Origin of the sequence: Bacteroides clarus (assembly GCF_015555825.1) — a bacterium.
Classification (GTDB): domain Bacteria; phylum Bacteroidota; class Bacteroidia; order Bacteroidales; family Bacteroidaceae; genus Bacteroides; species Bacteroides clarus.
Genome location: NZ_JADNLF010000013.1, coordinates 57672 through 115342 on the forward strand (window position 1 = coordinate 57672; position 57671 = coordinate 115342).

Here is a 57671-nt window from a genome sequence, read left to right on the forward strand (position 1 = left end):
GAATATATAAGACTTATGAAGAAGAAATCCCTTTCCACCGATAAGAAAGTCGTTACTTTCGGTGAGGTTATGCTGCGGCTTACTACCCCCGGATTCCGCCGCTTTTCGCAGACCAATGAATTTGTTGCTACGTATGGCGGCAGTGAGGCAAATGTGGCGGTGTCCTTGGCTCGTTTCGGCATCCCTACGGAATTTGTAACCCGTCTGCCCAATAATGCAGTGTCACGGGCATGTATCGCTTCGCTTCGTGCCGGCGGGTTGGGAACGGACGGCATAGTGTTCGGCGGTAAGCGTTTGGGATTGTATTATCTGGAATGCGGAGCGGCTTTCCGAAACTCCAATGTAGTGTACGACCGGGAAGGGTCGTCTTTCGCAACGCTCCGTCCGGGTATGATTGATTGGGAAACTATATTTGCCGATGCCGGCTGGTTTCATTGGTCGGGCATCGCTGCAGCCCTTTCGCAGGAGGGAGCTGACGCCTGCCGTGAGGCTCTTGAAATAGCCGACCGCATGGGACTCACTATTTCCTGCGACTTGAATTTCCGCAGGAAACTTTGGAATTATGGACGTACGGCCTCCGAAGTGATGCAGCCGTTGGTGCAATACAGCGATGTGATTTTCGGTGCCGAGCCGGAATATCAAGAGATTCTCGGCATACAGCCCGTCGGTTTTAAAGCCGTCGATGCCGGCGATACTTCTTTTGTATCCGATTTACCTGCTTTCGAGGAGTTCGGGCAGACTGTGTCCCGGCTTGTTCCGCGCTGCCGAAAGATATTTCTGGAGTTACGTAATTCTATCACGTCCAATCATAACTTGCTTGCTGCCGTTCTTTATTCTGACGGCGCTTTGAAGCATACAGGCATCTATGACATTGAACATGAAATAGACCGGGTAGGTGCGGGTGATGCCTTTGTAGGAGGTATGATATATGGTTTAATCACTTATCCGGATGATGACCAAAAGGCATTGGAATATGCCCTCGCCGCTTCCGCGCTAAAGAACACTGTTTATGGAGACTTCAACCTGGTAACGGTGGATGAGGTGGAAAGTCTGATGAGCGGCAACACATCGGGACGGGTATCAAGGTAAAAAGAGAAACTTTCAATAAACGACAGCCCCCCTTTACCATTCCGTACTCCCTTGTGACAGGGGGACTAAGGGTGAAGGGGGGCTTTGGTGTTTTTCAATAGCAGTTTATACTTCTACCACAGTTTCCATTGTTTCCGGTTTGGGCTCTGCTGTCAGGTTACGATAAATAACAGCGCTGCATCCAAGTGCTGCCACGGTGTAGACGATGCTGACAATAAACAGAAGAAGCATTGCGAATCCGCCGCTCGCAATGGCATTTATAATCCAGAGAAGGATATAGAACACCAGAACCAACAGGAATGATACTCCGAAGATAGTCCATTTGTATCCATAGGTAGCTTTATTGCTTTGGATCATGGCTTCGCCCGGAGCCACGCCTTTATCCAGTAAGATATAGATGGCAAGTGACCATCCTATGGATATGATGATACCCGGTACTATCATGAAAAATAAGGCGGGAATAATGGCGAGATACATCAAGCCTATCAATGTGAAGTATTCTCCCATGAATTTACGGTATTTTCCGTCGAAGATGAATAGGGGAGAAATAACTTTTCCTTTACTCAATTCAATGGGAATGGTTGCCATGGCGATAGTAGTACCGACATTTAAATAGGGAATCCAGATTGTAAGCAGCCAAAGAACAGTAGCTCCCAGCATAGATACTGCATTTTTGATACCTAAACCGATACCTTCGGAGAGAACTCCTGTCACTGTGATTTTCTTTTGTGTGTCCATGATTAGATGAATTTTGATGAATATTTATTAAATTATACCTGTTTTGACAAATGTATAACATTTATGCAGAAAATCAAAGCATATTGAAATTTCTTTTCTATAAAAGAAGAATACATTACCGGCTGAAAACCGGGTAATGTATTCTTCTTAAATTGCGTTATTTTTTCGGGGAGGTATTTACTTCTTGTACCAGTCTTGGTTTTCCTTGCCGTTGCTGGTTACCCATCCGGAGTATCCGCTATATAATTGGTCGATAGGCGTTTTTTCGTTCTTGATATCCAGCAGTTTGCTAATGTCTGTTTCATTGGCTCCGCTTAGGAAGAACGCGAAAGGATAGTTGCCGGGGCGCACGTAGTAGATGTTTTGCTCCGGATTGGAAGCGTCATCTCTTATTTGGAAATAGGACATATCCATTTTGGAGGTCGGATGTTCTTTCGGAATATGCACTTCCCAACGTTTGCCGTCCGCTTCATTCTTGAAGATGAAAGGCCGGGCTTCCGATGCTGCGCCGGCAGGGGAGTCGTATTTTAAGGTCACCTTATATTCGGTTCCCATATTCTCCTTTACGTCTTCTGTGAGAATGTAAACATGGTCGTCTTCTTCGTAAACGAAGTCGGTTTCACTGAATTCCGTTTCTCCCGGCCTGCGGATGAAACCAGTGACGGAAGAGGCGTTTCCGCTTCCGACGAGTTGGAATGCCAATCCGTTCGTATTTCCCGCATAGTTCTGGAATGTTTTGAAGATGAAGGACTCGGCGTAGATTTGATTGTCCTTGTCGAAAGTCTTTTCGTAGTTATAACGGACGATGACGTCGTTCATATCGTAGTCTCCCTTATTAGGCCAGAGATCTTCAAAAGCATAAATGCCTTTCAGTATTTCCGTTGTAGTCCGGTTATTGTCCGGGTCTACATCGGGATCTACCTCGATAGCGCCTACCGGATTGGATTTTAAGGCCACAACGATGTCGCTGAAGTTATTGTCGTTTATATGGTCTTCAAAAGAAACCATGACAAAACCGTTGTATGAGTAGGCGGCGGTACGCGGGGCGTCAAAGGCATTCCCGGAATTGTCAACGCTTAATCCCTGGGAAGTGGCGGCACGGTAGCGCTTGTCGTCATCGAATCCGCTCACTCGGTTGCTCCATGCGTTGTTGGCAATGACAAGTCCCACCTTATAACCTGCGGGAAAAACAGTTGTGGCATCCTCTCGGCTACCGTCGGCTATGTGCGGGTAATACATTAATTTGACGGCTGTGAGGCGGTCTACACCGGCTGTACGGCGTGCGGCGCTCGGATTGTTAATCCAATAACCGTCTTGCGTATTCGGGAAAAGCATGATAACGTCAGCATCTTCCAGACTTGCCGGAGGCGTTTCCGTCGCTTTATAGTAGTAATAGCCCATAGAGCAGTTCCAGCAGGTATTTTGTCCCAAGAATGTTAATGCAATCTCTGCGTCTTTGTCGATGGATATGTCCGAATAGCATTTGAGTTCCTCCGGACAATCTTTGTTGACATTGATAATTTGAGAATGTATTGTGTATAAGCCATCCCGCCAAGTTGCGGCTAAATCGCCTTGATACTGATAGTCGATTTCTCCGTTTCTTCTTCGGTCGTATTCTCCTAACCACGTTTTCCAGCGGTTACCTTGATATTTACCGGGAGTTTCCCGGAAGGAAGTCGCCATGTAGCTGTCATACTCCCGGAGAGTAGGTGTGGTCCGGGTTTCCGCTTCTTTTGCAGGGGCGCTGTCCGATGCTTGGATGCTTCCGTTCGTCACATCTGCTTCAATAAGGGTTTGCGCAAAGAATGCCGGAGTATAGATATATACTTTTTGCAAATAGGCCGGCAGGTCGATAGTACCTTTATAAACGCTGTTATCGGCAGTATATGCTGCAAAGAGCGGGGTGGCATTTGTCTTTTTGGTATATGTATATTCATCTTGTTCGACAGGTATCTCATCGTACACTTCAAAATACACATTGGCTTTTACCCCACTGTTGGCATAGCTCACTTCAAGACTCGTCGCTGATTGAACAGTGGAAAAGTCAAAGTCATTAAATTCTTTTTCATCCTCTTCGGGCCCTTGATAAACTTCTTTTTCAAGGCAGCTGCTTAATGCGAATATTGCGATAAAGGCAGCGATAATCCACTTCTTGTCCATATTGCAGAGTTCTTTTTGGGGTTATATGTCTAATACACCGCAAAAATACGATATGAAAACAGAATATACAACTATTTTTCAAGTTATTTGCAAATTAATGGATGATATATACAAGTTTATGAAGTGGTAATACTTGTTTTATTTCTCTTTGTTGTAAATAGTAATCAGGAGAGACAGCATGGTTAAGGCAGTTCCTATACCGGCTACACCGGCCCAGCCCCACGCTTGCCAACAACTGCCGGCGAGGAAAGTCCCCAATGAACCGCCTATGAAGTAGGTCGTCATGAAAATTGTGTTTACCCGGTTGGACGCTGAAGGGCAAATATCGAATATGCTGGTTTGATTACTGAGCTGGATACACTGCATGCCGATGTCAATCAGTACAACGCCCGCGATGATACCTGCGTAGGTGCTGCCGCAGAAATAGAGTGAAGCCCATGCCAGCAGGATTAGCCCGCAGCCTATGAAGTTGAAGTTACGTATTCCGACCTTCTTCACATATTTTCCTACGAAGGATGCGGTTAATGCACCGGCTATTCCGCACAGCCCCAAAATTCCGATAACATCACTGTTGGCATAAAAGGGGGCTTCTCCCATTTTGAAAGCGAGGCACGACCACATTGCGAGGAAAGAGCCGAATGCAACGCCTGCGCGTATGGAGTAGATGCGTAAGGCCGGATAATCTTTGATAAGGGAAAACAAGGATTTCATCAGGTCGCTGTACTTTCCCTGAAATGTAGGCCGTATATCCGGCAGCACTTTCAGTACGGCAATGGCACATAACAGCATCATGCCTGCTGCGATGAAATACATTTCGCGCCATCCCAATACTTCGCCGACAAAGCCGCTGATAACGCGTGAGGCGAGTATGCCGGTGAGCAAACCGGATATGACAACGCCTACGTTACGCCCTTTATTCTCCGGACGGGAAAATTGCGAGGCTATCGGTACGAAGATTTGCGGTATCATGGAGCAGACGCCGGTAACGAACGACGCTCCCCATATTATGTAGATGTTGGGTGCGGCGGCTATGGCGATGAGCGAAAATATCAGTAGAGTGAAGTTCGTCAGAATAATCTTCTTCCGGTGGTACAGGTCGCCTAACGGCACGATGAACAGTAAGCCGAGGGCATAACCTATTTGCGTTATCATGGCAATGAGGTTGGTTTTGAATTCTGATACGCCCAACTCGTGACGTATTACGTTCAGCAAGGGCTGGTTGTAGTACAAATTGGCTACTGAGATACCTGCTACGATAGCAAGCGTCCAAAGTATACGTGCCGGTAATCCACCGTTTTCTTTTAATTCTGCTTTCATGCAGCAAAGATAGGAAAAAGCGGGAGAATTTGAATATCATTCTGCCTTTCATGATTTGGAGAGCGGGTTTTTAGGGAAGTTTCCAGGGTGGAACTTAAAGTACCATCAAGTGAAACTGTCTGTTCCACCGTATGAAAACTATTCGTTTCTCTCGGAGAAACATTTTGTTCCTCACTGGCGAACACTTTGTTTCGCTATGCGGAACTTTTTGTTTTCATGCCTTGAAACAAAGTGTTCAAACGCATAAAAAACACTTTGTTTCATAAGATAGGCAGGGGTATGAAACAAAAGTCCCTATAACCGTAAAGTTATAGGGACTTAATAATGCGTTATGTAATTAAATTACTTGCTGAGTGCCTGAGCCACGTCAACCGCGCAAGCTACCGTACATCCTACCATCGGGTTGTTACCGATACCGAGGAAGCCCATCATTTCCACGTGAGCGGGAACGGATGAAGAACCGGCGAACTGAGCGTCTGAGTGCATACGGCCCATCGTATCCGTCATACCGTAAGAAGCAGGACCGGCAGCCATGTTGTCCGGGTGAAGCGTACGACCTGTACCGCCGCCTGATGCTACTGAGAAGTAAGGCTTACCGGCAAGAACGCGTTCTTTCTTGTAAGTACCTGCAACAGGATGTTGGAAACGGGTCGGGTTGGTAGAGTTACCTGTGATGGATACATCTACGCCTTCTTTCCACATGATGGCTACACCTTCGCGAACGTCGTCGGCGCCATAGCATTTTACTTTGGCACGGGGACTGTCGCTGTATGCGATTTCACGAACTACTTTCAGTTCACCCGTATAGTAGTCGAATTGAGTTTGAACATAAGTAAAGCCGTTGATACGGGAGATGATTTGTGCGGCATCCTTACCCAAACCGTTCAGGATACAACGCAGAGGCTCTTTACGTACCTTGTCGGCCTTAGCGGCGATTTTGATTGCGCCTTCTGCGGCAGCGAATGATTCGTGACCGGCCAGGAAAGCGAAGCACTTGGTTTCTTCGCGGAGCAACATGGCGGCCAGGTTACCATGACCGATACCTACTTTACGGTCGTCAGCCACAGAGCCCGGAATACAGAATGCCTGCAAACCGATACCGATGGCTTCGGCAGCATCGGCAGCATTCTTGCAGCCCTTCTTGATAGCGATGGCGCAACCTACGACATAAGCCCATTTCGCATTCTCGAAACAGATGGGCTGAGTTTCTTCACACGTCTTATAAGGATCGAGTCCGGCAGCTTCGCAGATGGCGTTGGCTTCCTCGATGTCTTTGATGCCGTTAGCGTTCAAGGCTTCGATGATACCTTTGATACGACGGTCTTGACTTTCAAATTTTACTTCTCTAATCATAGTTTCTTTCCTCCTTATATTATTCGTGACGTGGATCAATGTGTTTAACAGCTCCCTGTTCGGCAGTGAAGCGTCCGTAAGTACCGGTAACTTTCTTCAATGCTTCGTTGGCATCGGTACCTTTCTTGATTTCATCCATGAATTTACCCATGTGAACGAATTCGTATCCGCAGATTTCGTCGTTTTTGTCAAGAGCGATAGTCTTGATATAACCTTCTGCCATTTCCAGGTAACGGGGACCCTTTGCCAAAGTACCGTACAAAGTACCTACCTGGCTACGCAAACCTTTACCTAAATCTTCCAAACCGGCACCGATAATCAAACCGCCTTCAGAGAAAGCAGACTGAGTACGTCCGTAAACGATTTGCAGGAAGAGTTCACGCATTGCTGTATTGATAGCGTCGCAAACGAGGTCGGTATTCAATGCTTCGAGTACTGTCTTGCCCGGAAGGATTTCAGCTGCCATGGCTGCTGAGTGGGTCATACCGGAGCAACCGATTGTTTCAACCAATGCTTCCTGGATGATACCCTCTTTTACGTTCAATGTCAGTTTACAAGCGCCTTGCTGAGGAGCACACCAACCTACACCATGTGTCAGACCTGAAATATCAACTATTTCTTTTGATTTTACCCATTTGCCTTCTTCGGGTATGGGAGCCGGTCCGTGGTTAGGACCTTTCTTTACAACACACATGTGTTCCACTTCGTGTGAATAAGTCATAATTAGCTCTTTTTTAAGTTATAATTAAAAAAAACGTAGTTCTATGTTTTATTAAACGGTCACAAAGGTAGTCGTTTTCTTGGTTTCTGCCAACCGTTCAATTTGACTTTTTTATTAAAAATAGGTAATAATAAGTTGTAACTCTGTGGAATGTAAAGTGGACTTTGCAGTTTTTGTATTAACTTTGTAGCCTAATCCAATACATATTATTATGGTAGAAGTTACTGATACCGCTCTGCAACAGGCTGCGGGCGAAGGAATGGATGCTTTCATCCAAGTATTTACAGATACATATAAGGAAGTAATAGGCGGCGGGCTGACCGCTGAAACGATGCCTCTGCTTACGGGAGAGCAGCATTCGTTGCTGGCGTATCAGATATTCCGTGACGAACTCATGGAAGGAGGCTTCTGCCAGTTGATACAAAACGGGTACGGCGGCTATATTTTCGCTAATCCGTTTGCCAAAGTTATGCGTTTGTGGGGGGTGGGCGATTTAAGTAAGCTGGTGTATGCCGCCAAGAAGATATATGATGCCCATCGTGAAGATTTGGAACGTGAGCGTACCGACGACGAATTTATGGCTATGTACGAACAGTATGAGGCTTTTGATGAACTGGAAGATGAGTTTCTGGAAAAAGAAGAGGAATATACGGCATTGGTTGCCAGTTATGTAGATGAACATTTGGATTTATTTGCGAAAATAATAAAGTAACGGTTGCAGTATTTTTTAAGTTGCTGCATTTACATTATGTGAATTGAATTTTATATCTTTGCAAACTCTAAAAAATAATGTTTATGAAACAATTGAAATTCTTAATGGTTGCCTTTACCTTATTAATGGGCGTTTCTCTGACTTCGTGCCTTAGTGATGATGCGGGCGAAAGCATGTATGACGGAATAGGATATGTACGCACCATAATGGGAACCTATTTTATTGATCCTAACGGGAATACATATTATCCTACATCATCTTCCGTGGTAGAAATGGAGGCGCAGGGATTTAAGATGTCGGAAGCGGATTTAGCTTATATTGCCTTTAAATATGTAGAAGATACCCCTACTACTAAAGCGGACGCCAATACTACTCCGAAAACTTTTCGTATAAAGTTAGTCAGTGCGGCTGCTGTGGATTCTTATCAAACGGAGGAAGCGGCTTCCATAGAAGATATGGAGACAATGGTGCCTGAAAATGCTCCTATTGTTACTTTAGAACCGACAGATAACTATGGACAGACTTATAAGCCATGGATGTACGGTACGGAGATGCTGGTTTTACCGGTTTCCTGGAAAATGGAGAACAAAGAAGAAATGCTGAAACAGCATACTTTGAGTTTGGTATATATCGATAGCGATGAAGCGGAAAGCGGTACGGAACTCGTCTTTTATCTGAGACACGATAAGGGTACCGATACGAAAACAGATGTTTTTGCCGTTAGAAATAAAGCTTATAATATAAAAAATATCATGGACGACTTTAAAGATAAAAACGGTAGTTATCCTACAACAATAATTGTTAAGGCAAAAACGGATGTAGACGGTGCCACTTTACCGGAAAATTATACGGATTATTCTATTTCGTTGAATTGGAGTACACAATCTAAAAGTAACTAATTGAATTACAAAGAACTATTTCATATAGCAATGCAACTGATTTCCTCTCCGGCACGTGCCTGGGAGGAAATTCGTTTGGAAGAGGATAGGCGAAAAGTATTTACGGCTTTTGTCTATCCTATGATTGGTTTATGCGGATTATCCGTCTTTATCGGCTCTTTGGTAGCTAAGGGGTGGGGCGGGCCGCAAAGTTTTCAATATGCCATGACGCAATGTTGCGCGGTGGCGGTATCCTTGTTCGGAGGATATTTCTTGGCGGCCTATCTCATCAATGGGTTGCGTGTCCGTATGTTTGCCATGGGCAATGATATCCCTTTGGTGCAACAGTTTGCCGGCTATGCGCTGGTAGTGCCTTTTCTGCTGAAAATCATAATCGGCATATTGCCCGATTTCAGTATCATAGCCCTGTTGCTTCAGTTTTATATTGTATATGTGGTGTGGGAAGGAAGCGCTATTCTGATGAAAATAGCGGAAAAAGACCGTTTGAGGTTCACCATTCTTTCTTCCATTTTGTTAATAGCTTGTCCGGCAGTGATAGAATTCGTATTCAATAAACTGACGGTAGTGCTGAACTGATTGATTTTATGAAACAAGCTCCTGTAAATATTAAGAATAAACGTGCTACATTCGATTACGAGTTGGTAGATACCTATACTGCGGGCATTGTGCTCACCGGTACGGAGATTAAATCTATCCGTTTGGGAAAGGCGAGCCTGGTGGATACGTTCTGCTACTTTGCCAATGGTGAACTATGGGTGAAGAATATGCATATCGCCGAATATTTTTATGGTTCGTACAATAACCATAATGCACGCAGGGAGCGCAAACTGCTGTTGACAAAGAAAGAACTGGATAAGTTGCAGCGCGGTTCGAAGGACCCCGGTTTTACCATGATACCCGTCCGTATGTTCATCAATGAAAAAGGATTGGCAAAGGTAGTAGTTGCTCTTGCAAAGGGTAAGAAACAATATGACAAGCGCGAGGCTTTAAAGGAAAAAGATGATAAACGCGATATGGCGCGTATGTTCAAGAGATAATTATGGCTTCTATTGAAATGCTGGTGCGTGAGCGCATCCTTGTTTTGGATGGTGCTATGGGCACCATGATACAACAATACAACTTGACGGAGGAAGATTTCCGCGGAGAACGTTTTGTGCAGATTCCCGGACAGTTGAAAGGCAATAATGATATACTTTGCTTGACACGTCCGGATGTAATACAGGATATTCACCGTAAATATCTTGTAGCGGGTGCAGACATTATCGAAACCAATACGTTTAGTTCTACAAGTGTCAGCATGGCCGATTATCACGTACAGGAATATGTGCGTGAGATAAATCTTGCTGCCGTGAGGCTGGCGCGTGAAGTTGCCGATGAGTTTACGGCTTTAACCCCCGATAAACCGCGATTTGTGGCAGGATCCATCGGGCCTACCAACAAGACTTGCTCCATGAGCCCGGATGTCAACAATCCTGCTTTTCGTGCATTGACCTACGATGAACTGGCTGCCGCTTATCGCGAACAGATGGAGGCGATGCTCGAAGCCGGTGTAGATGCGTTGCTGATTGAAACCATATTCGATACATTGAATGCCAAGGCTGCGATATACGCTGCGGAGCAGGCGATGGAGGCTATCGGCGTCCGGGTGCCGTTAATGCTTTCTGTAACGGTTTCCGACATAGGCGGACGTACTTTGTCCGGACAGACGCTGGAAGCATTTCTGGCTTCGGTGCAGCATGCGGATATTTTTTCTGTCGGGCTTAACTGTTCTTTCGGGGCTCGTCAATTGAAACCCTTTCTGGAGCAATTAGCCGCTCGCGCTCCTTATTATATCAGTGCCTATCCTAATGCGGGATTGCCTAACAGCCTGGGTACGTACGACCAAACTCCGGCCGAAATGGCGGATGAGATTAGGGAGTATGTCCACGAAGGGTTGGTAAATATAATAGGCGGTTGCTGCGGTACTACGGATGAATATATAGCTGCATACTCGTCTTTGATAGCAGGAGCCGTGCCGCGTATACCGGCTTTGGCGCCCGATAATCTTTGGCTTTCCGGTTTGGAGCTGCTGGAGGTAAAACCCGAAAATAACTTTATCAACGTGGGCGAGCGTTGCAACGTTGCCGGCTCACGCAAGTTTCTGCGCTTAATCAATGAGAAGAAGTATGATGAAGCGCTGAGTATCGCCCGTCAGCAGGTAGAAGACGGAGCGCAGATTATCGACATAAATATGGACGACGGTTTGCTGGATGCGGAAAAGGAAATGACCACTTTCCTCAATCTGATAGCTTCCGAGCCGGAAATAGCCCGTGTTCCTGTAATGATAGACTCTTCCAAGTGGGATGTGATAGTCGCAGGGTTAAAATGTGCACAGGGAAAGTCCATTGTCAATTCCATATCCTTGAAAGAGGGCGAGGAGAAGTTTCTTGAACATGCCCGCACTATAAAACGGTATGGTGCTGCAGCAGTCGTAATGGCTTTTGATGAACAAGGGCAGGCGGATACGTACGAACGCAGAATTGAAGTGTGCGAACGTGCTTATCGTCTGTTGGTAGATAAGGTCGGTTTCAATCCGCAAGATATAATTTTTGACCCGAATGTACTTGCTGTGGCTACGGGTATGGACGAGCATGATAACTATGCGGTCAATTTTATCCGCGCTACCGGTTGGATACGGAAGAATCTGCCCGGCGCTCATGTCAGCGGTGGAGTTAGCAATCTTTCGTTTTCATTTCGGGGTAATAATTATATTCGTGAAGCGATGCATGCGGTGTTCCTTTATCATGCCATTCGCGAGGGAATGGATATGGGTATCGTAAACCCTGCCACTTCCGTACTCTACACCGATATACCCGTTGATATACTGGAACGCATCGAAGATGTCGTCCTCAATCGTCGTCCGGATGCCGCCGAACGGTTGATTGAGACTGCCGAACGCTTGAAAGCCGAGGCGGAAGCCGCCAAGAGCTCTCTTTCTGACGGTCGTTCCCAGCTCTCAACTCCCAACTCTCAGCTTGCCTGGCGTAAAGATACCGTAGAGGAGCGTTTGAAGTATGCTTTGACAAAAGGTATAGGGGACTATTTGGAAGAAGACCTTGCCGAAGCCTTGAAAGTCTATCCCAAAGCTGTGGATATCATTGAAGGTCCGTTAATGGCCGGAATGAACCATGTTGGCGATTTGTTCGGTGCAGGTAAGATGTTCCTTCCGCAAGTGGTTAAGACGGCGCGTACCATGAAGAAAGCGGTGGCCGTTCTTCAGCCTGTCATTGAATCGGAGAAGCAGGAAGGAGCTGCCTCTGCCGGTAGGGTACTGCTTGCTACGGTGAAAGGCGATGTGCACGACATTGGAAAAAATATTGTTTCCGTGGTAATGGCTTGTAACGGATATGAGATAATCGACCTGGGGGTAATGGTTCCTGCTGAAACGATTGTGCAGCGAGCCATAGAGGAAAAGGTTAATATGATTGGACTGAGCGGTCTTATCACTCCTTCGCTGGATGAAATGGTGCACGTTGCCATTGAGCTGGAGAAGGCGGGACTTGATATACCGTTGTTGATAGGTGGCGCCACTACCTCTCCTTTGCACACGGCATTAAAGATTGCTCCTGTTTATCATGCTCCGGTTATCCATCTGAAAGATGCTTCGCAGAATGCGACGGTAGCAGCCCGTTTGATGAATCCTACTCAAAAGGAAGAGTTGGTTAAGAAGCTTTCTAACGAATATCAGCGGTTGCGCGAGAAAAATCAGGAGAAGCAGCTTGAAACAGTTTCTCTCGAAGAGGCAAAAGCCAATCGGCTGAAATTATTTTGAGGTTTTCACCGCAGGGGAAGCTGCATTGTATCTATTCTCAGGCGGAAGAATAAACTGTTATGTCTAAAAAACGCTGTACTTCCGTTTATCCTTTGCTGTGAATCAGCTTTTTATCTTTTTCTTATACTGTTCAAACCTTGCCGTTATATCCCGAACGAAGTTGTAAGTTTCTATACCGCGGAAATAACCATTCTTACAAACCGGGTCTGTGAAGTATTCCTCGTTACTTTTCAAGAGGATAAAGTTCTCCACATTATCCCGCCATACGTATTTATTCTTGCCGTATTTTTCGGCTAATGCCATGGCATCGAACACGTGTCCGATACCGGAGTTATACGACGCCAGGACAAAATTTATCCGTTCTTCTTGGGGAATTGCCGAGAAGCTCTTGGTGGTAGCGGCGATATATTTCGTGGCAGCCTTGATACTCTCTTCCGCGTCTTGCTCCTTTCCAGGGGGAAGCCCCATGGCACGGGCGGTGGCGGGCATCAACTGCATCAATCCTTTTGCACCCGCCCACGAAACGGCGGTAGTATCGAAGTTGGATTCCGTATAGGCCAGCGATGCCAGCAAACGCCAATCCCAATTGATGTCGGGTGCGTATTTCTTAAAAAGATGGTCAAAATGAGATATTTTTCCTTCCCGCAGAGACAGGATAGGAGAGTGCGGAATGGCTTTGCTGATTTCAAAATACCGCTTCATACTTGCTGTATAAGCCGGCGATGTCATGTTCTCCTCATGCCATTTATCGGCGGCTTCCGCAAGCTGCGGACAATCTTTGCGTACGGCCCACGAAGCCCGTTGGTCGAAACTGATGGACAGTCCGATATTCAGGTTGGGATAGTAGGTGGTGTTGAGACGGGCTACATCATTGTCCGCTACGGTATACGGTATCTTACCTTGCGAAACCTGCATAATCAGGTCTTCTATCGTGATGCTATCATTACTTACCTTGTGGATATGGATGCCGCCACCCAGTTCTTTGTCCAGATTGACAAGGCGCTCGTAGTACTTTCCGGGTTTTACGTATACATCCTTTCCGATGAGTTCCGTTACGTCTTTCAACGGTTTGGTACGTCCGCCTGCACGTTGTACAATGACTTGATGGGTAATCACTTCCTCACCGCAATATATCAGACTGTCTTTCCATTCTTTAGTGATGGGCAGGTTATAGGCTATGAGGTCGCCTTCGCCTGCAAGAAGCTTTTCAATCAGGTCATGTACGCTTCCGGCCACTTTAATCGTCAGCTTGACGCCGAGACTTTTGGCAAACTGTTCGCTCAATTCATATTGAAAACCCATGTCCTGACCGCGATAGATAAAGTAGGACGTGGAGCTGTATAAAGTCAATACCACCAGCTCTCCGCTGTCTTTTATCTGCTGCAAATCTCCGATTTCCTCTTGTTCTTTTACCGCATTATGATTGCCGCGGCATCCCATAACGCTGCAAAGCAATATGATTGCAATCAGCAATTGGCAATGGAGAGCTGACAATTTACGCTTGGCTGGGGAAGTATGCTCGGCCATATCTGCAGAATCGGTTGTTTATAAATGCTTTTTGATATACATCGTAAGAATATCAATCGCTATCCGGTTGTTTCCACCTTCCGGTATGATAAGATCGGCGTATCGCTTGCTGGGTTCTATAAACTGCAGATGCATGGGTTTCAGAATACGGGTGTAACGTTCCATCACAGCCTCGGCCGTACGTCCGCGTTCGATGACGTCGCGCTGAATGACACGGATGAGGCGTTCGTCCGGATCCGCGTCTACAAAAATCTTGAGGTCCATCATGCTGCGCAGCTTTTTGTCGCATAAGGCGAGGATGCCTTCAATAATGACGACTTGTCTCGGCTCGATATGGATTGTTTCAGGCTGACGGGTGCAGGTCAGATAGGAGTAGGTGGGTTGCTCGATGCTTTCACCCTCATGCAACATGGATACGTGCTTGGACAAAAGTCCCCAGTCGAAAGCGTCCGGGTGGTCGAAATTAATATTCTGCCGCTCTTCTACGGGCACATGACTGCTGTCTTTGTAGTAAGAGTCCTGAGGTAATAATACCACTTCACCAGCCGGCAGGCTTTCAACAATTTTACGTACGACGGTGGTCTTTCCCGACCCGGTTCCGCCTGCAATTCCTATTATTAACATCCGTTTAAGTGTATATTTGAAACAAAACGAGTATTTTTGCGGTTTTAAAAAAGCAACCGTTTCAATTGACAAATATAGATATAAATCATTTAAATAACAAAGTTATGGTAAAGCATATTGTATTATTTAAGCTGAAAGACGAAGCCCCCGCTGACGAAAAGTTAGCTGCGATGAATAATTTTAAGAAAGCCATTGAAGCGCTTCCTGCTAAAATATCCGTTATACGTAAGATTGAAGTCGGATTGAACGTCAATCCTGCCGAAACTTGGAGCATCGCCCTTTACAGCGAATTCGATACGTTGGACGATGTGAAATTCTACGCTGCGCATCCCGACCATGTAGCTGCCGGCAAACTCATTGCCGGGGTTAAAGAGAGCCGCGCTTGCGTAGACTATGAAGTATAAATTAAAAAACAGAAAGAAAATCAAATGAAGAAAAGTATATTCTCCATTCTTCTGCTGCTCTTCACCGTGGTGGTGCAGGCGCAGATACAAGAACCTGTCAAGTTTAAGTCGGAATTAAAGACTTTACAGGCGGGTGAAGCAGAGGTTGTATTTACCGGAACTATTGATAAAGGCTGGCATGTGTACTCGACGGATTTGGGTGACGGCGGCCCTATCTCGGCAACATTCAATGTCGAGGAGATTACCGGTGCGGAGCTTGTCGGCAAGCTGAAACCCGTAGGAAAAGAGATTGCCGCATTCGACAAGCTGTTTGAAATGAAAGTGCGCTATTTTGCAAATTCGGTTCAGTTTGTACAGAAGTTGAAGCTGACCAGCGGCACATATAAGGTAGAAGGTTATCTGGAATATGGCGCATGTAATGACGAAAACTGTTTGCCGCCTACACAGGTACCGTTCAAGTTCTCGGGTAAGGCGGAAGGCATAGCCGTTAAAGAACCGGCAACAGATGCAACAACCGATACCCGGTCTGCACAAAAAGGCGCTTCTTCCGAAACCGCTCGAGCCGCAGATACGGCTGTTATTGGCGGGGCTGAAGGAACTACCGGAATAAATGTTTCCGATAATGGAACCATAGACCTCTGGAAACCGGTTATCAATGAACTGAAAGCATTGGGCGAAACTACTTCGCAGGAAGATATGTCCTGGATTTATATCTTTATCACCGGATTTGTCGGCGGACTGTTGGCTTTGTTTACGCCTTGCGTATGGCCTATTATCCCGATGACCGTCAGTTTCTTCCTGAAACGCAGTAAAGATAAGAAGAAAGGTATTCGAGATGCCTGGACGTACGGCGCATCTATCGTAGTGATTTATGTGGGTTTAGGATTATTGGTTACCGGACTTTTCGGCGCTAATGCATTGAACTCGCTATCAACGAATGCCGTCTTCAACATCTTCTTCTTCCTGATGCTGGTGGTTTTCGCGGCTTCTTTCTTCGGAGCTTTTGAAATAACGCTTCCTTCCAAGTGGAGCAATGCGGTAGATTCTAAAGCGGAAAAGACCGGCGGCTTGCTTAGTATATTCTTAATGGCATTTACGCTGTCATTGGTATCATTCTCATGCACAGGTCCTATTATCGGTTTCTTGTTGGTGCAAGTGTCCACTACCGGCAATATGATAGCTCCGGCTATCGGGATGCTTGGATTTGCCATCGCTTTGGCATTGCCGTTCACTTTGTTTGCACTGTTCCCGTCTTGGTTGAAGTCGATGCCCAAATCAGGCGGTTGGATGAATGTAATCAAGGTGACGCTCGGATTCCTGGAATTGGCGTTTGCACTGAAGTTCCTTTCCGTGGCGGATTTGGCGTACGGATGGCGCATACTCGACCGTGAAACGTTCCTTGCCTTGTGGATTGTGTTATTTGCTTTGCTTGGCTTCTATCTGTTGGGTAAAATCAAGTTCCCGCACGATGATGACGATACAAAGGTCAGTGTGCCCCGTTTCTTTATGGCATTGGCTTCATTGGCATTTGCCGTATATATGCTTCCCGGTTTGTGGGGAGCGCCGTTGAAGGCTGTCAGCGCTTTCGCGCCGCCTATGCAGACACAGGACTTCAATCTTTATAATAATGAAGTACATGCCAAGTTTGATGATTATGACCTCGGTATGGAGTATGCCCGTCAGCATGGCAAACCTGTGATGCTGGACTTTACCGGTTACGGTTGCGTGAACTGTCGTAAAATGGAGCTTGCCGTATGGACAGACCCGAAAGTCAGTGATATTATCAATAACGATTATGTACTTATAACACTCTATGTAGATAATAAAACTCCGCTTCCCTCACCGGTGAAAATCGTGGAGAACGGAACGGAACGTACATTGCGTACGGTGGGTGATAAGTGGAGCTACTTGCAACGCGTTAAGTTCGGCGCAAATGCGCAGCCTTTCTATGTGTTGATTAACAATGAGGGGGAACCCTTGAACAAGTCGTATTCATACGATGAAAGTATTCCGAAGTACATCGAGTTCTTGCAGACGGGATTGGAAAATTATAGAAAAGAAAAATAATAGACTGAATCGAAGAAAGGATGCTGTATAAGCGTCCTTTTTTCATAATCCTTTTTTTATTTATGAAACACATTATCGACATTGACACTTGGGAACGTCGCGACAATTACGGTTTCTTCCGTACATTTTTAAATTCATGGTATTCGGTAACGACCGAAATAGATTGTACGGAGGCCAGTACTGCGGCAAAACAATCAAAACACTCTTTTTTTCTTTATTACTTGTATGCGGTTCTTCGTTCGGCCAACGAAGTGAACGAACTCCGTTATCGCATAGACAAGGATGGACAGGTAATTTTTCATGACCGGGTTGATATCATTTCCCCGATTGCGGTTCCGGGAAAGACTTTTTATACGGTTCGTATCCCTTATCACGAAGAATTCAAACGTTTTTATGCCGAAGCGTATGCTCTGATTACTAATATCCCCGAAGACGGTGACCCTTACGGTGCGGAAAAAACACTGATGCAGCAAGGCGATTACGATGTGGTGCATTTGAGTGCAGTGCCTAAGATGTACTTTACGTCGACTACTTATACCGTTGCCGAAGCCGGTAACGGTTGTAGCCATCCGCTAATGACCGCCGGTAAGGTGGTGCCCCGTGGAGAACGTCTGGTCTTTCCGCTTTCCATATATGTGAATCACGCTTTTGTAGATGGTTCGCATCTGGCTTCCTTTTTTGAAAAGATAGAGAAGTACTTGAAAGAAATCTCACACGAGTAAATTACTAAAATAAACAATTATGAAACGCCTGTTTTTATTGTCAGTCCTTTGTCTTCTGGTGCTTGGCATAAGCGCCCAGACTGCTAAAGAAGAGATTTTCGCGGATGTCCATCGTTCTGCCGCCAATTACTATGCTTATCCGGCGGTTACTGCCGTACAGACTGTTCCGCCTGCCGGTTACAAGCCTTTTTATTTAAGTCACTACGCCCGTCACGGTTCCCGTTTTCTTATCGACCCCGATGATTATGAGCAACCATTGGAAGTAATGCGTGAAGCCGACCGTAACGGGGTACTTACCGGGCTTGGCAAAAAAACGCTTTGTGTACTTGACAGCATGTCGCGTATGGCAAAAGGAAGATATGGTGAACTTACTCCGTTGGGTGCACGTCAGCACAGGGGAATTGCTGAAAGGATGTACAAGAATTTTCCCGAAATCTTTAAAGGACAGGTTGAGATTGATGCACGTTCCACAGTGGTTATACGCTGCATTTTATCCATGATGGCCGAATGTAATCAATTACAGGCGTTGAATCCGAAGCTACGGTTTAAAAACGACGCCAGCTATCATGATATGTACTATATGAACTTTAGCGGTGATCCGCATATCAAGGAAATGCGTAAGTCACCGGAAGTGAAAGCTGCAAAAGAGGCTATCAGAAAGGAGCATATACATCCTGAACGTTTGATGAAAACATTGTTTGCCAATACGGACTATTTGAAATGGAAAGTGGATGCAGGCGAACTGATGACTTCGCTTTTCGATGTGGCAAGTAATATGCAGAGTCATGACATCGGTTTGGAACTTTATTCTCTTTTTACAAAAGAAGAGTGTTACGATTTGTGGCAGTTGAGTAACAGAGGATGGTATATCTCTTTCGGACCGTCTCCTTTGACCAAGGGAGAAATGCCGTCTGTGGAAGCCAATCTGTTGGAAAATATATTGAATACGGCAGATACCTGTGTTGTAAGGAAAGACAGTTATGCCACTTTGCGTTTTGGACATGAATCCTGCCTTCTTCCTTTGGCATGCCTGTTGGAACTGGACGATTGCGGATACCAAACAGACGACCTTGATAAACTTGATGCGATATGGCGTAATTATAAGATTTTCCCGATGGCCGGTAACATACAGTTTGTATTCTATAGAAAAAAGGGAAGTGATGATATTTTAGTCAAAGTCCTGCTCAATGAACGTGAAACGAAACTTCCTGTTAAAAGTGATGTTGCTCCCTATTATCATTGGAAAGATGTGGAGCTTTATTACAGAAATAAACTTGAGGCTTTGAGGAAATAGTCGTTTTTTTCGGTTATAAACGACAGTCTTTAGGTAAAGAAGTCTGATATTACAGAATTATTACAGAATTAATCTTTAGCTTTGCAAGCGTGAGACTAATCTTAAATGATATATTTTGAAGTAATTATGATAAAGAAGACTTCTTGTGTGTGGAATTTCTATAAATTATTGGTGGTGGTATTATTTATTGCGCCGGTTTCTCTGTATGCGCAGGACAGAGATTTTACCACCTGGGCAAGTACCGGTTTTAAATATAAAGTAAAACCAGCATTTACCCTGTCCGGAAAGTTGGAGTGGCGTACAAAAGATGATCTCAATAAGACAGACCGTTGGGGATTGGATGTAGGCGGGTCATATTCGGTACTCCCTTTTCTGAAAGTAGCGGCAGGCTACGAAATTCATTATCGTAATCGTGGAGGATCCGGTTGGAAATTTCGTCACCGTTACCATTTTGACGGAACGCTTTCCACCCGCGTACAAAGACTGAAACTTTCACTTCGTGAGCGTTTTCAACATACTTTCGATAGAGGTGGCGATGAGTTTCTTTGGCGTTCACGCGCTAAACTGGCTTATGATATTCCAAAATGCAAAATAGAGCCTTATGCTTCTGTTGAAATGTATAACGGGTTGAATCGCGGGGAGCGGTTTGATGTACAACGTATGCGTTATCGTGGTGGAGTGGTTCTTCCGTTGTCTTCCGATTGGGAGGCGGATGTCTTTTATTGCCGTCAATGGGAGAGTAAAGCACGAAAGGATATAGTAGGAGTGGCTTGTACTTATTCTTTCTGATAAAATCGGATTATCATTGTTTTTTCTTGCGGTGTTCTTTTTTCAGGCAGAAATTGAATCCTGCGTACACTTGTAATGTTCCGAAGCCGTTGTTCAGTGAGAAATTGTTCCGGTAGTAATCGTATGTTCTCCCCACAAATGAAGTACCTATAAAATATTTACTGTTATTATATACCACACCTGCACGCAGGATGAAGTCGATATTGAAATTTTTATACCAATCGTCTGTTTCTCCTTCCGCTTTTCTGATGCGTGAAGTTTTGTAAGCTACAGCCGGATTAAGCGATAAACAGGCAAGGCAGTTACGTGCAAACACCCAATTATAGGCGTAACCGAAGTTGAGGCTGATATTGGTATATTTTATATGGTTTACTTTCATACCCGGGTTCATTGTTTCCTGAATGATGTCGGGTAATTTAGTGTAATCAAAATCCAGATTGTGTGTAGATACGGAGAACCCGGCAATGAAAGAACCTGCATTACGTCGTTGGTTGGTAGACTGGCTGAAAGCGGCGGGATAAGAAAAACGTCTGTTGTTAAAGATATAATATAGATTCAATCCTTTCATTTTTACTTTCAGTCCGTTGAAATCTTCCGAATAATAGGCGGGTATGCGGTCGGAAAATCCTGTTACGTTATGTATCTTGTAGGAGTTTCCCGTACGTTTATAAAGAATATCTACTCCGAATTTGGAGCTGTAAAGGCTGAGGTCGAATTCGGTTCCTCGTTTTTTCCCGCTTTTCTTTCCGTAAAGGCCGTCTGCATCAACAGCCCATCCCAGGAAAATCCAGCGCCAGCCAAAGTAAACGCCTATTTTGTTATGTGGCTTTGGTGAGAAACGTAAACGCTGCGGTTCCGGAGTACCGCTTCCTACGGAATAGTATTCGTAATTGGTGAAATGGTCGAGCATTAGAGCGTAATTATAACGATTAGGACTGATATATGCTGTGTCGAAATCGTTGAAGTTGAGGAATTTCTTTATAATCCTTTTGAAATTTCCCGTACGTTTGTTGCCTAAACTGTCGGATACAATCAAATTACTTTCTTCGTTTTGAGCGAACAAAGAAAGTGCCAATAACATACATATGCAAAAGCTAATCCCTCTTAGCATCCTATCATTGCTTTATTATACGAAGATATAAAATTTCCGTATAATAAAGAACGGAATATGTTCTTTTCCTTTTTTATTTTCTGAAATTTGCATACGTTTGTAAAACTTTAGCGATGCTTTTATAAGAAGAATGATGAATGAAAAACACGTAACAAGAGTATGAATTTTCATAGAATATGCCTATTAATCGGAATTCTGCTATCTGGCTTTATTACCACCTATGCGCAAGATACCCCAATTATACGAAGTGCACGTATAACGGTATACAAGGCTGTACAGAAAGATACGATATGGACGACCGGAAATATAGTGGATAATATCTATTTTGTGAAATATGATAACGAGGGACGTATGTCTGTGGAGAATTTATTGGCTCCCGACAGGTCTCCTTTGCATAAAATTATTTATAGATATGATGCGGACGGAAAAGTTGTGAAAGAAATATATGTAGGGACAAAACGGGAAGGTCTGCTTTGTTATGTATGGGGATATGGATATGATGCGGAGGGAAGATTGAGTACTATTACTACTATGAATGGTCGGCAAGATACGATTGGGATAGTGACAGCTATATATGATACCGATGGAAAAGTGCAAAAGAAAATATTTGATGACCGAAGAGCAAGTGAAGCTCGCGTTGTGGAGCTGGATGATACGACGAAGCTTAAAAGGGAGTCACTCAACTATATGAAGTCCTGGCGGAAAGCAAAGAGGCCGATGCAGAAAATCGTGGAAAAGGATGAATATGGCAATTGGACGCAAAGAACGGGTTTTGCATTGGACGGTCATCCTACCTACATCACCAAGCGCAGTATTATTTATGAAGGAATGGAAAGCGATTGGGAGCGATTGGCGCTTCAGGATAAAGTGAAGAGTGTTCGACAGTATTCATATATTGCTGTTCCCATGGGAGTGGAAACTGTTCTTAGAGGCAAAAAACAAGGACATTTTTTTGCTTATGAGTTTGATGCTCAAGGCAGGATTATCGGTGATGAAGCTTTCACGGAAAAAGGCGTATCTGTAAAAACAGTGAAGTATGAGTACGGTGAGAATGGAAAACTGCAGAAGGAAGAACATCGGACACCCGCAGGTGCATTGACGAAGTATATAGAGTACCAATACGGTGATGAAGGTTATTGCAAAAGCGGCGCGATATATAATGAAAAGTCCGAACAGACGGGGAAAGTCGTTTACCGTCATGATTGGGAAGGGAATCGTATGCAGGAGACTGTATATGAGAAGGATGGAACAAAAAGTGAGGACTATCGTTACTTTTATGATTCTTATGGACAACGGATTGGGCGAAAAGTAATAACTTCGTCTACCGAAAATGTCTATCCTTATCGCCGTACCTGGAATTTCAGGCAACGTATGACGAGTGAGGAGATTCTGCTGCCGGAGGATAAACTCGACAGATATACTTATCAGTATAATAAAAAAGGCGAAGTGATTTCCGGAACGGAACAGCCTGCGGGACAGCCCGAAGAGAAGTTTGTTTATAAATTTCACAGGGACGAGAAAGGAAACTGGAAGATACGAATCAAGTATGTGGATGATATTCCGGTCTTGTATGAGGAAAGAAAATATGTTTACTACGAAGAATAAGTCATCAATTAAAAAATATGGTATGAAGAAGATTATCAACCCATGGAAAAACATGGAAGGCTATAATTGCTTTGGTTGTTCTCCCGATAATGAGGCAGGTGTAAGAATGGAATTCTATGAGGACGGTGATGAAGTAGTGAGTATCTGGAAGCCCCGTCCGGAGTATCAGGGATGGTTGAATACGTTGCATGGGGGTATCCAGTCCGTATTGCTGGATGAGATTTGCGGTTGGGTGGTATTCCGTAAGTTGCAGACCGGGGGAGTGACCTCTAAAATGGAAACCCGTTTTCGTAAGTCCATATCGACCAATGATACGCATGTGGTATTGCGTGCGTCGCTGCGTGAACAGAAACGTAATATTGCCATTATAGAAGCGAGATTGTATAACAGCATGGGCGAACTCTGTACGGAAGCTACATGCACCTACTTTACTTTCCCGCAGGAAAAGGCGGAAAAGGAAATGTGTTTTCATCATTGTGATGTAGAACCGGATGAAATCTTACCGCTTATTTGATAAAAATGAAAGAAAAAATGAACTTTTTGTGATAAATCTTTGGCTGTTTAAAACAAATCGTTTACATTTGTCGCATTGAAAATAGAAAAAGCATGAAGAATATCGTTGCACATCATCACCATTATCATCCTGACGAATAATTCGGTGGGCGTATGAGGATATGTGTATCACGAAGAACATATAATTAACGAGGCTTACCGAACATTGGTAAACCTCGTTTTTTTATTAGCAAACCATAAAATATAAATAATATCATGTTAAGAATTGCAGTACAGGCCAAAGGCCGTCTTTTTGACGAAACAATGTCGTTCCTTGAAGAATCGGATATTAAACTAAGCGCAACGAAACGCACGTTACTGGTACAGTCTTCCAACTTTCCTTTGGAAGTATTGTTTTTGCGCGACGATGATATTCCTCAAACAGTAGCTACGGGAGTTGCCGATTTGGGTATTGTCGGTGAAAACGAGTTCATGGAAAAGGCGGAAGATGCCGAGATTGTAAAACGTTTGGGATTCAGCAAATGCCGTTTGTCACTGGCCTTACCTAAAGATATTGAATATTCGGGTCCGCAGTGGTTTGAGGGTAAGAAGATTGCCACTTCGTATCCCGGCATTCTTTCCCGGTATCTCAAAGAACAGGGAGTGAAAGCGGAAATACACGTGATTACCGGTTCGGTAGAGGTTTCTCCGGGTATCGGTCTGGCCGATGCGATTTTTGATATTGTAAGTTCCGGTTCTACTTTGGTGAGCAACCGCCTGAAAGAAGTGGAAGTGGTGATGAAGTCCGAAGCTTTGTTGATTGGTAACAAGAATATGAGTGAGGAGAAGAAAGAGATTCTGAATGAGTTGTTGTTCCGTATGAATGCGGTAAAGACGGCGGAAGACAAGAAATACGTGTTGATGAATGCGCCGAAAGAAAAACTGGATGAAATCATAGCCGTACTGCCGGGTATGAAAAGTCCTACGGTGATGCCGTTGGCGCAAGAGGGCTGGTGTTCCGTACATACGGTGCTGGATGAGAAATGTTTTTGGGAAATTATCGGTAAACTGAAGGCATTGGGTGCAGAAGGCATTTTGGTGTTGCCGATTGAAAAAATGATACTTTAAACGCTAATGGTATGAACTTAATAACTAATCCTGATAAATCTCAATGGACGGAATTGCTGAAACGTCCGGTGATGAATACGGAAAATCTCTTCGATACGGTACGGAGTATTATAGACCGTGTGAAAGCGGAAGGCGACCACGCCGTATTGGAATACGAAGAAAAATTTGATAAAGTGGCGTTGACCGCATTGGCTGTGACGGAAGAAGAGCAGGCGGAAGCGGAAACATTGGTGGGCGAGGAACTGAAAAAAGCCATTCGTCTGGCCAAACAGAATATTGAGACCTTTCATGCGGCACAGCGCTTCGAAGGTAAACGGGTGGAAACTCAACCGGGAGTTACTTGTTGGCAGAAGGCGGTTGCCATAGAGAAAGTCGGGTTGTACATTCCCGGCGGAACGGCTCCGCTTTTTTCTACCGTGTTGATGCTGGCTGTTCCGGCAAAGATTGCAGGATGTAAGGAGATAGTGCTTTGTACTCCTCCGGGTAAGGATGGAAAAGTACACCCTGCCGTTTTGTTTGCGGCTAAGGTGGCGGGAGTAAACCGTATTTTCAAAGCCGGCGGTGTGCAAGCCATTGCGGCAATGGCCTATGGTACGGAAAGCGTGCCGAAAGTATATAAGATATTCGGTCCGGGCAATCAATATGTAACGGCTGCCAAACAGTTGGTGAGTTTGCGTGATGTAGCTATTGATATGCCGGCCGGTCCTTCGGAAGTGGAAGTGCTGGCGGATGAAACAGCCAATCCGTCTTTTGTGGCTGCGGACTTGCTGAGTCAGGCAGAGCATGGTGTAGACAGCCAGGCGATACTAATTACCACTTCCCGGGCATTGCAGCAGGCGGTGAAAAAAGAAGTGGAGCGTCAGTTGGCTTTGTTGCCCCGCAAGGAGATTGCGGAAAAGTCTCTTGCCAACAGTAAGCTGATTGTAGTACGTGATATGGACGAAGCCATCGAACTGACCAATTCCTATGCACCGGAACATCTCATCATCGAAACGGCGGATTATATGTCCGTTGCGGAGCGGGTGATTAATGCCGGTTCGGTATTCTTGGGTTCTCTCACTCCGGAAAGCGCAGGAGACTACGCTTCGGGCACCAATCATACGCTGCCTACCAATGGTTATGCCAAAGCATATAGCGGCGTCAGTCTCGATAGCTTCATACGCAAGATTACTTTCCAAGAGATTAAACCGGAAGGAATACGCACGATTGGTCCGGCTATAGAGGAAATGGCTGCCAACGAGCATCTGGATGCGCATAAGAATGCGGTAACCGTCAGACTTGATAAATTGAGAGTTGAGAATTAAAAATTAAAAAATAAAAAAATAATACTTCATCATTCATAATTTATAATCCGTAAATAAATTCTTTCTGTCCATGAGAACTTTAGAAGAACTGACCCGACCGAATGTGTGGCGCCTGAAGCCTTACTCTTCGGCACGTGATGAATATAATGGCGCTGCCGCATCCGTTTTTCTCGATGCAAACGAAAATCCGTATAATATGCCGCACAATCGTTATCCGGATCCGATGCAACGGGAGTTAAAGAAAGAACTGTCTAAAATAAAGAAAGTACGTCCCGAGCATATTTTTTTGGGAAATGGCAGTGATGAGGCGATTGACCTTGTATTCCGTGCTTTTTGCGAGCCGCGTATAGATAATGTGGTGGCTATAGATCCTACATACGGTATGTATCAGGTATGTGCGGAAGTAAATGATGTGGAGTACCGCAAAGTATTGCTGGATGAAAATTTCCGCTTTTCGGCAGATAAGCTGCTGGCGGCTGCGGATGAGCATACGAAGTTGATTTTCCTTTGTTCTCCCAATAATCCCACGGGAAACGACTTGCTTCGTAGTGAGATTGAGCGAATCATCCGTGAGTTCGACGGGCTGGTGATACTGGATGAGGCTTATAACGACTTTTCGGAAGCGCCTTCTTTCTTGGAAGAATTGGACAAATATCCTAATCTGATTGTGCTCCAAACCTTTTCCAAAGCATGGGGATGTGCTGCCATACGCTTAGGCATGGCTTTTGCTTCGCAGGAAATCATTTCGATTTTCAGCAAAATAAAGTATCCTTATAATGTGAACCTGCTGACGCAGAAACAGGCGATAGAAATGTTACACCGTTACTATGAAATAGAGCGTTGGGTAAAAACATTGAAAGAGGAACGCGGAAACTTGGAAGAGGAGTTTGCGAAATTGCCTTGTACGGTGAAAATGTTTCCTTCTGATGCCAATTTCTTTTTGGTCCGCGTGACGGATGCGGTAAGGATTTATAATTATCTGGTAGGCGAAGGAATCATTGTGCGTAACCGTAATTCCGTATCGCTTTGCGGAAACTGTCTGCGGGTAACGGTAGGTACAAGAAACGAGAATGAGAGGTTGATTGAGGCGTTGAAGAAATATAAAGTATAAGGTATAAAGTATGAAGAAGGTACTTTTTATAGATCGTGACGGAACGTTGGTTATCGAGCCGCCTGTAGATTATCAGTTGGATTCGTTGGAGAAACTGGAGTTTTATCCGAAAGTGATGCGTAATCTTGGTTTTGTTCGCAGCAAACTGGATTTTGAGTTTGTAATGGTTACCAATCAGGACGGGTTGGGTACGGCATCTTTCCCGGAAGAAACTTTCTGGCTGGCACATAATCTGATGATGAAGACGTTGGAAGGGGAGGGAATTACGTTCGATGATATCTGCATAGACCGTAGCATGCCCGAAGATAATGCGCCGACCCGTAAGCCGCGTACCGGTATGCTGACGAAGTATCTCGACAGTCCCGAATACGACTTGGCAAATAGTTTTGTGATAGGTGACCGTCCTACGGATGTGGAGTTGGCGAAGAACCTGGGATGCCGTGCCATCCTCTTACAGGAAGATACGAATATGCTGAAACCGAAATCATCCGGTGGTGAAGCTGCCTGTGAGGGTTTGGAGGATATTTGTGTGTTGGCGACAAAGGATTGGGATAAGGTCACTGAATTTCTTTTTGCGGGCGAACGGAAAGCGGAAGTGCGCCGTACCACGAAAGAAACTGATATTTATGTAGCTGTAAATTTAGACGGTAACGGCCATTGTGATATTCACACCGGGCTTGGCTTTTTCGACCATATGCTGGAACAGATAGGCAAGCATGGCGGTATGGACCTGACGATTCATGTAAAAGGTGATTTGGAAGTGGACGAGCACCACACGATAGAAGATACTGCCCTCGCTTTGGGCGAGTGCCTGTACCAGGCTTTGGGCAACAAACGCGGCATAGAGCGTTACGGGTACGCACTGCCCATGGACGATTGTCTGTGTCAGGTATGCTTGGATTTCGGCGGGCGTCCCTGGTTGGTATGGGATGCCGAGTTCAAGCGTGAGAAAATAGGAGAGATGCCTACGGAAATGTTCCTGCACTTCTTTAAGTCGTTAAGCGATGCAGCCAAGATGAATCTTAATATCAAAGCGGAAGGACAGAATGAACACCATAAGATAGAGGGAATCTTCAAAGCCTTGGCAAGAGCCTTGAAAATGGCTGTGAAACGTGATATCTATCACTATGAATTACCAAGCTCGAAGGGGGTGCTGTAAACGCTATTTTAGTGAGTTCAAGGCTGAAAGCCTTTTATCATACAGCCGGGGTAACACCCCGGGAATATATGTACGGTTAATGTTACGCCCTGTAAGGGCAAAAGACTTATATGCATAGCTTTTACTCTTACAAGACTCAGAATATGTAAAGGAGCTTTTATCCGGTGCGTTACCCGGAATTGCATGATAAAAGCTTTTCAACCTTAAAGACTGCCGGATCATTATTAACCGTCCGCAAACGAACAGGGGGAGTGTCCGATTTCGGACACTCCCCCTTGCGTAATACCTTCCTGTCCGCTTGGCACACTCTTTGCTTTTCTATCAGCGATAATTTTAAAGACCGAACATGAAAAAGAATATTTTACTCGCCGCCTGTTTCTTGATGCCTCTGATTGCATCGGCACAAAATGATACTCTGACGCACGAACGCGACATAACCCTGGCAGAAGCCATCGCATTGGCACGTACCCAGTCTGTAGATGCCGCGGTGGCGCTCAACGAGTTGAAAACAGCCTATTGGGAATACCGTACCTTCCGTGCAGACCTGTTGCCCGAAGTAAACTTTACAGGAACATTACCCAATTATAACAAGTCGTACAGCACCTATCAGAATTCTGACGGTTCTTATAGCTTTGTCCGTAACAATACATTGGGGCTGTCCGGTGCGCTCTCTATCGACCAGAATATCTGGTTCACAGGCGGTAAACTGTCGTTGGCCTCTTCCCTTGATTACATCAAGCAATTGGGTTCCGGCGGTGACAAACAGTTTATGTCCGTGCCCGTAAGCCTTGAATTGACGCAGCCTATATTCGGCGTGAACAGTTTGAAGTGGAACCGCCGTATCGAGCCGGTCCGGTATGCGGAGGCAAAAGCTTCCTTTATTTCCGCGACGGAAGAAGTAACGATGAAAACCATTACTTATTTCTTCGAGCTATTATTGGCCAAGGAAGCGCTTGCCACAGCGCAGCAAAACAAAGCGAACTCAGACCGCCTTTATGAAGTGGCCATTGCCAAACGCAAAATGGGACAGATTTCAGAAAACGACCTGTTGCAGCTCAAACTGAACTCCCTGCAAGGCAAAGCCGATGTAACCGAAGCCGAAAGCACCCTGAACGCCAAAATGTTCCAGCTGCGTTCATTCCTCGGCGTGTCGGAGAGCGAGGGACTGAACCCCGTGATACCCGCTTCCGTTTCGGGTATTAAAATGGACTATGACCGTGTCCTGAACAAAGCTTTGGAACGCAACTCGTTTGCTCAGAATATACGCCGCCGCCAGTTGGAAGCAGATTATGAAGTGGCTACGGCACGTGGAAATTTAAGGAGTATAGACTTGTTTGCCAGCGTTGGCTATACAGGACAAAACTATGAGTTCTCCTCTGCCTATCAGAATTTGCTGGATAACCAGATTGTCAAAGTCGGTGTAAAAATACCTATCCTCGACTGGGGAAAACGTCGTGGCAAGGTGAGGGTGGCCAAGAGCAACCGTGAAGTGGTACTTTCCAAAATCCGCCAGGAACAAATGGATTTCAATCAGGACATCTTCTTGCTGGTGGCAAACTTCAATAACCAAGCCCAACAACTGGAAATAGCCGAAGAAGCCGACCTGATAGCCGAGAAACGTTACAAGACCAGTGTGGAGACTTTTATGATTGGTAAAATAAGTACCCTCGACCTCAACGATGCGCAGAACTCCAAAGACGAAGCCCGGCAGAAACACATCTCCGAACTTTATTACTATTGGTATTATTTCTATCAACTCCGCAGCCTGACTCTTTGGGATTTTGAACGGAACGCGGAGTTGGAAGCCGACTTTGAAGATATAATCAAAGGTTGATTCCGGTCAAACCATACCGAATTGTACGATTATAAGGGAAAAAACAAAAAAATAGTGCAAATCTGTATGAGCTGTGGTGAAAAAACTTACTTTTGCAAGCAATTAACTACAAAATGCTATGATACTGATAGTCGATGATGATAGTGCCGTACGTTCTTCGCTCAGTTTTATGTTGAAGCGTGCCGGTTATGAGGTAAAAACAGCTCCGGGTCCCCGTGAAGCAATGGATATGGTTCGTGCGGAATCTCCCGCACTGATATTGATGGATATGAACTTTACGCTCTCCACTACCGGCGAAGAGGGACTTACGCTATTGAAACAGGTAAAGGTGTTCCGTCCCGACGTACCCGTTATACTGATGACGGCATGGGGAAGCATCCAACTTGCCGTACAGGGTATGCAGGCGGGCGCTTTCGACTTTATTACCAAGCCGTGGAACAATGCCGCCCTTTTGCAGCGTATCGAAACCGCTTTGGAATTGAGTGCCGCTCCGAAAGACGTGCCGGAAGAGCAGGCGGAAGGTTTGAACCGCAGCCACATCATAGGGAAATCACAAGGGTTGATGGAGGTGCTGAATACCGTGGCCCGCATAGCCCGTACCAACGCTTCCGTACTCATTACCGGTGAGAGCGGTACAGGTAAGGAGCTGATAGCCGAGGCCATCCACATCAACAGCCAGCGCACCAAACAGCCTTTCGTGAAAGTCAATCTCGGCGGTATTTCGCAGAGTTTGTTCGAGAGCGAGATGTTCGGTCATAAGAAAGGTGCTTTTACCGATGCGAGCGCCGACCGTATAGGTCGTTTTGAGTTGGCCAACAAAGGTACTATCTTTCTGGATGAAATAGGTGATTTGGATTTGTCCTGTCAGGTTAAACTGTTGCGTGTACTTCAAGACCAGACATTTGAAGTGCTGGGCGACAGCCGTCCGCGCAAAGTGGATGTACGTGTAGTCTCCGCCACCAATGCCGATTTGCGTAAAATGGTTTCCGAGCGTACATTCCGTGAAGACCTTTTCTACCGTATCAATCTGATAACCGTAAAACTGCCCGCCTTGCGCGAACGCCGTGAGGATATTCCTCTGTTGGCACGCCACTTTGCCGATCGCCAGGCTGCCGTAAACGGTTTGCCGCATACCGAATTTTCGGCGGACGCGCTGAACTTCCTTTCCCGCCTGCCTTATTCGGGTAATATCCGTGAATTGAAAAATCTGGTGGAACGTACCATTCTTGTCAGCGGAAAACAGACTTTGGACGCCTCTGATTTTGAATCACAATATCAACGCCATGACGAACCCGTAAAAGCCGCCGAGGGTACGTCCTTTGCCGGCATGACGCTGGACGAAATAGAGCGGCAGACTATCCTGCAGGCTTTGGAACAGCATAAAGGTAATCTCAGCCAGGTTGCATTGGCGTTGGGCATCAGCAGAGCCGCACTGTACAGGCGGTTGGAAAAATATAAAATAGCGGTTAGCGATTAGGGATTAGCGGTTAGTGATTAGCGATAAGTGTTTATTCGTTTAAATCCTAACAGTTAATCGTTGACTGCTAATCTCTAATCACTAACCTCTAATCTCTAATCTCTAATCTCTAATCTCTAATCCCTAATCACTAACCTCTAATCACTAATCCCTAACCGCTAACCCCTAATCTCTTACTTACGTGCGTATTAAATTTTACTTTTTTATTCTTGTATTGTTTTTGTTCGGGCTGGGTGGAGCGTTGATATACCTGGCAGGCAAAATGCAAACCGCTCATCTATATGTTGTGGAGGGCATCATCGCGTTTATACTTATCTATCTGGTGGTGTTCTACCGTAAGATTGTCAAGCCGATGGACACGATAGGAAGTGGTATGGAGTTGTTGCGCGAACAGGATTTCAGCAGTCGGCTCAGTCAGGTGGGACAGTATGAGGCCGACCGTATCGTGAACGTCTTCAACCGTATGATGGAGCAACTTAAGAACGAGCGTCTGCGTATGCGCGAGCAGAACCATTTTCTTGATTTGCTGATTCAGGCATCGCCTATGGGCGTTATCATTATGACGCTGGACGGTGAGGTATCGCAGCTCAATCCGATGGCCGTGAAAATGCTGGGCGTTCGGCTGGAAGAAGCGCAGAACAAGAAACTGGAGAAGATTGATTCGCCTTTGGCGGAAGAGCTGGCATCCATTCCTAAAGAAGCAACTTCCGTAGTGCGGCTGAACGACTCGAATATTTATAAGTGTACCCATTCCTCGTTTATCGACCGAGGATTCAAGCATCCTTTCTTTCTGATAGAACGTATGACGGACGAAGTGATGAAAGCGGAAAAGCGCGCATACGAAAAAGTTATCCGCATGATTGCCCACGAAGTGAACAATACCACGGCCGGCATTACCTCTACTTTGGATACGGTGGAACAGGCCCTCTCTACGGAAGAAGGCATGGATGACATTTGCGATGTAATGCGTGTATGTACGGAACGTTGTTTTTCTATGAGCCGCTTCATTACCCGCTTTGCAGATGTGGTGAAGATTCCCGAGCCTACGGTGGCGCCGGTTCAGCTGAATGAATTGGTATCCATGTGCAAGCGTTTCATGGAAGGAATGTGCAACGACCGTAACATTATTCTCCGCTTGGAATGCGACCCTGAAGTAGGACAGGTTCGTCTGGATGCTTCACTGTTCGAGCAGGTTTTGGTAAATATCATCAAGAATGCTGCCGAAAGTATAGAGGGCGCCGGCGAAGCGGCAGGCAAGCAAGGTGAAATAACGGTAAGGACCACTGCCCCCGCTTTCATAGAAATCGTTGACAATGGTCCCGGAATCAGTAAAGAGACCGAAGCTAAACTCTTCAGTCCCTTCTTCTCCACCAAGCCGAACGGGCAGGGGATTGGCCTGGTGTTTATCAGGGAAGTGCTGAGCCGTCATGGTTGTACATTCTCTCTGCGCACGTACAATGATGGATTGACCCGCTTCCGAATCTTATTTAATTGAGAATTGAGAATTAAAAATTGAGAAATGGCTGCGCTGTCATGCTGCATAGTATTTTTTAATTTTTAATTCTCAATTCTCAATTAAATAAGATTTTTCTCCCATTCTTTTGCGTACTCATCCAATATCCGCTTGATGCCTTGGCCGATTGTGACGTAATCGTTCTCATTCAGATTGGCAAGGGAAGCACGCACGCTCCATTCAGGTCCGTCGAAGCCGCCGCCGTTCAGAAGTACCAAAGAGGTTTCTTGAGCAAGGCGGAATACTACGTTCAGCGGACTGTACGTCTTTTTGAGGTATTCCACGAACTTGTCTCCATAGAACTTTTTGGCCCAGACCAGCATGTCGATTTCCGTATAGTAGCCCACCCGTAAGGGGTCTTCCACTAATGTAAATCCGGTATTGTCCCAAAGAGTCTGCAAACGGCGCCGGATGATTTCCTGCATCTTCTGCTTGTATTTGTTCTCCTTGTCCAGCAAGGCGAAAGCGGCGAATAAACTCATCTGCATCTGTTGCGGCAATGAAAGCCCTGCCGTATGGTTCAAGGCTACCTGACGGCTGTCCGCTACCATGCGGTCAATGAACTTCAACTTTTCGGGATGCAGGGTCAGTGTGGCATAACGGTGATTGAGTGCTTCGCGCTTATCTTTCGGCAATCGGGATATCTGCCTGTCGAATACATTGTACTCGTGCAACGCTATGACGGCGTTGCGCCAGCCGGTGGCTCCGAAATACTTGGAGAAAGAATACACGCAAAGCGTGTTGTACGGAATTTCTGCCATGAAGGAACGGAAATGCGGGCTGAAGGTGCCGTACACATCGTCCGTAATAATCATCAGGTTGGGATTGTCTTCCTTTACGATGGTTACGATGCGCGCCATTGTTTCGGGACTGAGCGTATAGCTGGGCGGGTTGCTCGGATTGGTGACGAACAATGCCTTTATCGCCGGATTTTTCAGTCTGTCAATATCCTCGTCGCTGTATTGCCACAGGTGCAGCCCGTCTTGGCTCATGCGGTTGGCATGCAGTTCGGTCACCTTAAACCGGTAGCGGTTCAGCTGGGGAATCTCTATATAAGGTGTAAAGGCGGGAACCATGAGGGCGATGCCGTCACCTTTGTTCAGTAGGAAATTCTCTTGCAGGGAATCGAAGATATAGCACATGGCGGCTGTTCCGCCTTCGGTGGCAAACAGGTCGAAAGCTCCGCGTGGCGGACGGTTGTCGCACATTTCCTGATTCAGGTAGTCGCATACCAGCATTTCGGTGAATCTTAGGATACGGTCGGGCACAGGATATTGGTCGCCTATGACACTCTCCGCCCATTCGTGAACAAGGCTGTCCGGGTCGACAGCATGCTGCATCAGCATATAGTTGTAGGTTTGTTCCAGCAATTTGGCTCCGGGCTGATAGGTGTTGCTTTTGAGGAATTGCTCGAAACGAGAGGCAATGCCTTGTTTTTCGGGGATGCCGGCAATACCTTCGGGAAGGAACATGACGTGACGGCATTCTTCCAGCCCGAACTTTCCCAAGAGGAAAAAGGCCTCGCGTGGAGTGGTTGCAATCCAGTTAGGATTACCGCGCCCGGCGTTCAACATGGTACGGGCTGTTTTTTTCAGACTTTCATCTGCCATGTCGATAAGACGGTTTTTCAGCTCGAAGGGGCTGATATTCTCCATCTTTTTTTCTAAAAGTTTTGTATCCATATAATCTGAAGTTTTTAAGTTTTCTTTATTCTGAAAATAAGTTCTTTTTATTCTGATAAGAAGCTCTCTTTGTTTTGAAAGTCAGCTCTTTTTGTTCTGAAAATCAGTTCTCTTTGTTCTGAAAGTCAGTTCTCTTTGTTTCGAAAGTCAGTTCTCTTTGTTTCGAAAATCAGCTCTCTTTGTTCCGATAAATTGTTGCACGTCTGTCATTCCTAAGGCTGAAAGCCTTTTATCATGCAGCCCGGGGTAACACCCCGGGAATGTGAATATGGCTAACATTGCGCCCTGTAGGGGCAAAATCTTTGAATATTATCTTTTGCCCTTACAGGGCGCAGAATGCTGAGGACATTTATTTATTCACTAATACTTACGCTGAGAATAATTCATGCAATAACTGAAAACTATTCGTACAACAGCCGGGTTGTTTTCTTACGACGGCTGTTGAATTATCATACAACTGCTGTGAAGTTATCTTACAACAGCCGTTGTAAGATAAGATTGCATTGTTTTGCAGATCAGTATCCTAATTGCAGGCCGTTGATTCATAGCGCTTTGATACGTTAAATCAGTAGGACGATAACCACTCCCCATATAATCAGCAAGGTGTTGCCTACTGCATACGTCACTGTATAGCCCAGTGCGGGCGTTTCACTCTCTACGGCATCTTGTATGGCTCCGAGGGCCGCCGTGGTAGTTCTTGCGCCTGCACAACACCCCAGCGCGATGGCAGGGTGAAACTTGAACAGATACCTTGCCAGCAACAGTCCGATAATCAAGGGGAGAGTGGTGGCTGCCGCGCCCACAAGGAACAGGCTGATGCCTACGTCATGGAAGCCCTGTACGAAACTGGGACCTGCCGATATACCTACTACGGCGATAAACATATTCAGCCCCACATTATTCAGTACCCATTGCGAGGGTTCGGGAATACGTCCGAAAGTGGGGTGCTTGCTGCGCAGCCAACCGAAGACCAATCCCGCTATCAATGCTCCGCCGCTGGTGCTCAGGCTGATTGGCACTCCGCCGATGTGAACGGACAATGCGCCGAACAGTCCGCCTGCAAGGATGCCGAGCCCTACGAAAATCATATCTGTCTGGTTGGTAGGACGGTCTATATAACCCAAACGTCTGGCGGCGGCTTCCACTTCCTGTCTGGTTCCCACTACTTCTACCACATCGCCGGCATCTACTGTGGTCTGTGCCATGACGGGGATGTCGATGCCCGCACGCTTGATGCTGCGGATGCTGACGCCGTGCATGAACTTCTCACCGCGGATTGCCGAAACGGTTTTTCCGGCAAAAGTCTTTTTGGTTATCATGACGGGCAGTCTTTCGGCAGGGAAGTCCAGTAATTGCTGGTCTTGTATTTCAGGCCCTATCCAGTCCTCTTCACCGATGACGTACTCCCGGCGTCCGCTCAGTACGACTTCATCTCCTATCTCCAGTTGCACGTTGGGACTGACTTCGCAGATAGTGCCCGCCTTGCGTATTCGTTCCACAAACAGACGCTTGTCCTGTTGCTGGAAGTATACTTCGAGGTCTATGACCCTTTTCCCGTTTTTGAACCATTCGTTTTCGATGCGGTAGGCGCGGAAAGTGACGGGGCGCGCGGCGTGCATGAAGCCGGGCTCGTCTGCCTGGGAGTTACCCATGCGGGCTTCCAAATCCTTGCAGGCGGCTTTTACCTTATCCAGCCCGCCCAGCATTTTCGGTCCGATGGACGACAGCACCCAGGCCGAGCCGGCGGTACCGAAAATGTAGGTTACGGCATAAGACACCGGAATGATGTTGACGTAACTCTGCCGTTGAGCTTCGTCCAGCCCCATATTGGCCATTGTATCTTCCGCTACGCCGATGACGGCGGATATGGTTTGCGAGCCGGCAAGCAGCCCCGCCGCTTCTCCCATGTTATATCCCATGAGCAAGGCAAGCAGCCAGGTCACTCCCAGAACGGATACGCACATCAGCACTGCAAAGGCCACTTGCGGCAATCCGTCTTTCTTCAGTCCGCGGAAAAACTGCGGGCCTACCTTGTAGCCAACGGCAAACAGGAACAGCAAGAAAAATACCGACTTGATCGGGCCGGGTACGGCAATATCCAGCTGGCCTACCACTACACCTACCAACAGCACGCTGGTGACGGTTCCTAAAGTGAACTTGCCGATGCGCAGCCTGCCCAGCCAGAACCCCAGGAAGATGGTGAGGAAAATGGCTAATTCGGGACGTTCCCTGAGTTGATTGAAAATCCATTCCATAATTAAGTATTTAGGTCTGTTTGTACGTCTTTTGCAAGTCGTTTTTGCTATACAACGGGTTTTAACGGGAAGTGTTTTGAATAAAAGTGGTTTTTTAGAACATTTATTCCGCAAAACCGAACTTTTAGAAAAAGTTTTCTTCCGTACCTTTGCGCACTGAATGATAGATAGGTAAGGTATGAGGTTGTTTATTAGGGTATTTCTGCTGATGCAGATAATTGCGGTTCCCTTGAGGGCGCAATATGTGGTGCAAGGTGTTGTCACTGATTCGCTGACGCGGGAACCGTTGCCGTATACCTCGGTCTATCTGAAAGGAACCACAGAGGGGGGAATGACTGATGACAGGGGAGTATTTTCTTTCAAAACCTATCGCCCGGAAGCACGGCTGGTAATCTCGGCTGTGGGATACAATGAATACACCCGGTTGATTCATCCGGCACGCGGGGAGCGTATAAAAGTTGCGCTCGCTCCTGCCACTTACGCGCTGAACGAGGTGGTGGTGAAGCCGAAGCGCGAGCGCTACAAAAAGAAGGATAACCCGGCTGTGGAGTTTGTGCGGAAGATGATAGAGCATAAGGACGATTATTCTCCGGATGAGCGCGACTTCTGGCAGCGCGAGCGTTATGAAAAAATGACATTTGCCATCAACAACTTCGATAGTGTGAAGCAACAGAAGTGGCTGTACCGTAAGTTTAAGTTCCTGACCGATTATGTAGATACCTCCGCCGTTACCGGAAAACCCGTATTGGCGGTGTCCAACCGTGAGCTGCTGGCCACGGATTATTACCGCAAGTCGCCCCGTAGCGAAAAGCAATGGGTAAAGGCGCGGCGGCAGGCGGGAGTGGACGAAATGCTGTCACAGCAAGGTATGGAGCAGGCTATCAGCGTCACCATGACGGATGTGGATATTTACCGGAACAATATAACGCTGTTTACCAATAAGTTCGTCAGTCCGCTATCCTCTATGGGGCCTTCGTTCTACAAGTATTACCTGATGGATACGCTGACCGTTGCCGGGAAGCCTTGCGTAGACCTGACTTTCGTGCCCTTCAATTCCGAGTCGTTCGGCTTTACGGGACATCTGTACGTCATGCTGGACAGTACGTATTTCGTGCGTCGCGTCGTGATGAACTTTCCTCAGAAAATCAATCTGAACTTTGTGGACTACATGAAGATAGAACAGAATTTTGACCGTGCTGAGGACGGTACAAGGCAGCTTATGAATGAAAGTATCACGACGGAGTTCAAATTGGTGGATAACAGCGACGGTATCTATGCCAAGCGGGATGTCTATTATCAGGACTATGTCTACGAACCCGCCGCCGATGCTTTACAGGCATTCCGAAAGCCCGAGAAAGTGATTGAGGGTATGGACGCTTCCGCTCATTCCGATGCCTACTGGGACGCCAACCGGCTTGCGGAAGTGAGCAGGAAGGAGACTTCCGTAGACAAGATGATGGCGCAACTGCGTAGCTATCCGGTTTATTATTGGACGGAGAAAGTGCTGAAAGTATTGTTTACGGGCTATATCCCGGCTCCCAAAGAGAAAGCTCCGTTGTTCTATATCGGCATGATGAATACCACCATCAGCGGCAATGTGCTGGAAGGAGTACGTGTGCGTGCCGGCGGAATGACGACAGCCTGGCTTAATCCGCATTTGTTCGGCAGGGGATATGTGGCGTACGGCTTTCGTGATGAACGCGTGAAAGGATTGGCGGAACTGGAATATTCTTTCCATAAGAAAAAAGAGTATGCCAACGAGTTTCCGATTCACTCCTTGAAACTTCGTTATCTGTCCGATGTCAACCAGTACGGGCAACATTATCTCTATACCAGTCAGGATAATGTCTTCCTGGCCTTGAAACGCCAGAAGGACGACCGTATCGGCTATCAGCGGAAAGCGGAACTGACGTATACGAACGAGTTTCATTCGGGCTTTTCTTTTCAGCTGACCACGCGTTTGCGGAAAGATGAGTCTTCGCGTCTTATTCCTTTCGTGAAGCAGGATGCCGGAGATGAGTTTGTAAAAAGTATTTCTACCAGCGAACTGGAACTGAAGTTACGCTATGCCCCTAACGAAAAATTCTTCCAGACGCAATGGAACCGTTTTCCGGTGTCTTTGGACGCTCCGGTCTTTACGCTGACGCATACCATGGCGGCTAAAGGGGTGCTGGGAGGAGATTATGCTTATCATTATACGGAGGCGGGCTTCCAGAAACGTTTCTGGTTTTCGGTTTTCGGCTATACGGATGTTATACTGAAAGCAGGCAAGGTGTGGAATAAAGTGCCTTTCCCGCTGCTAATCATTCCCAATGCCAACCTGTCTTACACTATTCAGCCGGAGTCTTACTCGCTGATGAATGCAATGGAATTTATGAACGATGAATACGCTTCGTGGGACGTGACTTACTTCTTGAACGGTTTTCTTTTCAACCGCATTCCGTTGTTGAAAAAACTGAAATGGCGTGAAGTGTTGTCCTGCCGGGGAATTTATGGAAATCTGAGTGACAAAAACAATCCGGAATTCAGTGAAGGATTATTCGCCTTTCCGGCAGGAAGCACTACCATGGGACATACTCCGTACGTAGAAGTCGGAGTAGGTATAGAGAACATTTTGAAAGTGCTCCGGGTGGATTATGTATGGCGTTTAACTTACCGGGATTTACCGAATATTGATAAATCCGGGCTTAGAATCAGTCTGCACATGACATTTTAACTTAAATCTTACTAACAGAACATTAAATCGGATAAAATGACTAATCCAAATTGGGCAAAATACCCTAAATTTGAGCAATTTTTTAAACTCTAAATAATACAATGGCAATGAAAGAAAACATTAAGCCGGCAACCGGTCGTTTGGGCGTACTGGTAGTCGGAGTAGGTGGTGCGGTTGCAACCACTATGATTACAGGTACATTAGCAGCCCGTAAGGGTTTGGCAAAAGCTATAGGCTCAATCGCACAAATGGCTACTATGCGTATGCAGGACGGCAAAGAACATCTGATTAAGGATGTGGTGCCTTTGGTTGATTTGAACGATATCGTGTTCGGCGGTTGGGATATTTTCGCTGACGATGCGTATGAAGCCGCAATGTATGCGGAGGTTTTGAAAGAAAAGGACTTGAACCTCGTAAAAGATGAGTTAAAGGCCATCAAACCCATGCCTGCCGCTTTTGACCACAATTTCGCAAAACGTCTGAACGGTACGCATATCAAGAATGCCGCTACACGTTGGGACATGGTGGAACAGCTGCGTGAGGATATCCGTACTTTCAAGGCAAACAATAACTGCGACCGTATCGCTGTGTTGTGGGCTGCAAGTACTGAAATTTATGTTCCTCTGTCGGAAGAGCACAAGTCTCTCGCCGCTTTGGAAAAAGCCATGAAGGAAAACAACACGGAAGTTATTTCTCCGAGTATGTGCTACGCTTACGCTGCAATCGCAGAAGGCGCTCCGTTCATCATGGGCGCTCCTAACCTGTGCGTAGATACTCCGGCCATGTGGGAGTTCTCCAAGAAAATGAATGTGCCTATTTCCGGTAAGGACTTCAAGAGCGGCCAGACTTTGATGAAGACTGTACTCGCTCCGATGTTCAAGACCCGTATGCTGGGTGTAAGCGGATGGTTCTCTACCAATATCTTGGGCAACCGTGACGGCGAAGTTCTTGACCAGCCGGAAAACTTCAAGACAAAAGAAGTCAGCAAACTGTCTGTTATCGACAATATCTTCGAACCTGAGAAATTCCCCGATTTGTACGGTGACGTATATCACAAAGTACGTATCAACTATTATCCGCCCCGTAAGGACAACAAGGAAGCATGGGATAATATCGATATCTTCGGCTGGATGGGTTATCCGATGGAAATCAAGGTTAACTTCCTGTGCCGCGACTCTATCTTGGCGGCTCCTATCGCACTCGACCTGGTTATCTTCAGCGACCTCGCTTTGCGTGCCGGTATGTGCGGTATCCAGACTTGGCTGTCATTCTTCTGCAAGAGCCCGATGCACGACTTTGAACATGAGCCGGTACACGACTTGTTCCAACAGTGGAGAATGGTGAAAGAAACTCTCCGTAACATGGTAGGTGAAACTGCACCGAGCTATTTGGACTAAAATAAGAAAGTGGTAAGGTTATAAAAGTGATAAGGCGATAGGGTGATAAGTAAGTTTCGTTTTGAGATTTCATCACTCTACTGCCTTACCACTTTTATCGCTTTATCACCCTATCACATTATCACCCTTTTATCATCTTTTTTATCAATGAAGAAACCCTCTTTTTTCCCGATTCTCATCGGTACGGGCTTCGGTTCGGGCTTTTCTCCTTTCGCTCCGGGTACGGCGGGCGCTTTGCTGGCTGCGCTTATCTGGTTCGGATTATCTTTCATTGTTTCGGAAATATGCCTGATATGGCTGACGGTAGTTCTTGTTCTTGTCTTTACGGTAATGGGGATATGGGCCACCAATCGTCTTGAACCTTGCTGGGGGGAAGACCCTTCTCGTGTGGTGGTGGACGAGATGGTGGGAGTATGGATTGCATTGCTGGCTGCACCGTCAGGGAATGTGTGGTATGCGTTGGGAGCTTTTGCTCTTTTTCGTCTGTTCGACATTTTTAAGCCGTTGGGAATCCGTCGCATGGAAAGTTTTCCTGGCGGATTTGGAGTGATGATGGATGATATCTTGGCGGGAATTTATAGCTTTGTAGTCTTAATCGGAGTAAGATGGCTGATAGGCTGAAAGAAATATCGGGATTTGCAGGTTGGCGTCATGCTGTTTGGGTCTTTGTGAAGGCCCAGCTTTCGTCGTATGTGGCAAGTCTTGTGGATTTTCTTGTGACCATTCTGCTGGTTAAACTATCCGGACTTTTTTATTTGTACGCTACTTTCTTAGGCTCCGTGGCCGGCGGCACGGTGAATTGCGTCATTAACTACGGCTGGGTGTTTCATGCGGACGACTGTAAAAAAACGCACGTTGCGCTGAAATATCTTTTTGTCTGGGGAGGTAGTATTTTATTGAATACATGGGGCACATTTGCCCTGACGGAGTGGTTGACGGGCATGCACTGGGTGGACGGATTGCTGGGACATTACATAAACGATGTGTTTATTCTGTCCAAAGTAATCGTAGCCGTTCTGGTGGCGTTTTTCTGGAACTATCATCTGCAACGGGTATTCGTATATCGCAATCATAATTTCAGAAAATTTATACGACAATATTTTAGAGACTAAATAGAACTGATATGAATTATAGAGATTGGCTGCAACAGTTGATTTATAAGATTATAAATCCGGTTGTGCATGGCATGATTAAGGTGGGCATTACGCCTAATTTTATTACTACCACCGGACTGGTGATGAACATTGTGGCTGCGTGCGTATTTGTGTATGCGGGTGTGTATAAACCGGGTGAACCGGCCTATGTGGGTTGGGGAGGAGGAATCGTTCTCTTTGCCGGTTTGTTTGACATGATGGACGGGCGTGTGGCGCGTGTAGGCAATATGTCTTCCACGTTTGGCGCATTGTATGACTCGGTGCTCGACCGTTATAGCGAGATGGTGACGTTGTTCGGTATCTTCTATTATCTGATTTTGCAAGGTTATCTGTGGGGCTCGATGATAACTTTTGTCGCGTTGATAGGTTCGCTTATGGTGAGTTATGTGCGCGCACGTGCCGAAGGACTGGGGCTGGAGTGTAAAGTAGGTTTCATGCAACGCCCCGAGCGTGTGGTGCTGACCAGTCTTGGCGCTTTGTTCTGCGGTATTTTCGGAGATTGCAAGGCATTCGACCCCATGTTGATACTGATTGTTCCGATGGCTGTGATAGCTGTTCTTGCCAATTTGACGGCATTTGCGCGTATTGCGCATTGCCATAAATTATTAAAGAAGCAATGATGAAAAAGAATATTTTTCCTTCTGTCAAAGAAGCGCTGCCCGTTGCTGTCGTTACGGTGCTGTTCTTGTTGTTGACGGCCGTGTGTATAGGGCTCCGTACAGAGCATCTTCTGATGGCGGGTCTGTTTCTGGTACTCTTCTTTGCGGGGAAAACAACCCGTAAATTGGCGGTGGCGCTACTTCCTTTTATCATCTTTGGCATTTCTTACGACTGGATGCGGGTATATCCCAATTATGAGGTGAATCCTATTGATGTACAGGGATTGTATGAGGCGGAGAAGTCATTGTTCGGTATCTCGATTGATGGAGCAACGTTGATTCCCTGTGAGTATTTTGCGCAGAATCACTGTACGATAGGCGATTTCCTTGCAGGTATATTCTATCTTTGCTGGGTTCCTGTTCCTATTGCGTTCGGCTTGTGGCTTTATCTGAAAGGCGAGCGTAAGGTGTACCTTCGTTTTGCCATGGTCTTTCTGTTGGTAAATCTTATCGGATTTGCCGGATATTACATCCATCCGGCAGCACCACCCTGGTATGCCATGAACTACGGCTTTGAGCCGATTCTCGATACTCCGGGTAATGTAGCGGGGTTGGGACGTTTTGACGAACTGCTGGGATGTTCTGTCTTTCATTCCATTTATGGGCGGAATGCCAATGTGTTTGCCGCTGTTCCTTCATTGCATGCTGCTTATATGGTGGTAGCGGTAGCGTATGCTGTTATGGGGTGTTGTAAAAAATGGCTGATAGCTTTGTTCTCTGTTATCATGGTGGGTATCTGGTGGACGGCCGTTTATTCCGGTCATCATTATCTGATTGACGTGATGTTGGGCATTTCCTGTGCTCTGCTGGGGATTCTGCTATTTGAGCGGGGATTGATGAAATGGGGGGCGTTCAAACGTTTCTTTGAGAGATACAGTCAATATATAAAATGATAATACAAGTATGAATAATTTTGTCTTTTACAGTCCTACGGAGTTTGTTTTCGGCAAGGAGACGGAAATGCAGGTCGGTACTTTGGCCGGTAAGTATGGAGCACGGAAAGTGATGATTGTATATGGCGGCGGTTCCGTGGTGCGAAGCGGATTGTTGGACAGGGTGAAGCAATCTTTGCGGGAAGCCGGTATTCAGTATTGTGAAATGGGTGGCGTACAGCCTAATCCGGTGGATACAAAGGTGTATGAGGGGATTGAACTTTGCCGTCGTGAACAGGCTGATTTACTGCTCCCCGTAGGAGGCGGCTCTGTGATTGACACGGCAAAGGCTATTGCTGCCGGTGTGCCTTATGAAGGTGATTTTTGGGATTTCTTTATAGGTAAGGCGAAAGTGGTGAAAGCGTTGAAAGTTGCCGTTGTTCTGACGATTCCCGCTGCGGGTAGCGAGGGTTCGGGCAACTCGGTTATCACGAAAGTGGATACCTTGCAAAAACTGAGCTTGCGTGTGCCGGAACTGTTGCGCCCGGTTTTTTCCATTATGAATCCCGAATTGACTTATACATTGCCGCCTTTTCAAACGGCTTGCGGTATCGCCGATATGATGGTGCATATCATGGAGCGTTATTTCACTAATACGCAGGATGTGGAAATAAGCGATCGTCTTTGTGAGGGTACGCTGACGGCTATCATTAAAGAAGCTTATCGCATCAAGCGGAATCCGGAAGATTATGGCGCACGTGCCAATATAATGTGGTGCGGAACGATAGCTCATAACGGAACTTGCGGCGTAGGTTGTGAGGAAGACTGGGCTTCGCACTTTTTGGAGCATGAAGTCAGTGCGATTTATAACGTTACGCATGGAGCAGGATTGTCTGTGATAGTTCCGGCATGGATGACTTTTATGGCTGGACATAATCCGAAAAAGATAGCCCAATTTGCCAACCGTGTTTTCGGTATTCCCGAATCAGAGGATTTGGAAGAGATGGCTTTGGCCGGAGTGTCCCGTTTGAAGCATTTTTTCCGCTTTATAGGACTACCGGTTAATTTTAAGGAACTGGGTATTGAGGAGCCCGATATAGACCGCCTGGCGGATAGCCTGCATCGCAATAAAGGAGAGTTTGTGGGCAATTATGTGAAACTGACAAAACAGGACAGCAAGGAAATCTACCGTCTGGCATTGTGATAATGAACAAAAAAACGGCGAAGTGTTTATCTGACTTCGCCGTTTTTTTATTTGATTTCGATTTCTTCCTTCATATCAATCTCTTCTCCTTGCGGATCGTAGAAGATATACTCCAGAAACGCTAATTTCTGACTTGGAATAATCTTGATTCCGAATCCGTATTTCATCTGCCATTTCCGTTTCAGTGAGAGAACTCCCTGATTGATGTAGGCAGCGATATACGGGTGGATGTGTAACGAGAATTTCTTTATCTTCAGTTTGTTGACAAGGTAGTCAATTTTACTCTCTAAGGTGTCCGTAAAGAGGATGGACGATTTAATAGTGCCTTTACCGAAACAGGTCGGACAGGTTTCCGTAGTATTCACATCCATTGCCGGGCGTACTCGCTGACGCGTGATTTGCATCAATCCGAATTTACTGAGCGGCAGGATATTGTGGCGTGCCCTGTCTTTCTGCATGTTGGCGCACATACGTTCGTAAAGCTTTTGTCTGTTTTCGGCTTCATTCATGTCAATGAAATCCACCACGATGATACCACCCATATCTCTTAGCCGCAATTGGCGTGCCAGCTCATCAGCGGCTCCCAGATTCACTTCCAGTGCGTTGGCTTCCTGCCCGTTGGCATTCTTGGTGCGGTTACCGCTGTTCACGTCTACTACGTGAAGCGCCTCAGTGTGCTCAATAATCAGGTAAGCTCCGCTTTTGTATGAAACGGTTTTGCCAAATGATGACTTTATCTGCTTGGTGATACCGAAATTGTCATAAATGGGAAGTTGACCTTTGTACAGTTTTACGATTCCTGCCCGTTCAGGGGCGATGAGTGTTACATAATCCTTGATTTCGTTGAAGACAGCTTCGTTGTTCACGTAGATGTTTTCGAAGGAAGGATTGAACAAGTCGCGCAATAAACCTACGGCACGGCTGGTTTCTTCGTAAATCAGTGTCGGATACTTGGTCGCTTTTTGTACTTTGGTAATAGCTTCTTCCCAATGTTTCAGTAATACTTTAAGCTCTCCGTCAAGCTCGGCTACGCGTTTTCCTTCGGCGACAGTGCGGACGATGACACCAAAATTCTTAGGCTTGATGCTCATCAGCAGTTGTTTGAGACGGGCGCGTTCTTCGCTCGATTTAATTTTTTGTGATACGGAAACCTTATCGTTGAAAGGAATTAGCACGAGATAGCGTCCGGCAAAAGAGAGCTCGGAAGTCAGGCGCGGTCCTTTGGTCGAGATAGGTTCCTTTACGATTTGCACCACTACTTCTTGTCCTACCTTGAGTGTATTGGATACTGTTCCGTCCTTTTCAAGATCGGGAAGTATGGTTGCTTTGGTAATTGGATTAAGCTTCTTTTTATCGCTTAAAGTCTGCTTTACGTATTTTTCTAACGAGTTAAATTGAGGACCTAAGTCCAGATAATGAAGAAAAGCGTCTTTCTCGTAACCCACGTCCACGAAGCAGGCATTCAGGCCCGGCATCAATTTCTTGACGCGTCCCAAATACATATTGCCCACAGAGAAGGAAATATTCCTTCCTTCGCTTTGAAGCTCTACCAGGCTTTTATCTTCGAGTAAAGCTATGGAGACCTCTTTGGGCTGTACGTCTACAACGAGTTCGCTTGTCACAATAATTTGCTTTTTACATTTTTATTATACAGATATTTTCTGTTCAGATTGACCGATACATCAATAGTTGTGTATTGATGTATCGGTTTGATACTTAAACAAAGAACAAACCCGCGAGACAATTAGCTTCACAAGTTTGTTCTTTATTTTGTCCTTCAGACTAAAAATTACTTTTTGCTTTTATGTCTGTTCTTTCTTAGTCTTTTTTTACGCTTGTGCGTAGACATTTTATGTCTTTTTTTCTTCTTTCCGCTTGGCATAGCTTCAAAATTTTATGGGTTAATACTAATTGTTTATTATTTTTTCACAGCAATGGTGAATGTCTTGGCAGGTTTAAAAGCCGGAATGTTGTGTTCCGGAATGATGATAGTAGTGTTCTTTGAGATGTTACGAGCTGTTTTCTGAGCTCTTTTCTTCACTACAAAACTACCAAACCCGCGGAGATAAACATTTTCATCTTTAGATAAAGATGCCTTCACTGCGTCCATGAACGCTTCAACGGTTGTAAGTACTGTGACTTTGTCAATTCCGGTGTTCTTTGTAATTTCGTTTACAATATCAGCTTTAGTCATTTTTTCTTAAAAAAAATATTATTACTATAGTTTTCTAATTTTTTGGACTGCAAATATATAGCTTTTTGGCGGCTCTAAAAAATATATTCTGGACATTTTTTGAAAAAAGTCAAAGCATTAAGCTTTGTTAGACTGAAAAACTGTATTTTTGTTCTTTCGAAAAAAGGACTGCATCCTTTTGGGGTATGGAACTATATATGAATAGATTGACTGAAATTTTATTGGATTGGTATGCGGACAATAAACGCGATTTGCCTTGGAGGGATACTGCCGATCCTTACCGGATATGGATTTCTGAGATTATTTTACAGCAGACGCGAGTGGCGCAAGGATATGAGTATTTTCTTCGTTTCATCCGCCGTTTTCCTGATGTGGAAACTTTGGCTTCGGCTTCGGAAGACGAGGTTTTGAAATATTGGCAGGGATTGGGATATTACTCTCGTGCCCGTAATCTGCATGCCGCTGCCAAGAGTATGAACGGTAAGTTTCCGGAAAGCTATCAGGAAGTCCGTGCCTTGAAAGGAGTAGGGGACTATACGGCTGCCGCTATTTGTTCCATAGCCTATAATATGCCTTATGCGGTAGTGGACGGAAATGTATATCGTGTGCTTTCCCGCTATTGGGGTATCGACACTCCTATTGACTCTACGGAAGGGAAGAAACTTTTTGCAGCTTTAGCCAATGAAATGCTTGATAAATCCCGGCCGGCTGCGTATAATCAAGCCATAATGGATTTCGGGGCTATTCAGTGTACGCCACAGTCGCCTAATTGTATGTTTTGCCCTTTGGCGGATAGTTGTACCGCTTTATCGAAAGGGCAGGTTATGCAGCTTCCCGTGAAGCAGCATAGGATAAAGACGTCTAACCGTTACTTTAATTATATATATGTACGCATGGGCGCGTGTACCTTTATACATAAACGAACGGCCGATGATATTTGGAAAAATTTGTTTGAGTTGCCATTGGTTGAAACAGACAGGGATTTATCGGAAGATGAGTTTTTGTCATCGGTTTCCTTTCGCTCACTTATGGCGGAGGGGGAGATACCGGAAGTACGTTCGGTGCTTCGGAATGTGAAACATGTTTTGTCTCATCGTGTGATTTATGCTAACTTTTATGAAGTTGTTTTGCCGGAGAATTCCCGTTCTTTTTCGGAATATCAGTGTATCGGAATGGAAGATTTGGAGCAATATCCGGTATCTCGTTTAGTACATGCTTTTTTGGAGAAGTATGTATAAAAGTTGGCTGTATTCTTGCATGATGTTGTTATTCTCGTTAATTTTGGCAACAAATTTTAAAGTTGAAAGCGTATGTCAGTAAATAAAGTGATATTATTAGGAAATGTAGGCAGAGACCCTGAGGTGAGATACCTTGATACCGGTGTAGCTGTCGCTACTTTCCCTTTGGCTACTTCAGACCGTGCCTATACATTGGCAAATGGAACGCAAGTTCCTGAACGTACGGAGTGGCATAATCTTGTCCTTTGGCGCGGACTGGCGGAAACGGCTGAGAAATACGTGCATAAGGGAGACAAGCTTTATGTGGAAGGTAAAATACGGACTCGTTCGTATGATGATCAGACCGGTGCGAAACGCTATGTAACAGAAATTTTTGTGGATAACATGGAAATGCTCTCTGCGAGAAGCGCAGTGCCCGGAACCGCGCCGCAGGCCGGTATGCCCGGACAAACGGGTGCTCCCGTACAGTCAACACAATCGCAGGTTACTCCTGCGCAAAATAATCCGACGGACGATTTACCGTTCTAATTGTTTAACTAAAACCAAAATCTTTGGACCCAGACGCTTATTTATGCCAGTTGGCGGATATATTTAACGGTATAACCGTACATGCTCCTTCTGTTTCGGCTATTATAGCCATTGTATTGGCAGGTGTGCTTTTACTTGCTTCCGGTTTTGCTTCGGCTTCCGAAATAGCATTCTTTTCACTCTCGCCGTCCGATTTGAATTCTGTTGAAGAGGGGAAACACCCTTCTGACGGGAAAATCAAAAATCTATTGGATGATACAGAACGATTGTTAGCCACGATACTGATTACGAACAACTTCGTGAATGTAACGATTATCATGCTCTGCAATTTCTTTTTTATGAATGTGTTCCAATTCCATTCAGCCATTGCGGAGTTTTTAATCCTGACGGTTGTGTTGACTTTCCTGTTGCTGCTTTTCGGTGAGATTATGCCGAAGATTTATTCGGCGCAAAAAACATTGGCTTTTTGCCGTTTTGCAGCTCCCGGTATCATGGCATGCCGTTCCATATTCTATCCGTTATCGTCAATACTGGTACGCTCTACTTCGTTTCTTAATAAGCATTTTGTGCGTAAGAATCATAATATTTCAGTAGATGAACTTTCACATGCGTTGGAGTTGACGGATAAAGCCGAGCTCTCGGAAGAAAATAATATTTTGGAGGGCATCATTCGCTTTGGTGGTGAAACGGCCAAGGAAGTCATGACATCGCGTTTGGATGTGGTTGACTTGGAAATCCGTACTCCTTTTAAGGATGTGTTGAAGTGTATCGTGGAGAATGCTTATTCGCGTATTCCCGTTTATGCGGAGACGCGTGACAATATAAAGGGGGTGCTTTATATCAAGGACTTGCTCCCTCATCTGAATAAGGGGGATAATTTCCGTTGGCAGTCATTGATTCGTCCGGCGTATTTTGTTCCGGAAACCAAGATGATTGATGATTTGTTGCGTGATTTTCAGGCAAACAAGATTCATATCGCTATTGTGGTGGATGAATTCGGAGGAACGTCGGGTATTGTCACGATGGAAGACATTATTGAAGAGATTGTGGGCGAGATTCGTGATGAATACGATGATGAAGAGCGTACATATGCTGTGCTTAATGACCATACATGGGTGTTTGAGGCTAAAACACAACTGACGGATTTCTATAAGATAACCAAGATAGATGAAGAAACCTTTGATGAGGTGGCAGGTGACGCCGATACTTTGGCGGGGCTTTTGCTTGAGTTGAAAGGGGAGTTCCCGGCACTTCATGAGAAAGTGACCTATGATTGTTATGAATTTGAGGTTCTTGAAATGGATAACCGCCGTATCTTAAAGGTGAAGTTTACAATTAATGAGCCGGTTCGGGAAGGTACTGAAACAGAGAAATAATGCCCGTTTTTAAACAATATACAGAGAATTCATACAGATGGGGTATCTGGAAAACAAGTGAAAGCCTGGAAGAAATGCTTGCCTTACTTCCTCATAAAGGGAAATATGAAGAGGACATCGGGAAATTTGCAGCCGGTTCTCGTAGATTGGAGTGGCTGGCTGTGCGTGTGTTGTTGTATACAATGCTTGGTGAGGAGAAAGAAATACGCTATTATTCTAATGGAAAGCCTTATTTGGCAGACGGCTCTTTTTCTATCAGTATTTCGCATACAAAAGGTTATGTCGCTGTCTTATTAGGTGAGCCAAAGAAAGAAGTAGGTATTGATATCGAGTATTATAGCGGACGGGTACGGAAAGTGGCGCATAAATTTATGCGTGCGGATGAACAAGAATCACTATTCAGGGGTACGGAAACTTGGTCGTTGTTACTTCACTGGTCTGCAAAAGAAACCATGTTTAAATGTATGAATGCTTCCGATGTCGATTTTCGGGAACATTTGCATGTAATGCCTTTTATAGTTGACGAACAAGGAGTATTCTCCGCTGCGGAATATCGTACAGCGGAGAAACGGAATTTTCAGATTCACTACTACTTGTTTCCGGATTTTGTACTAACGTTGAGCTTGTAGTTTATTAAACGTGAACACCTCTTAGGACAATCCGTCTCCATTCCGGATGTTTGTGAATATAACCCGCTATAAATGGGCATAAAGGAACCAAGCGGAGTTGCTGCCTTTCAATGTCCTGCAATGTTTTTTCAACAAGCTGGCTGCCAATACCTCTGCCGCCTAAACCGGCGGGAACTTCTGTATGCGTTAGAAATATTTCGCCATTAATTGATTTAATATACTCTATTCTTGGGGTATACTTTTCGACATGGAACTCATACTGATGGCGCTCCTTGTTGTCTATTAATTCATAATTTTCTGCCATAATTGTAAATGCTGATGTTTAGTCATATAACATTCATTATGGCAGAAAAGTTTTTTTACAGCCTTTCCAACTGCACTGTGAAGTGACGCATTAACGGAGCTTCCCAGGTGATGCGTACTCCTCTGGTAATTGTTTCACGTCTGTCATATACATTTTTAAGCGCGGCGGCGATTACATTCATGTGGTTATCCGTGTATACGCGGCGTGGAATGGCCAGTCGGAGTAAATCCAATCCGTTGAAGCGGTTTTCACGGGTAACGGGATCACGGTCGGCAAGTAGATAACCGATTTCACACCCGCGTATTCCGGCTTCCAGATATAGCTCGACGGTCAAAGTCTGCGCAGGAAACTCTTCTTTAGGAACATGTGTCAAAACTTTGGGAGCATCTACAAAAATCGCATGTCCTCCGGCGGGACGTTGATACGGTATTCCGTATTCATCTAATTTTTTAGCCAGGTATTCTATTTGGCAAATACGGGTTTCAAGATTATCGAATTCGGTGTTTTCATCCAAGCCGATAGCGAGTGCATTCATATCGCGGCCGTTCATACCGCCATAAGTAAGGTAACCTTCGAATTGTACACAGAATCCTTTTGCTCCTTCATACCAGTCCTGACGGCGGGTTGCGATAAATCCTCCCATGTTTACGATGCCGTCTTTCTTGGCACTCATGGTCATACCGTCTGCAAGAGCGAACATCTCTTTGGTTATTTCCTTTATACTCTTGTCTTTGTAACCTTCCTCGCGTGTTTTAATGAAATAGGCGTTTTCGGCAAAACGGGCAGAGTCGAACAGAACAGGTTTGTTGTACTTGTCCGCGATATTTCGGACTTCGCGCAAGTTTTGCATGGAAACCGGTTGCCCGCCGGCTGTATTGTTGGTGATGGTAACAATGATGAATGGTATGCGGTCATTATGTTCTTCTAAGGTCTTTTCCAGTTTTGCAGGATCTACGTTACCTTTAAAGGGAATTTCCAGTTGTGTTTGTCGCGCTTCGTCTATTGTGCAGTCCAGTGCGATTGCCTTTCGGCTTTCAATATGCCCTTTGGTGGTATCAAAATGCGAATTTCCCGGTACAATATCTCCAGCGTGCACCAGATGAGAGAATAAAACATTTTCGGCGGCACGTCCTTGATGTGTAGGAATGATATATTCAAAACCTGTCAGCCGGGTAATAACTTCTTTCAGATTGAAGAAAGAGGAAGCGCCGGCGTAACTTTCATCTCCGAGCATGATACCGGCCCATTGTCGATCGCTCATGGCTCCTGTTCCCGAATCGGTGATAAGGTCGATATAAACTTGTTCTGATTTTAGTTGAAAAACATTGTAATGAGCTTCTTTCAACCACTGTTCACGCTCCTGGCGGGTGCTTTTACGGATAGGCTCCACCATTTTGATTTTCCATGATTCGGCGAATGGTAATTCCATAGATTCTTTTTTTATAAGTTCGACAATAGGTCAACGGATGAATCCGTTTTTGCGTTTTATGTGCCGAATATAAGGATTTTATGGATGATTGGCAATGTTTTTTGTGACTTTTTGTAAAACAAATGTCCGGACGAATCACTTCGGCCGGACATCATTTAAATAAACTTGGCAGAGTTTATTCTCTTTTTACTTTCTTTGAAAGAGTTTTGATGAATGAAATGATTGGATAGAATTTATCCGGCTCATTAGACTCAACGCTTTTTCCTCGAAAGCAATGATAAGATAACGCATGGCAGGTCTTCTGACTTGTTTCTGTTGCAGACAGCCTTCCCGGACAACATATCCAGTGGCATGGAGAGAGAATTTATTGTCTGCAACATTATGTGAAACTTACAGCAGCGGGACTGTTCAGGACTTACACCTGATTCCCTTTTAATTGCCCCCTTTGAAAAAAAGGGGCAAACCAATGCATTGCAAAGATAATGAAAAAAGTAACAAACAAAACCGAATAAGAGAATTTATTTCTCCTTTGCCAATGTAAATACAAACTCCAGTCCGCCACCTTGATTATTTTTGGCGGAAATTGTTCCGCCATGAATGATGACGGCATTTTTTACGATGGCAAGTCCTAAGCCCGTACCGCCTAATTTTCGCGAACGTCCTTTATCTACGCGATAAAAGCGTTCGAACAAACGATTCAGATGCTCCGGTGAAACTCCTATTCCTGTATCCGCAAAACTGAAATAATAGAAGTTCTCATCTTCACGGAAACAATTGATGTTGATGTGAATATCGGTGCCGGCATAGGCTATGGCATTATCCATCAGATTGCGGAATATGGAGTATAGCAGTGAGTAGTTGCCTTTTAACTGTATTTTGGGTTGTAAGCTGTTGACTACCGTAATACGCTTTTCTTCCAGTTCCAATGATACTTCATTGACTATATTGGTGACAAGCATGCTGATGTCTACCTTTTCCATATCAATCATATTGGCGGCTTCATCCATACGTGTCAGTACGGAGATATCCCGCAACAGGCGGCTGAGGCGATTGCTTTGGGCATAGCAGCGTTCGAGGAAGGTCTGCATCTTTTCATGCGAGATGTTCTCGTTGTTGACGATGGTTTCCAGATACCCCTGAATGCTGCTTACGGGAGTTTTCAGCTCGTGGGCGATGTTCTGCGTGAGCTGCCGTTTCAGGCGTATCTGTTCTTCTTCCAGAGTGATGTCGTTGATGGAGATTTCAAAGCTCAAGTCTTGGAAGATGATACATTCTACAATGAATATGCGTCCGTTTTTATTAATATTGATGGATAGCCGTTTTTCTTCTTTATCCGAAGGCCGTTTTTGCGCTTTGCTGATGAAGTCGGTGATCTTCTGGAACTCACAGATGGAGAATATCTCTTCTGTGGTCTGCAAGTTAGAGTCGGAAATGAGGTTGCCGTATTGGGTGAAAAGGTTATTGACAAGAATTTCCTTCTTGTCTTTGGTGAACACTCCCAACCCTTCACGGGCGGTTTGCAGATGGGTGATAAGCTTTTCGCGTTCAATGTACAGCGCTTCTTTAGTTTCACGCAAGCGTCTGTATATCTGTATGATGTGCTGGGAAATCTCGCCAAGCTCATTGTGCGGAAAGGCGGATTGTATATCGGTTTCCACCGGTTCGTTCTTGTCGGCGCGCTTGGCAAATTCGCGCAGGTGATTGATTGCGGTACCCAGTTTGGATGTAAACTTGTAGAAGACGAATATCAGCAATAAGGTTACGATGGCTGTAAACCAAAGGTAATGCGGGTCGGCTGCCAGGCTGTTTATAAGGTTTACATTATAGGGCAATGCCGAGCGGATGATATAATCGGGATAGAGAGTTGCCGAATAGAAATAAGGTATACCTGTAGTTTCGGAGGTACGTCTTAAATCATATCCTTTACCGTCTTTTAATGCTTCTTGGACTTCCTGACGATTGATGTGATTGCTGAATACTTCTTGGGAAGTTTCATCGCAACTGTCGTAAAGCACGTGACCTTGCAGATTTACGATAGTAACACGAAGGTCTTTGTGTGGACCTTTGGCTATATACCGGTTTAAGGCAGATGTCCATAAACTGTCCGGAATATTTCGCAGCTCTTGTTGCAGGCGTTCGTTATAGTCTTGGAGTTGCGTGTCAAGTAGCTCGACTTTATACTCTTTCTCCCGTTGATATTGATAAGCAATAAAACAGGTTGCAAAAACAAGAAACAATGAGATTACCGAAAGGAATAACTTCCGGCTGAATGACAAAAAATGCCTGTCATTATTCGGCTTCGAAGCAATAACCATATCCTAAACGAGTTACAATGCATTTGCCATATATTCCTATTTTTTTGCGCAGGCGGGTGATGTTTACGTCTATGGTGCGGTCCAGCACATATACTTCGTCACTCCAGATGCGGCTTAATATGTCTTCACGGGAAAATACACGTCCCTTGTTTTGCAGTAGCAAGAGCAGTATTTCAAACTCTTTCTTGGTAAGAGGCGCTTCCTCTCCATCTATGCTTACTTTCTTTTTTATGATGTCGAGCACTAATGATTTGTAGACGATTTGTTCCGGCGCGCGTTCGGTTTCAGCTTGCTGTGTACGACGTAACACGGCTTTGACGCGTGCTGCTACTTCTCGTAAAGAGAATGGTTTGGAGATATAGTCATCCGCGCCTAAATTAAATCCGGTTACCGTATCGTTTTCCGTATCTTTGGCAGTAATGAAAATGATAGGGACTTTGGCTGTTTTCTTTTCCTTTTTTAGCATACTTGCCATTTTGAATCCGGAGATTTCTCCCATCATCACATCCAATAATAACAAGTCGTAAGTACTGATATCCATTTTTAAGGCCTCTTCAGCAGAATTTGCGGTATCTACTTCGTAGCCTTCGTTCTCAAGGTTGAACTTTAAGATTTCGCATAAATCTTCTTCGTCATCTACTACTAAAATCCGGTATTCGTTCATTGTACTTCTTATTAATGTAAAGAGAGACATACGGCGTCTCTTTATTACAAAGTTAAACTTTATTTCTTTTCTTCGACAAAATTGCGGCGTTTTTGTTACGATGGAATGAAACAAGTATTACATTGTGATTACAAAATCTCTATTTCAGTTAATTAAATATTATCTTTGTGTTGTTTTAAGAAGGGTGACTATATGAAAGAATTAATGAATATAACAAGGTGGGGGCAATCTAAGTGGCGTATGTCATTGATAGTGGCTGTATTGGCTGTTGTAATCATTGGTTCGGTTTGGTTGAACGTCGTTCCTTTCCGTTCCGGTTTTGAGATAACGGATGAATTGGGCGGTAATATTTTTCCTTCCAGCATTTTGTCTGTCGCAACAACAGACGCTCAAGTGATTGTACCGGCTGACTCAATGTTTGTAGGGAATCCCAAATCTTGTATTGCAGTGAAAGTCCGCTCTACAAAGGCTTATAGCCGGGTGAGGATAGAAGTTGCGGAAACCCCTTTCTTCTCTCGTTCTGTTTCAGAATTTGTATTGGCAAAACCGCGTACTGAATATGCAATCTATCCCGATGTTATTTGGAATTATGAAGCTTTGAAGAATAATAATCAAGCGGAGCCGATTAGTGTTGCCATTACGGTAGAAATGAACGGGAAAGAGCTGGGGCAACGGGTGCGTACTTTTTCGGTGCGCAGTATTAATGAGTGTTTATTGGGATATGTTACAGGAGGTACAAGATTTCATGATACCGGCATTTTCTTTGCGGCGTATGTAAATGAAGAAAACCCTATGATAGACCAGCTATTGCGTGAAGCATTGAATACTCGTATTGTGAACCGTTTTCTTGGTTATCAAGGTAGTCCTGAAGCTGTCGATAATCAGGTTTATGCATTGTGGAATGTTTTACAGAAACGTAATTTCCGGTATAGCTCTGTTTCTAATACTAGTTTATCCAGTAATGTGGTATTCTCGCAACGAGTCCGGACGTTTGATGATGCTTTGGAGTCATCGCAGATTAACTGTGTAGACGGCAGTGTTTTGTTTGCTTCTTTGCTTCGTGCCATCAATATCGAGCCGATACTGGTACGTACGCCCGGACATATGTTTGTAGGTTATTATACTGACGCGAATCATAAGGATATGAAATTTCTTGAGACTACTATGATTGGAGATGTCGATTTGGATGATTTCTTTCCTGATGAACAGTTGGATTCTACTATGGTGGGGAAAACACAGAATCAAATGTCCCGTATAACTTTTGATAAGTCTAAGGAATATGCAAGTCGGAAATATCAAGAGAATGAAAAGGGGATTCATTCAGGCAGATTGAATTATATGTTTCTGGAAATATCCAAGGATGTAAGAAGACGGATACAACCAATAGGGAAATAACTAAAATAAAGTTAATTGTAAGGTTATAAGTACTCTGGGAACTTTTTTACTCTATGTGATTAAGTTCTGTCTCATTTTTGATATATTTTTCTTTTCTGTGTTTTATTATTTTAAATATTTGTTTTTAATAGTTAATGCTATTACTGTCCTTCTAATAAAATCCTGCTTTCTGAAAATGCTATAAAATTATTAATCACATGGTAATAAAGGAGTATTCACCTGTCGTGTATAATGCTTTTTTGATAGGGATTAATGAATTTTGTTATTTTGTATTTGGTAATATTGCAAAATCATAAAAGCAAATATATTAATATTTATTTAATATATTTTAAACTAATTGCTCTTTGATTTGCTGAATTAATTTATAAATTTGCAAACAAATCCAAATAAATAGAGCTTATGAAAAGAAATTATTGCTTATCATTAGTGTTGCTTGCATTGTTTGGGATGTCTGTGCCATATTCAGCTGTTGCCGCTGATAATGTGCTAAGTTCCCAGAGTACTCAGCAAGCTAAAACAATCACAGGTAAAGTAGTGGATGTTGCAGGTGAACCGATTATTGGAGCCAGTGTATTGGTGAAAGGTTCCGGTACGGGTACTGTTACTGACATCAATGGAAAATTCTCGGTAGAAGCTCCAGTGGGTAGCACATTGGTAGTCTCATTTGTCGGATATGCTACGGAAGAAGTGAAAGTAGGA

Annotated in this window: 49 protein-coding genes and 1 riboswitch (1 of these 50 only partly in view); of the genes, 33 read left to right on the forward strand and 16 right to left on the reverse strand. The window is 45.1% G+C overall.

Going from position 1 to position 57671, the window contains the following annotated elements; genetic code table 11:
• The first annotated feature begins 15 nt into the window (after positions 1-15).
• Positions 16-1089 carry a sugar kinase gene (locus I2F54_RS13700; RefSeq protein ID WP_195501483.1) on the forward strand — a complete coding sequence of 358 codons (1074 nt, stop codon included), beginning with the start codon at positions 16-18 and terminating at the stop codon, positions 1087-1089.
• Between the two features lie 105 nt (positions 1090-1194).
• Here the strand turns inward: I2F54_RS13700 and I2F54_RS13705 are convergent, their stop codons facing one another.
• From I2F54_RS13705 to I2F54_RS13725, 5 genes are all read right to left on the reverse strand, one after another.
• Positions 1195-1827, reverse strand: coding sequence for a hypothetical protein (locus tag I2F54_RS13705; RefSeq protein ID WP_009120477.1), 633 nt, complete (start codon positions 1825-1827; stop codon positions 1195-1197).
• 177 nt (positions 1828-2004) lie between these two features.
• On the reverse strand, positions 2005-3987 hold the full coding sequence (locus I2F54_RS13710; RefSeq protein ID WP_195501484.1) for an LruC domain-containing protein: 1983 nt from the start codon (positions 3985-3987) through the stop codon (positions 2005-2007).
• Positions 3988-4125: 138 nt separating this feature from the next.
• Entirely contained in the window at positions 4126-5304 is a 1179-nt protein-coding gene (locus I2F54_RS13715) for an MFS transporter (protein ID WP_118047765.1), read from the reverse strand.
• Between the two features lie 342 nt (positions 5305-5646).
• On the reverse strand, positions 5647-6657 hold the full coding sequence (locus tag I2F54_RS13720) for a GGGtGRT protein (protein ID WP_195501485.1): 1011 nt from the start codon (positions 6655-6657) through the stop codon (positions 5647-5649).
• 19 nt (positions 6658-6676) lie between these two features.
• Positions 6677-7378: an iron-sulfur cluster assembly scaffold protein gene (locus I2F54_RS13725; protein ID WP_004290317.1), complete on the reverse strand. Its 702-nt coding sequence runs from the start codon at positions 7376-7378 to the stop codon at positions 6677-6679.
• Positions 7379-7589: 211 nt separating this feature from the next.
• Here I2F54_RS13725 and I2F54_RS13730 point away from each other — a divergent pair, with 211 nt between their 5' ends.
• The 5 genes from I2F54_RS13730 (at position 7590) to metH (ending at position 12800) form a co-directional block, all read left to right on the forward strand.
• Positions 7590-8090, forward strand: a complete 501-nt coding sequence (locus tag I2F54_RS13730; RefSeq protein ID WP_009120482.1) for a DMP19 family protein — start codon at positions 7590-7592, stop codon at positions 8088-8090.
• An 83-nt stretch (positions 8091-8173) separates the two neighbouring features.
• A complete protein-coding gene (locus tag I2F54_RS13735) occupies positions 8174-8989 on the forward strand; it encodes a hypothetical protein (protein WP_229097203.1) in 816 nt (271 codons plus the stop codon).
• On the forward strand, positions 8990-9565 hold the full coding sequence (locus I2F54_RS13740) for a Yip1 family protein (protein WP_009120484.1): 576 nt from the start codon (positions 8990-8992) through the stop codon (positions 9563-9565).
• An 8-nt stretch (positions 9566-9573) separates the two neighbouring features.
• The gene (smpB, locus tag I2F54_RS13745) at positions 9574-10026 is read left to right on the forward strand and encodes an SsrA-binding protein (protein WP_009120485.1); all 453 of its coding nucleotides are present in this window, start codon (positions 9574-9576) and stop codon (positions 10024-10026) included.
• Between the two features lie 2 nt (positions 10027-10028).
• On the forward strand, positions 10029-12800 hold the full coding sequence (gene metH / locus I2F54_RS13750; RefSeq protein ID WP_195501487.1) for a methionine synthase: 2772 nt from the start codon (positions 10029-10031) through the stop codon (positions 12798-12800).
• Between the two features lie 102 nt (positions 12801-12902).
• Here the strand turns inward: metH and I2F54_RS13755 are convergent, their stop codons facing one another.
• Together I2F54_RS13755 and udk are read right to left on the reverse strand one after the other, a co-directional pair.
• A complete protein-coding gene (locus tag I2F54_RS13755) occupies positions 12903-14240 on the reverse strand; it encodes an MltF family protein (RefSeq protein WP_039950177.1) in 1338 nt (445 codons plus the stop codon).
• Positions 14241-14345: 105 nt separating this feature from the next.
• A complete protein-coding gene (udk, locus tag I2F54_RS13760) occupies positions 14346-14951 on the reverse strand; it encodes a uridine kinase (protein WP_009120488.1) in 606 nt (201 codons plus the stop codon).
• A 104-nt stretch (positions 14952-15055) separates the two neighbouring features.
• Here udk and I2F54_RS13765 point away from each other — a divergent pair, with 104 nt between their 5' ends.
• The 5 genes from I2F54_RS13765 to I2F54_RS13785 all read left to right on the forward strand — a co-directional run bounded on the left by I2F54_RS13765 (position 15056) and on the right by I2F54_RS13785 (position 20227).
• On the forward strand, positions 15056-15355 hold the full coding sequence (locus I2F54_RS13765; protein ID WP_009120489.1) for a Dabb family protein: 300 nt from the start codon (positions 15056-15058) through the stop codon (positions 15353-15355).
• 24 nt (positions 15356-15379) lie between these two features.
• Positions 15380-17422 (forward strand): protein-disulfide reductase DsbD family protein, encoded by a 2043-nt coding sequence (locus tag I2F54_RS13770; protein WP_195501488.1) that lies wholly within the window; start codon positions 15380-15382, stop codon positions 17420-17422.
• Positions 17423-17484: 62 nt separating this feature from the next.
• A complete protein-coding gene (locus I2F54_RS13775; RefSeq protein ID WP_022217635.1) occupies positions 17485-18144 on the forward strand; it encodes a CatA-like O-acetyltransferase in 660 nt (219 codons plus the stop codon).
• A 19-nt stretch (positions 18145-18163) separates the two neighbouring features.
• Positions 18164-19438: a histidine-type phosphatase gene (locus I2F54_RS13780; RefSeq protein WP_148359991.1), complete on the forward strand. Its 1275-nt coding sequence runs from the start codon at positions 18164-18166 to the stop codon at positions 19436-19438.
• A 105-nt stretch (positions 19439-19543) separates the two neighbouring features.
• Entirely contained in the window at positions 19544-20227 is a 684-nt protein-coding gene (locus I2F54_RS13785) for a DUF2490 domain-containing protein (RefSeq protein WP_195501489.1), read from the forward strand.
• Between the two features lie 13 nt (positions 20228-20240).
• Here I2F54_RS13785 and I2F54_RS13790 read toward each other — a convergent pair whose 3' ends face one another.
• Entirely contained in the window at positions 20241-21308 is a 1068-nt protein-coding gene (locus I2F54_RS13790) for a DUF4421 domain-containing protein (RefSeq protein ID WP_374938794.1), read from the reverse strand.
• A 189-nt stretch (positions 21309-21497) separates the two neighbouring features.
• Here I2F54_RS13790 and I2F54_RS13795 point away from each other — a divergent pair, with 189 nt between their 5' ends.
• The 9 genes from I2F54_RS13795 (at position 21498) to I2F54_RS13835 (ending at position 32943) form a co-directional block, all read left to right on the forward strand.
• A complete protein-coding gene (locus tag I2F54_RS13795) occupies positions 21498-22943 on the forward strand; it encodes an RHS repeat protein (protein WP_195501490.1) in 1446 nt (481 codons plus the stop codon).
• Positions 22944-22965: 22 nt separating this feature from the next.
• On the forward strand, positions 22966-23457 hold the full coding sequence (locus tag I2F54_RS13800) for a PaaI family thioesterase (RefSeq protein ID WP_009120497.1): 492 nt from the start codon (positions 22966-22968) through the stop codon (positions 23455-23457).
• Between the two features lie 254 nt (positions 23458-23711).
• Entirely contained in the window at positions 23712-24563 is an 852-nt protein-coding gene (gene hisG / locus I2F54_RS13805; protein ID WP_009120499.1) for an ATP phosphoribosyltransferase, read from the forward strand.
• An 11-nt stretch (positions 24564-24574) separates the two neighbouring features.
• Positions 24575-25867 (forward strand): histidinol dehydrogenase, encoded by a 1293-nt coding sequence (hisD, locus tag I2F54_RS13810; RefSeq protein WP_148359985.1) that lies wholly within the window; start codon positions 24575-24577, stop codon positions 25865-25867.
• A gap of 70 nt (positions 25868-25937) precedes the next feature.
• Positions 25938-26978, forward strand: coding sequence for a histidinol-phosphate transaminase (hisC, locus tag I2F54_RS13815; protein WP_148359984.1), 1041 nt, complete (start codon positions 25938-25940; stop codon positions 26976-26978).
• A gap of 10 nt (positions 26979-26988) precedes the next feature.
• A complete protein-coding gene (gene hisB / locus I2F54_RS13820; RefSeq protein ID WP_148359983.1) occupies positions 26989-28137 on the forward strand; it encodes a bifunctional histidinol-phosphatase/imidazoleglycerol-phosphate dehydratase HisB in 1149 nt (382 codons plus the stop codon).
• 346 nt (positions 28138-28483) lie between these two features.
• Entirely contained in the window at positions 28484-29971 is a 1488-nt protein-coding gene (locus I2F54_RS13825) for a TolC family protein (RefSeq protein WP_009120504.1), read from the forward strand.
• A gap of 118 nt (positions 29972-30089) precedes the next feature.
• Positions 30090-31448: a sigma-54-dependent transcriptional regulator gene (locus I2F54_RS13830; RefSeq protein WP_118046088.1), complete on the forward strand. Its 1359-nt coding sequence runs from the start codon at positions 30090-30092 to the stop codon at positions 31446-31448.
• A 181-nt stretch (positions 31449-31629) separates the two neighbouring features.
• Complete coding sequence (locus I2F54_RS13835) at positions 31630-32943, forward strand: sensor histidine kinase (RefSeq protein WP_009120506.1); 1314 nt, start codon at positions 31630-31632, stop codon at positions 32941-32943.
• 80 nt (positions 32944-33023) lie between these two features.
• On the opposite strand, the gene aspD is transcribed toward I2F54_RS13835, so the two are convergent.
• Together aspD and aspT are read right to left on the reverse strand one after the other, a co-directional pair.
• Positions 33024-34643 (reverse strand): aspartate 4-decarboxylase, encoded by a 1620-nt coding sequence (gene aspD / locus I2F54_RS13840; protein ID WP_118468662.1) that lies wholly within the window; start codon positions 34641-34643, stop codon positions 33024-33026.
• Between the two features lie 560 nt (positions 34644-35203).
• Entirely contained in the window at positions 35204-36898 is a 1695-nt protein-coding gene (aspT, locus tag I2F54_RS13845; RefSeq protein WP_022219680.1) for an aspartate-alanine antiporter, read from the reverse strand.
• A gap of 178 nt (positions 36899-37076) precedes the next feature.
• On the opposite strand from aspT, the gene I2F54_RS13850 reads away from it, so the two are divergent.
• The 7 genes from I2F54_RS13850 (at position 37077) to I2F54_RS13880 (ending at position 44900) form a co-directional block, all read left to right on the forward strand.
• Positions 37077-39614 carry a DUF5686 and carboxypeptidase-like regulatory domain-containing protein gene (locus I2F54_RS13850; protein WP_195501491.1) on the forward strand — a complete coding sequence of 846 codons (2538 nt, stop codon included), beginning with the start codon at positions 37077-37079 and terminating at the stop codon, positions 39612-39614.
• Between the two features lie 107 nt (positions 39615-39721).
• Positions 39722-41011 (forward strand): inositol-3-phosphate synthase, encoded by a 1290-nt coding sequence (locus I2F54_RS13855; RefSeq protein WP_022219682.1) that lies wholly within the window; start codon positions 39722-39724, stop codon positions 41009-41011.
• A 147-nt stretch (positions 41012-41158) separates the two neighbouring features.
• Positions 41159-41632, forward strand: a complete 474-nt coding sequence (locus I2F54_RS13860; protein ID WP_118046084.1) for a phosphatidylglycerophosphatase A family protein — start codon at positions 41159-41161, stop codon at positions 41630-41632.
• A complete protein-coding gene (locus I2F54_RS13865; protein WP_195501492.1) occupies positions 41617-42123 on the forward strand; it encodes a GtrA family protein in 507 nt (168 codons plus the stop codon). Before I2F54_RS13860 ends, I2F54_RS13865 begins: the two co-directional genes overlap by 16 nt.
• Before the next feature lie 11 nt (positions 42124-42134).
• Positions 42135-42785: a CDP-alcohol phosphatidyltransferase family protein gene (locus tag I2F54_RS13870; RefSeq protein ID WP_009120513.1), complete on the forward strand. Its 651-nt coding sequence runs from the start codon at positions 42135-42137 to the stop codon at positions 42783-42785.
• Entirely contained in the window at positions 42785-43717 is a 933-nt protein-coding gene (locus I2F54_RS13875; protein WP_195501493.1) for a phosphoinositol dihydroceramide synthase, read from the forward strand. The genes I2F54_RS13870 and I2F54_RS13875 overlap by 1 nt, the downstream gene beginning before the upstream one ends.
• Before the next feature lie 10 nt (positions 43718-43727).
• Positions 43728-44900 carry an iron-containing alcohol dehydrogenase gene (locus I2F54_RS13880; RefSeq protein WP_022219684.1) on the forward strand — a complete coding sequence of 391 codons (1173 nt, stop codon included), beginning with the start codon at positions 43728-43730 and terminating at the stop codon, positions 44898-44900.
• Positions 44901-44947: 47 nt separating this feature from the next.
• On the opposite strand, the gene I2F54_RS13885 is transcribed toward I2F54_RS13880, so the two are convergent.
• Together I2F54_RS13885 and I2F54_RS13890 are read right to left on the reverse strand one after the other, a co-directional pair.
• Positions 44948-46522 (reverse strand): Rne/Rng family ribonuclease, encoded by a 1575-nt coding sequence (locus tag I2F54_RS13885; RefSeq protein ID WP_009120516.1) that lies wholly within the window; start codon positions 46520-46522, stop codon positions 44948-44950.
• Positions 46523-46818: 296 nt separating this feature from the next.
• On the reverse strand, positions 46819-47094 hold the full coding sequence (locus I2F54_RS13890; RefSeq protein WP_004290360.1) for an HU family DNA-binding protein: 276 nt from the start codon (positions 47092-47094) through the stop codon (positions 46819-46821).
• A 185-nt stretch (positions 47095-47279) separates the two neighbouring features.
• Here I2F54_RS13890 and mutY point away from each other — a divergent pair, with 185 nt between their 5' ends.
• From mutY to I2F54_RS13910, 4 genes are all read left to right on the forward strand, one after another.
• Positions 47280-48332, forward strand: coding sequence for an A/G-specific adenine glycosylase (gene mutY, locus I2F54_RS13895; protein ID WP_410518270.1), 1053 nt, complete (start codon positions 47280-47282; stop codon positions 48330-48332).
• Between the two features lie 72 nt (positions 48333-48404).
• Entirely contained in the window at positions 48405-48860 is a 456-nt protein-coding gene (locus I2F54_RS13900) for a single-stranded DNA-binding protein (protein WP_009120519.1), read from the forward strand.
• Positions 48861-48883: 23 nt separating this feature from the next.
• Positions 48884-50236 (forward strand): gliding motility-associated protein GldE, encoded by a 1353-nt coding sequence (gldE, locus tag I2F54_RS13905; RefSeq protein ID WP_087413698.1) that lies wholly within the window; start codon positions 48884-48886, stop codon positions 50234-50236.
• Positions 50236-50865 carry a 4'-phosphopantetheinyl transferase family protein gene (locus I2F54_RS13910; RefSeq protein ID WP_087425679.1) on the forward strand — a complete coding sequence of 210 codons (630 nt, stop codon included), beginning with the start codon at positions 50236-50238 and terminating at the stop codon, positions 50863-50865. The genes gldE and I2F54_RS13910 overlap by 1 nt, the downstream gene beginning before the upstream one ends.
• 4 nt (positions 50866-50869) lie before the next feature.
• Here I2F54_RS13910 and I2F54_RS13915 read toward each other — a convergent pair whose 3' ends face one another.
• The 4 genes from I2F54_RS13915 to I2F54_RS13930 form a co-directional block, all read right to left on the reverse strand.
• Positions 50870-51169: a GNAT family N-acetyltransferase gene (locus I2F54_RS13915; RefSeq protein WP_009120522.1), complete on the reverse strand. Its 300-nt coding sequence runs from the start codon at positions 51167-51169 to the stop codon at positions 50870-50872.
• A gap of 55 nt (positions 51170-51224) precedes the next feature.
• Positions 51225-52598: a tryptophanase gene (locus I2F54_RS13920; RefSeq protein WP_087425680.1), complete on the reverse strand. Its 1374-nt coding sequence runs from the start codon at positions 52596-52598 to the stop codon at positions 51225-51227.
• A 274-nt stretch (positions 52599-52872) separates the two neighbouring features.
• Positions 52873-53082: riboswitch (cobalamin riboswitch) on the reverse strand.
• A 34-nt stretch (positions 53083-53116) separates the two neighbouring features.
• Positions 53117-54913, reverse strand: a complete 1797-nt coding sequence (locus I2F54_RS13925; protein WP_009120524.1) for a sensor histidine kinase — start codon at positions 54911-54913, stop codon at positions 53117-53119.
• Positions 54888-55577 (reverse strand): response regulator transcription factor, encoded by a 690-nt coding sequence (locus tag I2F54_RS13930; protein WP_087425681.1) that lies wholly within the window; start codon positions 55575-55577, stop codon positions 54888-54890. Before I2F54_RS13930 ends, I2F54_RS13925 begins: the two co-directional genes overlap by 26 nt.
• 192 nt (positions 55578-55769) lie before the next feature.
• Here I2F54_RS13930 and I2F54_RS13935 point away from each other — a divergent pair, with 192 nt between their 5' ends.
• Together I2F54_RS13935 and I2F54_RS13940 are read left to right on the forward strand one after the other, a co-directional pair.
• Entirely contained in the window at positions 55770-56972 is a 1203-nt protein-coding gene (locus I2F54_RS13935) for a hypothetical protein (protein ID WP_118046078.1), read from the forward strand.
• A 399-nt stretch (positions 56973-57371) separates the two neighbouring features.
• Positions 57372-57671 carry the beginning of a SusC/RagA family TonB-linked outer membrane protein gene (locus I2F54_RS13940; RefSeq protein WP_195501495.1) on the forward strand. 2898 nt of this gene lie beyond the right edge of the window, so only the first 300 of its 3198 coding nucleotides appear in the window; its start codon is at positions 57372-57374; its stop codon lies beyond the right edge, outside the window.

Coding starts and splice junctions, on each gene's coding strand:
- I2F54_RS13700 (WP_195501483.1), top strand. CDS start 16: ATGAAGAAGAAATCCCTTTCCACCGATAAGAAAGTCGTTACTTTCGGT.
- I2F54_RS13705 (WP_009120477.1), bottom strand. CDS start 1,827: ATGGACACACAAAAGAAAATCACAGTGACAGGAGTTCTCTCCGAAGGT.
- I2F54_RS13710 (WP_195501484.1), bottom strand. CDS start 3,987: ATGGACAAGAAGTGGATTATCGCTGCCTTTATCGCAATATTCGCATTA.
- I2F54_RS13715 (WP_118047765.1), bottom strand. CDS start 5,304: ATGAAAGCAGAATTAAAAGAAAACGGTGGATTACCGGCACGTATACTT.
- I2F54_RS13720 (WP_195501485.1), bottom strand. CDS start 6,657: ATGATTAGAGAAGTAAAATTTGAAAGTCAAGACCGTCGTATCAAAGGT.
- I2F54_RS13725 (WP_004290317.1), bottom strand. CDS start 7,378: ATGACTTATTCACACGAAGTGGAACACATGTGTGTTGTAAAGAAAGGT.
- I2F54_RS13730 (WP_009120482.1), top strand. CDS start 7,590: ATGGTAGAAGTTACTGATACCGCTCTGCAACAGGCTGCGGGCGAAGGA.
- I2F54_RS13735 (WP_229097203.1), top strand. CDS start 8,174: ATGAAACAATTGAAATTCTTAATGGTTGCCTTTACCTTATTAATGGGC.
- smpB (WP_009120485.1), top strand. CDS start 9,574: ATGAAACAAGCTCCTGTAAATATTAAGAATAAACGTGCTACATTCGAT.
- metH (WP_195501487.1), top strand. CDS start 10,029: ATGGCTTCTATTGAAATGCTGGTGCGTGAGCGCATCCTTGTTTTGGAT.
- I2F54_RS13755 (WP_039950177.1), bottom strand. CDS start 14,240: ATGGGATGCCGCGGCAATCATAATGCGGTAAAAGAACAAGAGGAAATC.
- udk (WP_009120488.1), bottom strand. CDS start 14,951: ATGTTAATAATAGGAATTGCAGGCGGAACCGGGTCGGGAAAGACCACC.
- I2F54_RS13765 (WP_009120489.1), top strand. CDS start 15,056: ATGGTAAAGCATATTGTATTATTTAAGCTGAAAGACGAAGCCCCCGCT.
- I2F54_RS13770 (WP_195501488.1), top strand. CDS start 15,380: ATGAAGAAAAGTATATTCTCCATTCTTCTGCTGCTCTTCACCGTGGTG.
- I2F54_RS13775 (WP_022217635.1), top strand. CDS start 17,485: ATGAAACACATTATCGACATTGACACTTGGGAACGTCGCGACAATTAC.
- I2F54_RS13780 (WP_148359991.1), top strand. CDS start 18,164: ATGAAACGCCTGTTTTTATTGTCAGTCCTTTGTCTTCTGGTGCTTGGC.
- I2F54_RS13785 (WP_195501489.1), top strand. CDS start 19,544: ATGATATATTTTGAAGTAATTATGATAAAGAAGACTTCTTGTGTGTGG.
- I2F54_RS13790 (WP_374938794.1), bottom strand. CDS start 21,308: ATGTTATTGGCACTTTCTTTGTTCGCTCAAAACGAAGAAAGTAATTTG.
- I2F54_RS13795 (WP_195501490.1), top strand. CDS start 21,498: ATGAATTTTCATAGAATATGCCTATTAATCGGAATTCTGCTATCTGGC.
- I2F54_RS13800 (WP_009120497.1), top strand. CDS start 22,966: ATGAAGAAGATTATCAACCCATGGAAAAACATGGAAGGCTATAATTGC.
- hisG (WP_009120499.1), top strand. CDS start 23,712: ATGTTAAGAATTGCAGTACAGGCCAAAGGCCGTCTTTTTGACGAAACA.
- hisD (WP_148359985.1), top strand. CDS start 24,575: ATGAACTTAATAACTAATCCTGATAAATCTCAATGGACGGAATTGCTG.
- hisC (WP_148359984.1), top strand. CDS start 25,938: ATGAGAACTTTAGAAGAACTGACCCGACCGAATGTGTGGCGCCTGAAG.
- hisB (WP_148359983.1), top strand. CDS start 26,989: ATGAAGAAGGTACTTTTTATAGATCGTGACGGAACGTTGGTTATCGAG.
- I2F54_RS13825 (WP_009120504.1), top strand. CDS start 28,484: ATGAAAAAGAATATTTTACTCGCCGCCTGTTTCTTGATGCCTCTGATT.
- I2F54_RS13830 (WP_118046088.1), top strand. CDS start 30,090: ATGATACTGATAGTCGATGATGATAGTGCCGTACGTTCTTCGCTCAGT.
- aspD (WP_118468662.1), bottom strand. CDS start 34,643: ATGGATACAAAACTTTTAGAAAAAAAGATGGAGAATATCAGCCCCTTC.
- aspT (WP_022219680.1), bottom strand. CDS start 36,898: ATGGAATGGATTTTCAATCAACTCAGGGAACGTCCCGAATTAGCCATT.
- I2F54_RS13850 (WP_195501491.1), top strand. CDS start 37,077: ATGAGGTTGTTTATTAGGGTATTTCTGCTGATGCAGATAATTGCGGTT.
- I2F54_RS13855 (WP_022219682.1), top strand. CDS start 39,722: ATGAAAGAAAACATTAAGCCGGCAACCGGTCGTTTGGGCGTACTGGTA.
- I2F54_RS13860 (WP_118046084.1), top strand. CDS start 41,159: ATGAAGAAACCCTCTTTTTTCCCGATTCTCATCGGTACGGGCTTCGGT.
- I2F54_RS13865 (WP_195501492.1), top strand. CDS start 41,617: ATGGCTGATAGGCTGAAAGAAATATCGGGATTTGCAGGTTGGCGTCAT.
- I2F54_RS13870 (WP_009120513.1), top strand. CDS start 42,135: ATGAATTATAGAGATTGGCTGCAACAGTTGATTTATAAGATTATAAAT.
- I2F54_RS13875 (WP_195501493.1), top strand. CDS start 42,785: ATGAAAAAGAATATTTTTCCTTCTGTCAAAGAAGCGCTGCCCGTTGCT.
- I2F54_RS13880 (WP_022219684.1), top strand. CDS start 43,728: ATGAATAATTTTGTCTTTTACAGTCCTACGGAGTTTGTTTTCGGCAAG.
- I2F54_RS13890 (WP_004290360.1), bottom strand. CDS start 47,094: ATGACTAAAGCTGATATTGTAAACGAAATTACAAAGAACACCGGAATT.
- mutY (WP_410518270.1), top strand. CDS start 47,280: ATGGAACTATATATGAATAGATTGACTGAAATTTTATTGGATTGGTAT.
- I2F54_RS13900 (WP_009120519.1), top strand. CDS start 48,405: ATGTCAGTAAATAAAGTGATATTATTAGGAAATGTAGGCAGAGACCCT.
- I2F54_RS13910 (WP_087425679.1), top strand. CDS start 50,236: ATGCCCGTTTTTAAACAATATACAGAGAATTCATACAGATGGGGTATC.
- I2F54_RS13915 (WP_009120522.1), bottom strand. CDS start 51,169: ATGGCAGAAAATTATGAATTAATAGACAACAAGGAGCGCCATCAGTAT.
- I2F54_RS13920 (WP_087425680.1), bottom strand. CDS start 52,598: ATGGAATTACCATTCGCCGAATCATGGAAAATCAAAATGGTGGAGCCT.
- I2F54_RS13925 (WP_009120524.1), bottom strand. CDS start 54,913: ATGGTTATTGCTTCGAAGCCGAATAATGACAGGCATTTTTTGTCATTC.
- I2F54_RS13930 (WP_087425681.1), bottom strand. CDS start 55,577: ATGAACGAATACCGGATTTTAGTAGTAGATGACGAAGAAGATTTATGC.
- I2F54_RS13935 (WP_118046078.1), top strand. CDS start 55,770: ATGAAAGAATTAATGAATATAACAAGGTGGGGGCAATCTAAGTGGCGT.